The organism is Dyella kyungheensis (assembly GCF_016905005.1).
In the GTDB taxonomy this organism is placed as follows: domain Bacteria; phylum Pseudomonadota; class Gammaproteobacteria; order Xanthomonadales; family Rhodanobacteraceae; genus Dyella; species Dyella kyungheensis.
The window spans coordinates 223,145-279,727 of record NZ_JADIKC010000002.1 but is presented as its reverse complement, the minus strand read 5'-3'; the positions used below and the strand labels follow the sequence as shown (position 1 = coordinate 279,727).

The window sequence follows — 56,583 nt, the reverse complement described above, 5'->3', positions numbered from 1 at the left end:
CAGGCCGTCGTACCAGTGTTCCTGCTTTCCGAAGATCTCGGGCGATCCGACCAGGGTAAATTCCGCGCGAATGCTCGGGCAAAGATCGACATCCGCGTCCGTCACCGGCACAAATGCAGCCGCACAGGATGCGGGCAGAGGTTCATCGGCCGGAGACGCCGCCAACAGCTGCACGAACAGCTGTACGGCGCCACGCAACCGCGCAGCGAAAATCAACGTGCTGACCAGCGTGTTGCTGTGCGCGTGCAGTCGACGCATGGTCGCCACCTGCGTGCAGGCGGCCTCCATGGCTTGTGCTGGATGTCCATCGAGGAAGGTTGCGGCGATCGCGGTTTGCCATAGTCCCCTGGACGCACTGAAGGCTGGGATCGATGCCACGGGATTCAACGGCATCTCGGTCCACACGTGATCGAAACCACTCAACGCTTCGTCGCGCACGAGCCGTTGCCGATGGCGCGCCAGCACCTCGTTCACAACATCGCGATGTGCTCGAACTTTGTCCAGGCAATCGGCTTCGCGCCAATTGCACAGTGCGTCGCGATCCGCCTGGGACATTTTGGGGAGCGCGGGAAAATCGGCTTTCGGCGTGGGTATGGGATCGGCACTGTTGGCTCCCGGTTTGAAGTTCGACTCCCACGCCAGTACACGCTGGTGATCCTTCGCATACGCCGCATCGAGCTGATCGGCCGGCACATCGAAGTCCACGAACCACAGCCATGGATACGCGTTGCGCCCCTGCGGCGGCTGGCTATCCGCCTGCAGCGCGGCCAGCGCCTTTTCCTGCTCCTGCGTCGGCGGACGCAGCCGTCCCCACGCAAACGCAGCGGCCACGGCGACCACCAATCCAACGACCGCCCACAGCACTCCCTTCAGCGCGCGATGCATGCATGTTCCCCTTTTGTCCCTGCACGCATTCTAGCCACAGAAAAAACGAAGGGCGCCGAAGCGCCCATCGTCTCTCTGTGTGTCGCGGAAACTTGCGATCAGAGCGCGTAGTACATCTGGAACTCCAGCGGATGCGTGCTGGCGCGGTAGCGGGTCACTTCCTGCATCTTCAGCGCGATGTACGCATCGATGAAGTCGTCGGTGAACACGCCGCCGGCCTTGAGGAAGTCGCGGTCCTTGTCGAGCGCATTGAGTGCTTCGTCCAGGCTGGAGCAGACCTGCGGGATGTTCTTTTCTTCTTCCGGCGGCAGGTCGTACAGATCCTTGTCGGCCGGTGCGCCCGGGTCGATCTTGTTGATGATGCCGTCGAGGCCGGCCATCATCAGCGCGGTGAACACCAGGTAGCCGGAGTTCATCGGATCGGGGAAGCGCACTTCGATGCGACGGCCCTTCGGGCTCGACACGTACGGAATGCGGCAGCTGGCCGAACGGTTGCGGGCCGAATAGGCCAGCATCACCGGCGCTTCGAAGCCCGGCACCAGGCGCTTGTAGCTGTTGGTGGTGGAGTTGGCGAACGCGTTGATGGCCTTGGCGTGCTTGAAGATGCCGCCGATGTACCACAGCGCCGTCTGCGACAGGCCGCCATACAGGTCGCCCGCGAACATGTTGTTGCCGTCCTTCGCCAGCGACTGGTGCACGTGCATGCCGCTGCCGTTGTCGCCGACGATCGGCTTGGGCATGAAGGTGACGGTCTTGCCGTTCTGGTGGGCGACGTTCTTGATGACGTACTTCATGGTCATCAGTTCGTCGGCCTTCTTCACCAGCGTGTTGAACTTCACGCCGATCTCGCACTGGCCGGCATTCGCCACTTCGTGGTGATGCACTTCAACGACCTGGCCGAGCGACTCGAGCACCTTGCACATGTCGGCGCGCAGGTCGCCCAGCGAGTCGACCGGGCTGACCGGGAAGTAGCCGCCCTTCACGCCCGGACGGTGACCGGTGTTGTTGTCGTCGTACTTGTAGCGCGAGCTCCAGGCGGCTTCTTCGGAGCCGATTTCGTAGAACACGCGGCCCATGTCGTTCTGCCAGCGCACGGAATCGAAGATGAAGAATTCCGGCTCCGGACCGAAGAACGCCGTGTCGGCGATGCCGGTGGACTTGAGGAACGCCTCACCGCGCTTGGCGATGGAACGCGGGTCGCGGCCGTAGGCCTGCATGGTCGACGGCTCGAGCACGTCGCAGTGCAGGATCATCTGGGTGTGCTGGCTGAACGGGTCGAGGTAGGCGGTGTCCGGATCGGGCATCAGCACCATGTCCGATTCGTTGATGCCCTTCCAGCCGGCGATCGACGAGCCGTCGAACATCTTGCCGTCCTCGAACGTGCCCTCGTCGATGGCATGGGCCGGGAACGTCACGTGGTGGTGCTTGCCGAGCATGTCGGCGAAGCGGAAGTCGACGAACTCGACCTCGTGTTCCTGGATCAGATCGAGCACTTTCTGGACGGGGGACGACATGGACAACCTCGACGGGCGAAAAGGTGAGTAATCGACAGGCGTCTGAGCAAGCCGCGTGCCAAGGGGAATGATCTTTTTATATCAATGGCTTAATTACTGCAAATCGATGGTGACGCCACTTGATTGCACAATGATGAAACATCTAGAAGCACCATTGTGGTGCAAGTCTGACCGCCGTGGGCTACCCGCTTTTGTAGGATTTGCCGTGCATCGGAATCAGCCACACCGGATACAACGCGCCCCAAAAACGCCACGGCAGTCCCTTAAGCTATGCCGCTTTGCTTCGGTATGGAACCGGGGCCGACCTCACCGCCGGAGTCTCCGTGAGCGACATCATCAACGTCATCCTGCTTGGCATCATCGAAGGCATCACCGAGTTTCTCCCGATTTCCAGCACGGGCCACCTGCTGATCGCTGAGAAGTTCGGCCTGGGTCAGCGCTCGGACCTGTTCAACGTGGGCATCCAGGCGGGCGCGATCCTGGCGGTGACCTTCATCTACTGGGGTCGCATCTGGCAGTTGTTCACGCAGTGGCGTGACCCGGCCAACCGCGACTATCTCGCCAAACTGTTCGTCGCCTTCATGATCACGGCGGTGCTCGGCTTCATCGCGGTGAAGCTCGGCTTCAAGCTGCCCGAAGCGGTGACGCCGGTGGCGTGGGCGTTGGTGATCGGTGGCATCTGGATGCTTGCGGCCGAGCGCCTCGCCGCCCGCCAGCCCGATCGCACGCAGGTAACGTGGCGCGTCGCGATCCTGGTCGGCATCGCGCAGATGATCGCAGGCATCTTCCCGGGCACCTCGCGTTCGGCCGCCACCATTTTTACGGCGATGCTCTTTGGTACCAGCAACCGCGCCGCGGCGACGGAGTTCGCGTTCCTCGTCGGCATCCCCACCATGTATGCCGCGACTGGCTACGAGCTGCTGAAAGTGCTCAAGGATGGCGGCGCGCACCACGAGGACTGGACGGCCTTCGGCATCGGCTTCGTGGTGTCGGCCATCGTCGCCTTCGTGGCGGTGAAGTGGCTGCTCGGCTATATCCGCAGCCATCGTTTCACGCCGTTCGCGATCTACCGCATCGTGCTGGGCATCGCCCTGCTGTTGTTGATCCCCGCGGGTGCCTGAGCAAACCGTGCGAGGATGATGCCGGCACACTGACCTCCTCATCGCATGAACGCCACGCGTTACCGACTGCTGGATCTTTCCATCGACGTCACGCGCCAACGCGTGGCGCGCGATGGCGCGACGCTCGATGTCCAGGGGCTCTCGTTCCAACTCCTTGCATGTCTGCTACGGCACGGCGTGGATGTGGTGGATTTCGATACGCTGATTGCCGAAGTCTGGGCGCCCGCCGTGGTGAACGAGGAAACCGTCACGCAGCGGGTGAAGTTGCTGCGCCAGGCGCTGGGCGACGACGGCCGCGCACCGCGTTACATCCGTTCCGTGCGCGGGCGCGGCTACCAGTTGTGCGACATGCCGGTGGCCGAAGAAACCGCAGCGCCCACCGCGACCCGCATGCCGCGTCGATGGATTGCACTCGCCATCGGCTTGTTCCTGCTCGTGATGGCTGGCATCGCCTGGTGGCTCATGCCCCAACGCTTCCACAAGCCTTCCGCCACGCAGGAGCTGGCGCAGCGGGCGAGCTATTACGCCGGCATCGGCCAGCGCGACAACAACGAACGCGCCATCGCGCTGTATCAGCAAGCGCTCGCCTCGACGCCCCAGAATGCTGATGCGCGGATCGGCTTGAGTCGTGCGTACAGTGCGCGCGTCTGTCTCTACAATTTTCCCTATCAGTGGGCGAAGCAGGCGCAGAAGCTGGCCAACGACGCCGTTGCTGGCGAGCCCTCCCGCGCTTCCGCCTGGTCGGCACTCGGCTATGCACAGGACTGCCTGGGCGATATCGATGCCGCCATCGGAGCCTACGAAAAAGCCCTGGCGCTCGACGCTGGCGACGACGCCACGCGTGCTTCCGCCGCCTATCTCTATCAGGAACGCGGGCGAATCGACGAGGCGCTGCACGCCAACCTGGACATGCGCGGCGATGCTTCGCACGTGCGCTTCCGCGAGGTGCAGATCGCCCGCGAAATGGCTCTGCTGGGTTTCGACGACGAGGCTGAAGCACGTCTGGCGCGCAGCTTCCAGCTTTATCCCGACAACGTGTTCTCCAATATCGCCTGGCCGCGTCATTTGTTTCTGCACGGCCGCCTGGTGGAAGCGCAACAGGCGCTGGATGAAGCGCTGACGCGCAACACACCGCACGTGGAGCTGTACGTGCTGCAGGGCGAACTCGCGCTGCTGCGCAACGATCGCGACGCCGCGCTTGCCGCCTTCGTGCATGCCCGGCAACTTCGCCCGCAGATGGGCCTGCCGGGTACGCTGGAAGGGCTTTATGGCAAGGAAGCGCCCAGCGTCGACTGGCTCGCCGCTCGCGTCGCCGCGGTGCGTGACGAAGCGACACGCCATACGCTGTATCCCGGCGAATGGCTCGAACTGGCGATGCTGCTGCAGGCGCAGGACCAACGCGATGCCGCCCTCGAAGCCGTGCAGACCGCCGTGAAGCAGGGCTACAGCGACGCGGCGTATCTGCAGGTCTCGCCGTTGCTCAAGCCGCTGTCGTCCGATCCGCGCTACGCGGCGGCGATCGGCGCGATCAACCGCCGCGTAGCCGGACAACGCCAGCGTGTGCTGGCAGCGGCGTGGTGTCCGCCCGAATTGAAGAGCGCGTCGCGCTAGGGCAAGGCCTTCAACACGTAATCGCGAAAGATCTGCTGCGATTGCTGGTGCGCATTGCGCTGGTTGTAGGCGGTGCTGGTGATCACGGCGACCAATTGCTGCGACGGCATCACCAACACATAGTTGCCGCCGTTGCCGGACATGGCCCACGCCACCTGCTCACTACCGTGCACGGGAAAGCGGAAGCACCACCACAGGTAACCGTAGTCGGCATCCTCGCGTGCCTGCGCGTGGGGGGTGAGCATCTGCTTGATCCAGGCAGCAGAGATCACCTGGCGCCCGTGCCAGCGCCCCTCGTCGAGCGCCAGTTCACCAAGTTTGGCCAGATCACGGCTGCGGTAGCGCGTGCCACCACCACCCATGCCGATGCCTAGCGGCGACTGGTTCCACTGCACGGCAGTGATGCCCAAGGGCTTCTCCAGTACGTCCGCAGCAAAGACGGCGAGGCCTTGGCGTGTGGCGCGTTCCACCACGGCACCCGCTGTGAATGCGCCGGGCGTGCAGTAGGAAAACGCGCGGCCGTATGGACTGTCCTTCGGTTTCGGCATCCACGGCGCAAAGCCTTTGATCGGCAGGTCGAGCGCAAACTGCAGCCAGTCCTCGGTGACGTACATGCGCTCCTCGTTGCCGCTCGAGAACTCGTTGTCGTCATTGCACTCCCACAACGAACTCATCGTGAGCAGGTCTTCGAGCGTGATGGCCAGCTTGCGCGGGTCAGGCTGCTGCACGGGCCGCTTGTCGGGAAAGAAGTCGTACACGCGCGCCTGCACGTTGGCGATCAGGCCGCGATCGATGGCGGCACCGACCAGCAGGGCCGTCACACTCTTGCTGGCGGAACGCACGTCGTTGAGCCGCGAGGCGTCGCTGCCGTTGAAGTAACCCTCGTAGACCAGCTTGCCATGCTGGGCGACGACGACGCTGGTGATGCCTTTGACGCTGCCGTCGGAGAGCTTCGCCTCCATCGCAGCGAGGGTCGCCAGGTCCCAATGGGCAGTGCGGGCATCGGCAACCGCCCAGCCATCGTCGCGGGGAGCGGGCGGCTGATAGTCGGCGCAGGCAAGCGAAGGAACGGCCAGCGTCAGCGCCAGCAACCACCGGTGGGAACGTTTGGACATGGGTGAGCTCCGTGGGAAGACGGAGCACAGCCCAACAGGTCACCGAATGAAACGCCTGAAATGCGTATGAAGAATTCTGAAAGCGCACAGGCGTGCGCTTTCCCATCGTGGCGCGGTCAGGCGCTGAGCCGCTCCGGCACTGCCGCCATCACCGGCTTCTTGTGCTTGCCCGGCTCGCTGGTCTGCTCGAACACTTCGCGCACCCATTCGATGAAGGCCTGCACGCGCGCCGAGAGATGCTTCTTCTGCGGGTAGACGATCCACACCGGCTTGCCGGTGGAGGTGGTGTCGGTCATCACCAGCTCGAGCTTGCCGAAGTCGAGCATGCAGGCGGCGATCACGTGCGGCGCCTGGGTAATGCCCAGCCCCGCGACCACGGCCTGGATCACCGACTCGGCATCATTGATCAGCAGGTGTGCATCGATATCCACGGCGACCTGGCCGCTCGGCGTCTCGAACTGCCACTGCCGCGGACGGCCGTTGGGCAGGATGTAATTGATGCAGCGGTGATCCTTCAGATCTTCGATGCTCTGGGGTGCCCCATGCTTCACCAGGTAGTCCGGCGAGGCGATCATTACGTTGCGCAGGTAGCCGATCTTGCGGGCGATCAGGCTGGAATCTTCCAGCGGCCCGACCCGGACGGCGCAATCGATGCCTTCCTCATTGAGGTCGTAGGGGTAATCGCACATCGACAGCTCCAGACGAATGTCCGGGTAGCGCTGCTCGAATTCCGCCAGCCTGGGGATGATCACGGTACGCCCGACGGCGGCCGGCACGCCGATCCGCAGCTTGCCGGTCGGCTTGCGCTGGGCATAGCCCAGGGCCTCGGTGGCCTCGGTCAGGTCGGCAAGGATCTCCTTGCACCGTGCATGGAACGAGGCCCCATCGTCGGTCAAACGCAGCGAACGCGTGGACCGGAACAAGAGCCGGGCACCCAGCTGTTCTTCCAGTCGGGAGACGGCGCGGCTGACGCCGGAGGGGGTCATACCCAGTTGGGCGGCGGCCGCGGCAAAGCTCTTGGCTTCGACCACGCGGACAAACGCTGAGATTGCGGCAAAGTCTTCCATAGGCTGGATTTTCACCCCATTCGTGACTCGCAGTCACTATTGCGTTGCATCAAAAGGCATTTATTGAACCAGATAGTACACCTAATCTTCCGCTCCTGATCGTCGGGGTACCCCCACGTCGACGAGTTCATTCCGGGAGCGCAACATGAAAAACCGATGGATCCTCGCCATTCTTGCCCTCGCCGTGGTGGGCGGCAGCTGGGCCTTGCTGGGCCATAGCGCCGACACCCACGCCCAGGCCGGGCCGCCGCCGGCACCCGCGGTCACGGTCGCCCAGGTGCTGGTGCGCCCGGTGGACGATGCCGACGAATTCACCGGCCGCCTGCAGGCCGTGGACACCATCCAGCTGCGTCCTCGCGTGAGCGGATATGTGGACTCGGTGCACTTCAAGGAAGGGGCGATCGTGCGAAAAGGCGATCTTCTGTTCCGCATCGACCCGCGGCCCTACCAGGCCGAGGCGGACCGCCTGAACGCCAATCTCGGCCAGGCCAAGGCCGAACAGGTGCTGGCCCAGTCCAATGCCGAGCGCGCCCAGCGCCTGCTCGATCAGCACGCCATTTCCAAGGAAGAGGCGGATCGTCAGCAGACCACGGCACAAAGCGCCAAGGCTCAGGTGGCCTCCACCACCGCTGCACTCGATGCCGCCAAGCTCAACCTGAGCTTCACCGAAGTACGCGCTCCGATCGATGGCCGCGTAAGCAACGCGCTGGTGACGCCGGGCAACCTGGTGACCAGCAACGATGTGCTGACCAGCATGGTGAGTGTCACTCCGATCTATGCGTACTTCGACGTCGACGAGCACAGCTACCTGAAGTTCGACCGGCAGCGTCGCGAACATGGCGCTTCGCCGCAGATCTCGATGGCACTGGCTGACGAAAAAGGGTTTCCGCACAGCGGCCGCGTCGATTTCGTCGACAACCAGCTTCGCGCCGGCAGCGGCACGATCCGCCTGCGCGCCGTCTTCGACAACGCCGACGCCAGCTACACGCCGGGCCTCTACGTCCGCATCCAGCTTCGCAGCGACAGCCGCCAGCCGCGTGCACTGGTCGACGACCGCGCCGTCGGTGCCGACCTGGGCAACAAGTACGTGTACGTGGTCGACAAGGATCGCAAGGTCGAATACCGCCGCGTGGTCACCGGTCCGCTACTGGACGGCCTGCGCGTGGTTACCGAAGGTCTGGACGCCAAGGACACCGTGATCGTCGCCGGCATCCAGCACGTGCGTCCGGGTGTGGAAGTGAATCCGACCAAGGTGGCGATGGAGACGCGCAGTCTGGATCCGAGCAAGCAGATTGCGATGGCGGGTGGCGCTAGCGGAAACAAGGCCGCGCAGAAGCCTTAGTTCGTCATTCCGGCGTACGCCGGGATGACGAATAGGAAAGCAATCGGCAAGAAATGAAATGAACGCCCTCGCTCTTTGGAGTCGAGGGCCAGGGACGCTTTGTCTCCGCATCACGCAAGCAAAGCGCCGGAAGTCCCCGCCTCGCGCGGGCATTGGTGCCAGCGAGCAACCAGGACGAATGCAATGAAAATCGCACAATTCTTCGTGGACAGGCCGATTCTGGCCGGCGTCCTCTCCGTGCTGATCCTCATCGCGGGCAGCATTTCGCTGTTCAAGCTGCCGATCAGCGAATACCCCGAAGTCGTACCGCCTACCGTGGTGGTGCGTGCTTCCTATCCCGGCGCCAACCCCAAGGTGATCGCCGAAACCGTTGCCACGCCGCTCGAAGAACAGATCAACGGCGTGGAAGGCATGCTCTACACCAGCTCACAGTCCACCAGCGACGGCGCGATGACGCTCACCGTCACGTTCGCGCTGGGCACGGACCTGGACAACGCCCAGGTCCAGGTGCAGAACCGCGTCGCGCAAGCACAGCCGCGCCTGCCCGAGGAAGTGCAGCGTCTTGGCGTGACCACGCAGAAGAGCTCGCCCGACCTCACCATGGTGGTGCATCTGATCTCGCCGGATCAGCGCTACGACATGCTGTATCTGTCGAACTATGCGCGCCTGCACATCAAGGATCAGCTGGCCCGCCTCGATGGCGTCGGCGACGTGCAGATCTTCGGTGCCGGCGAGTACTCCATGCGCGTGTGGCTCGATCCGCAGCGACTGGCGTCGCGCCAGCTCACCACGGGCGATGTGGTGCATGCGATCCAGGAGCAGAACATCACCGTCGCGGCTGGTGCACTGAATGCACCGCCGGGTCCGACCAACTCCGCTTTCCAGCTCAACATCAATACGCAGGGCCGACTGATCACCGAGGAAGACTTCCTCAATATCATCGTGCGCAAGGATGCCGACGGTTCGTTCACGCATCTGCGTGATGTGGCCCGCGTGGAACTGGGTTCGAACAACTACGCGTTGCGCAGCCTGCTCAACAACCAGCCGGCGGTGGCGTTGCCGATCTTCCAGCGTCCGGGTTCCAACGCGATCCAGATCTCCGATGAAGTCCGCGGCCTGATGGCGGATCTGAAGAAGGATTTCCCGCAGGGTGTGGATTACAAGATCGTCTACGACCCGACCGTGTTCGTGCGCGGTTCGATCGAAGCGGTGGTGCATACGCTGTTCGAAGCCATCGCGCTGGTCGTGCTGGTGGTGATCCTGTTCCTGCAGACGTGGCGCGCCTCGATCATCCCGCTGGTCGCCGTGCCGGTGTCCTTGATCGGTACGTTCGCCGTGATGCTGATGGCGGGCTTTTCGCTCAACGCGCTGTCGTTGTTCGGACTGGTGCTGGCGATCGGCATCGTGGTCGACGACGCCATCGTGGTGGTGGAGAACGTCGAGCGACATATCGAGCACGGACTCTCTCCCAAGGAGGCCACACGCAAGGCGATGAACGAAGTGACCGGACCCATCGTGGCTACGGCGCTGGTGCTGTGCGCGGTGTTCGTGCCGGCAGCGTTCATCAGCGGCCTGACCGGTCAGTTCTATCGCCAGTTCGCGCTGACCATCGCCATCTCCACCGTGATCTCTGCGTTCAACTCGCTCACCCTCAGCCCGGCACTGGCTGCCCTGCTGCTCAAGGATCGCGATGCGCCGAAGGACAAGTTGAGCCTGCTGATCGATCGCGCCTTCGGCTGGGTGTTCCGTCCGTTCAACCGCTTGTTCATCAGCAGTGCGAACCGTTACGTCGGTGGCGTGAAGCGCATCCTTCGCTCGGGTTCGATCGCGCTGATCATCTATGGCGGTCTGGTGTTGCTTGGCCTGTTCGGCTTCGCCCACGTGCCGACCGGTTTCGTGCCGCCGCAGGACAAGCAATACCTGGTGTCGTTCGCGCAGCTGCCGGATGCCGCCTCGCTTGATCGTTCGGAAGACGTGATCCGCCGCATGAGCGACATTGCGCTCAAGCAGCCGGGCGTGGAAAGCGCGGTGGCGTTCCCGGGTCTGTCGATCAACGGTTTCACCAACAGCACCAACTCCGGCATCGTGTTCGTGACGCTCAAGCCGTTCGAGGAACGCCGCGATGCGTCGCTGTCGGCCGGTGCGATCACCGCGGCCCTGCAGCAGAAGTACGCCGGTATCCAGGACGCGTATATCGCGATCTTCCCGCCGCCGCCGGTGAACGGCCTTGGCACCATCGGTGGCTTCCGCCTGCAGGTGGAAGACCGTTCGGATGCGGGCTTCGAGGAGCTGTACAAGCAGACGCAGAACCTGGTCCAGGCAAGCACCCAGGTGCCCACGCTGGCGGGCCTGTTCTCCAGCTACCAGGTGAGCGTGCCGCAGATCGATGCGGACGTGGACCGCGAGAAGGCCAAGGCCGAAGGCGTGGATCTGGCCGATGTCTACCAGACCATGCAGGCGTACCTCGGTTCGCTTTACGTCAACGACTTCAACCGTTTCGGTCGCACGTACCAAGTGAACGTTTCAGCCGAGCCGGGCTTCCGTCACGAGCCGCAGGACATCCTGGGCCTGAAGACGCGCAGCTCGACGGGCGAGATGATTCCGTTGGGTTCCTTCCTCACGGTGAACCAGACCGTGGGTCCGGATCGCGTGCAGCACTACAACGGTTATCCGACTGCCGAGATCAACGGCGGACCGGCACCGGGCTTCAGCAGCGGTCAGGCGCAGGCGGCGATTGAAAAGCTGGCCAAGGACAACCTGCCCAACGGCATGACGTTCGAATGGACCGAGCTGACCTATCAGCAGATCCTCGCCGGCAATACCGCGGTACTGGTGTTCCCGTTGTGCGTGCTGCTGGTGTTCCTGGTGCTCGCCTCGCTGTACGAAAGCCTGCTGCTGCCGCTGGCGGTGATCCTGATCGTGCCGATGGTGCTGTTGTCTGCCATCTCGGGCGTGTGGATGACCGGTGGCGACAACAACATCTTCACCCAGATCGGTTTGATCGTGCTGGTGGGCCTGGCGTGCAAGAACGCGATCCTGATCGTCGAGTTTGCCCGCGAAGCGCAGATCCTCGAAGGCATGGACCGCACCCAGGCGGTGTTGGAAGCGGCTCGCCTGCGACTGCGCCCGATCCTGATGACCTCGTTCGCTTTCATCATGGGCGTGGTGCCGCTGGTGACCTCGCACGGTGCGGGTGCGGAGATGCGTCATGCGATGGGTGTGGCGGTGTTTGCCGGCATGCTGGGCGTCACCTTCTTCGGCCTGATCTTTACGCCGCTGTTCTATGTGCTGGTCCGCGGCTGGGGCGAACGCGTGAGCGAACGCCGCCGCGCCCGCAAGGCTGCCCGCCTTGCGCAGGACAGCAACCTTATCGAGGAGCATTGATATGCCGTTCTTCAAGAACCTCAAAACCGCACTTCTCCCTCTCCCCGCCGGGGAGAGGGCCGGGGTGAGGGGCCGCTCCAGCGACACCCTCGGTTCGGGCGTTGGCCACATGGATTTCGCCCTGGCCGACGACTGCGCCTGCGAGCCCGTGTCCCGCCGCAACACCGCCAAGAAAGTCACCGCCATTGCCGCCGCCATCATGCTGTCCGGCTGCGTCAGTGTCGGTCCCGACTACCACGCGCCGCAGGAGAAGCCGGTGGCGCTGCAAGGCGTCAATGCGCAGGAGTCCACGCAGACGTTCCAGGCGCAATGGTGGAAGCAGTTCAACGATCCCACGCTGGAAGCATTGATCCAGCGCGCGGCGGCGAACAGCCCCGACCTGAAGATCGCCTATGCACGCCTGCGTGAATCCCGCGCCCTACTCGGCGTGGCGAAGTCGCAGCAGATCCCCGATGTGGAAACCGGCGTGAACTACTCGCGTGCCCGCGAGCAGCAGCCCGGCTTCACCGACCAGCGCACCACCATCACCAGCTACCAGGCCGGATTCGATGCCAGCTGGGAGATCGATCTGTTCGGCGGCGTGCGTCGCTCGGTGGAAGCCGCGCGTGCCGATGCCGGCGCCAGCGAAGCGTCGTTGCAGGATGCGCAGGTCACGTTGTTCGCGGAAGTCGCGCGTTACTACTTCGACCTGCGTGGCGTGCAGCTGCGCATCGATGTGGCCAATCGCGACATCGAGAACCAGCGCGAGTCGCTGCGTCTTATCCACGCACGTTCGGATATCGGCACGGGCTCGGAGCAGGACGTCGCAAGCGCTACCGCCCGGCTGAACTTCGTCGAAGCACAGCTGCCCACGCTGCAGACGATGGCCCAGAACGACACCTCGCGCCTGGCCGTGCTGCTGGGCGAGCGTCCGGGTGAACTGGACATCGATGTCTCGCCGAAGGGCTTCAAGCCGATCGATGTGGCGCTGGATATCGGCAACGCGGGTGACATGCTGCAACGCCGCCCGGACATCCGTATCGCCGAGCGCGAACTGGCCGCCGCCAATGCGCGCATCGGCGTGGCCAAGGCGGATTACTACCCGCACATCCAGCTCGGTGGATTCCTCGGCTTCCTCGCCGGTCGCAGCAACGACTTCGGCGGGGCGCAATCGCGCGCCTGGTCGATCGCACCGAGCATCACCTGGTCGGGCCTCAACGTGCAGCGCGTGCGTTCCAACGTGAAGGCCAGCGAGGCGCGTTCCGATGCCGCCCTGGCGAGCTACCAGCGCACCGTGCTGCAGGCGGTGGAAGACGTGGACAACGCCATCGTCGGCTACAACCTGCAACGCGAGCGCGTGCTCAAGCTGCAGGATCAGGTGACCAACAGCCGTCACGCCGCCGATCTTGCGCGCATCCGTTACAACGAAGGCGCCGCCGACTTTCTGCTGTTGCTCGATGCCGAGCGCACGCAGCTGGAAGCCGAGGATGCGCTGGCCGATGCGCAGGCTGCGATCAACCTGCGTGCCGTGTCGGTGTACAAGGCGCTGGGCGGTGGCTGGCAGGCTTGCGCCACCGAGCGTTGCGACCAGTTGGCCGCGACGCCATGAACGCGGTGGCGTTTCCGGGGAGGCCTTCACGACGTCGCGCGGCGGCGGCCGACCCGGAGCCGTCACAGCGCATTGCCCTGGTCAGCGGCGGCAATCGCGGGCTGGGTTTCGAAATCTCGCGCCAGCTCGCCGCCGAAGGCGTGACCGTGCTGCTGGGCGCGCGCCGCCCACTGGCCGGCGAGAAGGCCGCGCGGCAATTGCGCCGCGAAGGCGGCAACGTCATCGCGGTGCCCTTGGATGTCACCTCGACGCAATGTGTCGGAGAACTCGCGGCACGCATCGACGGCGAATACGGTCGGCTGGATATCCTGATCAACAACGCCGGCGCGTACTTCGATGTCGACAACCAGGCATCGTCGGTCGATCTTGGCCTGGTGCGGCAGGCGCTGGAAACCAACCTGCTCGGTGCCTGGCAGCTCACCGAGGCGATGCTTCCGCTGATGCAGCGGCATGGCTACGGCCGCATCGTGAACGTCTCCAGCGGCTGTGGCGCCATCGACAGCGACGGTTCCAGCTGCCCTGCCTATCGCGTGTCCAAGGCCGCGCTCAACAGCCACACGCGCATGCTGGCGGCGGAACTGGCGGGCAGCGGCATCCTCGTCAACGCGGTGTGCCCCGGCTGGGTCGCCACCGACATGGGCGGCCACGGCGGACGCCCGGTGGCCGAAGGCGCGGCCGGCATCGTCTGGGCTGCCATGCTGCCGTCGCGCCCCGCGCTCAACGGCAGCTTCTTCCGCGACCGGCAACGCATCGACTGGTAGCGCCTGCAACCGGCCGTACGTGGCAGCTTGCCGCTCGTGGCAGCGCTGCTACCGGTAGTCACAAAAGTGGCGACGGCACATGACTTCCGCCCTACGTTTGCACGGTGTCCCCAATCGTGCGGATGTCGGAGTGAGCAGCATGTGGCAGCAGATGATGGGCGTGGCCTTGATCGCGATATCGGCGCTGGTGGCATCGCCGGCGATCGATCGGCCGGCGCTCGTACCCACGGTATTCATTCCCGGCGGCGACATCGCTGCCGCCGACGATGCCTCGCCCGCCTTCACCCCCGATGGCAACACGGTGTATTTCATGCGCGGCACCGAAGGCGGCGCCGTGGTGATGGCATCGCATCGTGTCGACGGCCACTGGTCGTCGCCCGTAGTGGCGCCGTTCTCGGGTCGCTGGCGCGATGGCGATCCGGCGATGGCACCCGACGGTTCCTTCCTGGTGTTCGCCTCCAACCGCCCCGTCGAGAAGAACGGTGCGGCTCTCGACGCCGTGCGCAAAGGCCAGCGGCTGGTTGGCCAGGGCATGAATCTATGGCGCGTCGAGCGCCAGGGCGATGGCTGGAGCGAGCCGATGCGTCTGCCCGATGCCGTCAACACCTGCACCAGCACTTTCGCGCCGAGCATCGCCGCGGACCGCAGCGTCTACTACATCGGCTGTGCGCCCGACGGCGTATTGCGCCCGTTGCGCACGGTCTATCAGAACGGTCAGTACCAGGCGCCTTACGTGGTGGCGGTGGGCGACAAGGATGCCCAGATTCGCGATGTCGCCATCGCGCCCGATCGCTCGTTCATGGTCTTCAGCATCAAGCACGATCCCAAGCAGCCCTATCGCCTGGCGATTGCCTTCCATACGGCCGACAACTGGAGCACGCCGCAGGACCTGGGCGACACGGTGAACGGCGGCACGGCCAATATGGGTTCCCAGCTGGGCTGCGACCATCGCACGCTGTATTTCACCAGCGACCGGGCCTTGCCTGCGCCGCTGGCGGCGGCCGCCAACGCGAACAGCAACCGCATGTGGAAAGTGTCATTGGCACCCTGGCTCGCCCGCCTGGGCGACCGACTCGTGACTGCGGCAGCGGCCTGTTCCGCCGGTTGATGCTGGCTTGGGCAAGGCTGCGCCATTGATGCCTTCAGGCACTGTCGCCGCCGCCGGCGGACACCCAGACTATGCAAGTTCATGGCGGCAACGCATGCCTGCGAGGTTCCGGTGTCCGACCTTATGACCGCGCCACGTTGGAAGATCTGGGGGCTGGTTTTCGCCTTCTGGACGCTGCTGGCGCTCTCCTATACGGCCAGCTCGGTGATCTCGATGATCAGCGAGGGCGAGGTCTACACCTGGATTCGCCCGCTGACCTGGAACCTCACCAACGCCTATCTGTGGATGTTGCTCACGCCACTGGTGGCGTGGCTCGGTACGCAAGGCGGCGGTGGCGGCTGGAGCCGCTTCTGGGCCGTGCACGCGCCCAGCAGCATCCTGCTTGCCGCGCTCGAAGTGATGGTGGTGCTGTGCATCTACTGGACGTTGGTCGGACCGCCCGCCTCCCGGCCTGACATCACCTTCGGCGCGTTCGCGCGCATGCAGTTCGCCTATAACTTCCATCTCAGCTGGATCACCTACGGCGTGATGCTGGTGGTGCTGCGCGCGATCGATTCGCAGCGACGCCTGCGCGACGAGCGCCTGCGCAATTCGCAGCTGGAAACGCAGCTGGTACAGTCGCAGCTGCAGACCTTGCGCGTGCAACTGCAACCGCATTTCCTGTTCAACACGCTCAACGCGATTTCCGCGCTGGCCTTGGCCGATCCGGTGCAGGCGCGCCAGATGATTGCGCGGCTCAGCGACTTCCTGCGCCTCACGCTGGAAGAACGACACGCACAACAAGTGCCGTTGTCGCGCGAAGTGGAATTTCTCACCTGCTATCTCGGCATCCAGCAGGTTCGCTTCCAGGACCGCCTCACCACGCACCTGGACGTATCTCCCGACACCATGCGCGCCCTGGTGCCGAACATGATCCTGCAACCGCTGGTGGAGAATGCGCTGCGCCACGGCCTGCTGGACAAGACCGAACGCGGCACGCTGCGCGTGGTGACGCGCCGCGATGGCGACGATCTGCTGCTGCGCGTGGACGACGACGGCATCGGCCTGCCCGCCGATGGCGCCAAGGACGGTCTGGGCCTGGGCAACACGCGCACGCGCCTGGACATGCTGTTCGGCGCCAACGCTTCACTGGAGCTGCATCGCAAGGAAGAAGGCGGCACGCGGGTGGAACTTCGCTTTCCATTCCGGGAGCGCGCCGCATGAACACGCCACCGATCCGTACCTTGCTGGTCGACGACGAAGTGCTGGCGCGGCTGGCGATCCGCCAGGCGTTGGCCTCGCACAGCGACGTGGCGATCGTCGGCGAATGCGGCAATGCGAGCGAAGCGCGGCTGGCCATCGAGGCACTGGAGCCGGATCTGATGTTCCTGGACATCCGCATGCCCGGCATCGATGGCTTCAAGCTGCTGCACGGGCTCAAGCGCGATACCTCGCCCATGGTGGTGTTCGCCACCGCGTTCGGCCAGCACGCGTTGCGCGCATTCGACGCCAATGCGATCGACTACGTGCTCAAGCCGATCGACCAGGAACGCTTCGACCAGGCCATGGCGCGCGTCAGGCGCCACTGGCAAGGCCTGCACGCCGCGCCCGTCGCCTCTCCTGCAGGCAGCGCGCCGGCAAGTCCGCCCTCGCCTTACCTGCAACGCCTGAGCGTGCAACAGGGCGAGCACATCCGGGTGATTGCCGCCAGCGACATCGACTGGATCCGTGCGGATGGCAACTACGTGCACATCCACGCAGGCAGCGCGACCTATCTGCATCGCGAATCGCTGCGTCATCTGCTGGCGGCGCTCGATCCCGGCGGTTTCCTGCGCATCCATCGCGGCATCGTGGTGAACGTCGAACGCATCCGCGAAGTGCATCCGCTGTTCCAGGGCAGCGCCGAAGTAGTGCTTCACGATGGCACGCGGTTGAACCTCAGCCGCCGCTTCCGCATGCATGCTCGCCGCGCGCTGGGCATGGCCTGACCGTCGGCGCTGCGGTGACGACCGCTCGTCACCGCGCGGGCACCGCCGATCACAAACCGGCTGCGCGGTGGTCATCGATGCTCCAGGTTAGGGGGGACTTACCGTCCCCCCTCCTGAAGGAGCCTCGTGCATGTCGTCGAAGTCGTTCGTGCTGGCCGCATCCGTGGTGCTTGCGTTGATCTCTGCCCGCGTCAACGCTGGCGAACTGGTAGGCCCGGGCGTCATCTCCACCGCCTTGCAGGAAACCTCCGCGGCTGTGACGCCGGACGGCAACACGCTGTACTTCATGCGTTCGGATTTCGCCGAGAAAGACGACACCATCCTGGTCTCGCACAGGCAGGGCGATCGCTGGAGTCTGCCGCAGGTCGTCTCGTTCTCCGGCCAGTGGCACGATTCCGAGCCCGCCCTCTCGCCGGATGGAAAGCGGCTGTACTTCGTCTCCAACCGTCCGTTGCGCGATGGCGATGTGCCCGTGATGGCAGAGATGGGCGGACAGACCTTCGCCGGCACCAACCTGTGGTACGTCGAGCAGCAGCGCGACGGCCACTGGGGCAAGCCAGTGCACGTCGACGGTGCGCTCAATGATGGCGCGATGATCTACAACCCGTCGGTAGCGTCCAACGGCGACATCTATTTCTCCGCGCATCGCGACGATTCGGGCAAGGCGTACCAGATCTATGTGGCGCACCACACGGCCAAAGGTTATGCGAAACCGGAGCGGTTGGCGCTGGGCGATCTCGATCACAACCGCATGGACCCCTGCGTCGACCCGGACCAGCGCTTCCTGATCTATGCCGGCAACGAAGGCGATTCGCTGGGCAGTGCCGATCTCTACATCGCGTTCCGCGAGGCCGGCGGTCAATGGAGCAAGCCGATCCACTTGCCCGGCGACATCAACAGCAGCGCGCTGGAGAATGCGCCGTCGCTGGGTCGCCGCTTTGGCGAGCTTTACGTGTCCAGCGGCCGCGAGAACACGGTGCAGTTTCCCAAGCCGCAGGATGACATCGCCTCACTGCAGCACCGGCTGGAAGAACCGCTCAATGGCTCGCGCAACCTCTGGCTGTTCGATATCGGCGATGTGCTGAAGGCACACGGCATCGATCATTGAGTCGATGCCGCTCCGAGCCACGCGCCAACGGCACGACGCACGCCCGCAAGCGATGAGGCGTCCGCCGCCCACTGGTGGGACATGTCGGGCAGTTGCCGAAGCTGCAAGCGCGAGGCCTGCTTGCGGTAGAGCGGTCGCAGGCCTTCGTACAGCTCGGATGCGACATGCGAGTCGATCACCGAATCGTTGCTGCCCTGCAGGAACAACAGTGCCGGATGGTGCCTGGCGATATCGGCGGTGTGCGCGATGGCATCCGTCCGCCGCGCCAGTTCGCGCGAAGCAGGCGACCACGCATACGTCTGCTTGGTCGCCTGCTCGTAGGCTTGCACCGAGGCGCTCAAGCCGGTGGATGCATTGATCAGCACGGCCGCATCGATCTTCACCTTGTCTTGCGACAACGCGTAAAGCGCCGCCGCACCGCCCGCCGAGAATCCCACCAGCTCGATGGCGCCGTCCCGTTGCATGCAGGCGTTCGTGCGCAGCGCTTCCACCACGGCCGGCAGCTCATCGGCCGCGCCCGCCACGACCGGCTTGAACAGCTCCAGTCCCACGTCTTCGCTCTGGCGCCGCGCCAGTTCCTTGTTGCCGCCCGCCGGCGCGCGGGCGCCGAACAGCGGCAGGCCGAGGTAGACTTTCACCGCGTCGACGTCGTCGAGCGGCAGCGCTTCCATCATCGCGCCCTCGCTGGCCGGTGGACCGAAGCCGTGCCAAAGGATGACCGGCGGCTTTCCGATATGCGGCGGTATGCGCAGGATGGCTGGCACGCCGGCCAGCGTCGTTCGCGTGATGGTGGGATGGTCGCGCGTGCCGACTGCACAAAGCGGCGACGCGCCAGCCGCACATGCAGCGGTACAACCACTCGCAAGCAGCAGCGCCATGGCGCCGATCCGCACCGTCCATGCAGGCCGCATGAGCTCACCCATCGGGAAATGTCGTTGAGGCGACGCTACAACGGCTTGCGATAGACAATAAACCCTGACTTCTCGGCTAGGTGGTCGTAAAGCTTCATCGCGGTGGTATTGGTTTCATGGGTCTGCCAATACACGCGCGACGCGCCGGCCTGGCGCGCCTTCGCATACACCGCTTCGATCAATGCGCGGCCCACACCCAGGCCGCGCGCCTGCGCCACGGTGAAGAGATCCTGCAGGTAGCAGCTGTTGGCGATGCTGATGGTGCTGCGGTGAAACAGATAATGGGTCAGGCCAAGCAGTTGGCCGTCGCTTTCGGCGACCAGCGCATGCATCGGTTCGGCGGGATCGAGAAAGCGCGACCACGCGGAAAGAATGACCTCATCCGGCAGCGCGGTTGCGCCGCTGCGGCCATAGAACGCGTTGTAGCCGTCCCATAAGGGCTTCCACGCAAGGAAATCGTGCTCGGTCACCTCGCGGATGACCAACGGCGATCGACTCAACGCTGCACCATGCGCGCAAACCAGCGCCATCCGCGCACGCGTTCGGCCACCAGCTTGGCGCTGGTGAGCATCGGCACGGCGAGCAGGGCGCCAGGAATGCCCCACAACCAGCCCCATACCAGCAGCCACAGCAGGATCGCGATGGGGCTCAGGCGCATGCGATGGCCCTGGATCAACGGCGTGACCACATTGCCTTCGAACGCCGTGATGCCCGCAAAGGTGAGCGCCGGCAGCAAGGCCGCGCTGGGCTGGTCGAAGTTGAGCAGGCCCACCACCGCCAGCACGGCGGTGGTGCTGATGGCGCCCACGTAGGGAATGAAGTTGGCCAGCATGGCCACCGTGCCCCACAGCAGCGGATCGGGCATGTGGTAAAGCCACAACATGCCGGCGGTGACGCCGCCGAGGCCGACGTTGATCAGCGAGGCGGTGAGGATGTAGCGCGAAACCTCGTACTGGATGCCGCGCACCACATGCACGGCATGCCGTTTGTAGCCGAAGCTGGGCGAGGCCTCGACCAGTCGCCGCAGCATCAAGTCGCCATAGACGAGGAAGAAGAACACCAGCAGCACCACGGTAAGCACGCCCGCCAGCACCTTGGGCGTGGTGGACACCACGTCCCACACGGTGATCGACAGCGGCGACTGTGCCGATCCCTGCACCCGGGTCGGTCCGGTGAGGCCCTGCGTGGCCCGGTTGGCCGCTTCCAGCGGCTGGGTGATGTTGCGCAACTTCGGAATGAAGCTGCGGATGGCCGTGGGCGCTTCATGCACCCATCCCAGCGCCGGCTGGGTCAGCGCCCCGACGCCGGCGCCAATGGCCGTCATCAGGCCGATCATCAGCACGCTGGCCGCCAGCCAACGCGGAATGCCGATGCGCGAGCAGCGCGCCACGATGGGATTGAGCGCCAGGCCAATGAACGAAGCGAGCACCAGCGGTATCAGCAGCTGCTTGGTGATGGTCAGCGTGTACGCCAACGCCAACGCCAGGAAGATGTTGAGCACGACGCGAATGCCGCGCAGGTGACGCCGCGCGCTCTGCGTGCGCTGCACATGCATCAGGGCCACACGCGGTTCGCGGCTGGGCACCATCGCTTCGATGGGTACCGCTGTCTGCGCCGCGTCACCTTCGGCAACAGACGGGGGTGGTGACGTCGGCGTGTTCATGTGAAGTCGCTGGTGTCCGGTGCGTAACCGTCGCCGTGCTGCGAGAACTCGGCAACCAGCCGCATCGCCTGGCCCACCACTTCCGCGGCGGTGCCGCTGAGCAAGGCGCCCAGCCCCGGCACGCGCAGCGGATGCACGTTGAGCTTGCCCAGCACGAAGCCGGCGCCCGCCGCCATGCCCACGGTGGTGAGCGGATGACGCTGTCCGCGCAGCAGCAGCGCCTGGGCCGGTTCGGCCACGGCCGCGCGAGCATCCTTTGCGCGGTCTTTCGCGTCGCGCACCGCATGCATTTGCTTGATGAGGCTCACGGCACGTCCTCCCGGCGGATGTCGCCCGGCGGATCGGGGCGATGCATGACCTCATGCATCATCGCATTCCATTCGCCCCGCGTCGCCGGCAACGTCATCCAGTGCATGCAGCGGCGGAACAGCAGCATGGCACCGGCCAGGAACAGCAGTTCCACCAGCGACAGCGCCGCCAGCGCCCAGGCCCACGAGCCGAACCACTGCGCCAGCAGCCAGCCCGTCAAACCCAGCAGGGTCAAACCCAGCCCGACGGCCGCCACGGTAGCGGTCAGGCCGGCAATCAACAGCCAGTGGACGGCGGCGCGCGCCAGTCCCAGTTCGGCGGTCAGCAGCGTCAGTTGTGCGCCGAACAGTTTGCGGAAAGCGCGGCCGAGACGGCCGATGTCATCCAGCAGGCCCGGCGGCGCAGGAGGTGGCGTCTCGTCGGGCGAGGCGGGCGCGTCGTCGCGTCCGGTCTGGTCCATCCCCTGTCCTCGGGTTATCGATTATCGGCGGAGTATGCGGCCAAGCAGCCAGCCGGCGCCAAGGGCGATGGCCACGGACTGCACGGGCTTCTCGCGCACGTAGTCACGTGCGACTTCCAGCCATTCGTCGGCCCGGTCCACGGCTTCGTCATAGGCCTCGCGGCCGCGCTGGCGGTATTCGCCGGCTTTTTCGGTGGCTCGCGTGGCGGTGTCGGCCGCCTTGTCGGTGGCACGGTGCAGGCCTTCCTCGACCTTGTCGGCCGCGCGATCGACGGCTTCCTTGGTATTCGTCACGGCGCTGGTGGTGGCCTGCTTGATGCGCTCGGCACGTTCTTCGATGCGCTCGGCAGCCGTGTTTTCTTCATGCGCCTGGACTTGCTTGTTCATGACGTTCTCCGTTGAAGCGGACATGCAATGGTCGTGACCGGTCCCGCAAAACGCATCGGGGCGAACACGCCCCGATGCGCCGTTGCTTTCAGCTCGCGCGCCTGAAGAAGGCGATGACGGCCAGGATCAGGAACACGATAAACAAGATCTTCGCAATACTGGCAGCGGTACCGGCGATGCCAGTGAAACCGAACACGGCAGCAATGATGGCGATGACCAGAAATACCAGGGCGTAGTGAAGCATGGGTCGATCCTCTCAGCGGACATGACATCGTCCTGACCGCCATTCACCCACAGCCCATGCCTTGCGGGTGTGAAAATGACCTCAGCCCCGGTCGGTCTTTGGTCACCGTTCACGCTCGCGATTGCGGCGTTCAGGTCGCTGCGGGATTGATCGTATAGGTGCCCATGATCTCCGCCTCGGCCAGCACATGGCCGTCCATCGCGGCGCGCAATGCGCTCACGGTGAAACCATCGGCAAGCTTCAGGCTTTCCACGTCCAGCGCGTAGAGGCGGAAGTGGTAGTGGTGCACGATGGAATCGTTCCACGGCGGGCACGGACCGTCATAGCCGAGGTATTCGCCACGCATGTCGGCATCGCCGGCGAACCAGCCGGTGTAATCGTTCAAGCCCTGCACGCTGCCCGGCGGGCCGTACGGTGCACGCTTGCCGCGCGCCACGATGCCGTCGCTGCACGCGCCTTCGGCCAGTTCGCCGCATTCCACCGGGATATTGGCCATCAGCCAATGCACGAATTCCACGCGCGGCAGATCGGCGGGCACGGTGCGGCCTTCCTTGTTCACGTCGTCCGGCTTGCTGGGCACGTCGAAATCGAAAACGGCGAGCACGAACGAGCGCGTGGCGTGCGGCGCGTCTTTCCACGCCAGATGCGGACTGAGGTTGTCCGACAACGCGAAAGGCTCGCCCTTCTTGCCGAAGGCCAGTCGCACAGGCATCGCCTGGCCGTGTTCGAAACTATCGCTGCGCAGTTGCAAGGTCGTTCTCCGATCAGCATGGCGTCGCCGCAATGGCGCCGCCTCAGGGTTTTTGATAGGTCACGCGGTAGACCGCGCCGGCCAGGTCGTCGCTCACCAGCAGGCTGCCATCGGGCAGCGGCTGCACGTCGGCGGGACGGCCCCAGGCCTTCTCGTCCTGCTGGAATCCCTCCAGCAGCGGTTCGTAGGCGACGACCTTGTCGCCGTTGAGATGCACGCTCATCACGCGATAGCCGGATTTCTTGCTGCGATTCCACGAACCGTGTTCGGCAAGGATGATCGCACCATGGTAGTTGGCCGGGAACTGCGAACCTTCGTAGAAGCGCAGACCCAGCGCGGCGACGTGGTTGCCCAGCTTGTACACCGGCGGCGTGTAGTCTTTGCAATTCTTGCCCTGGCCGAATTCCGGATCGAGCGTGTCGCCCTGATGGCAATAGGGATAACCGAAGTGCTCGCCCACGCGCGTGAGACGATTCAACTCGTCGCTGGGCATGTCGTCGCCCATCAGGTCGCGGCCGTTGTCGGTGAACCACAGCTGCTTGCTCTTGGGCTGCCAGTCGAAGCCGACGGTGTTGCGAACGCCGAAGGCGACATCTTCCAGGCCGCTGCCATCGGCGTTCATGCGCGTGATCTTGGCGTAGTCCTGGTCTTTGTCGCAGATGTTGCACGGTGCGCCGATCGGCACGTAGAGCTTGCCGTCGGGTCCGAATGCGATGAATTTCCAACCGTGGTGCGTTTCGGTGGGAAACTTGTCGTAGATCACATCGGGCTTCGGCGGGTCGTCGAGATGGTTCTCGATGTCGCGCAGCACCAGGATCTTGCTCACGGCGGAGATGTACAGGTCGCCGTTCTTGAACGCCACGCCCACCGGCAGCTTCAAGCCGCTGGCGATCACGCGCACCTTGTCGGCGCGGCCGTCGCCCTTGCTGTCGGCGAGCGCGTAGACCTTGCCGGCGCTGTTGGAGCCGACGAACACGGTGCCCTTGGCGCCCAGGGCGATTTCCCGCGCGTTCGGCACCTGGTCGGAATAGACGGCGACATGGAATCCCTTCGGCAGCGTGAGCTTGTCCAACTGCGGCGCCGCCAGCGCGGCGTGGGCAGCGAGAATTCCGAACAGACCAAGTATCAACTTGCGCATGAACGGCACTCCGAGTGGGGAGTTCCAGAGCCTAACGCCATCGCGGCGGCGCGGGAAAGCATCACGGCAGATCGGGCAGCGTGTACTGAAGATCGTACGAATGCGTGCCGTTGGCGATGATGATGGTCAACTGGCCCGCGATGCCCGCCAGCTCATCGGTGCCCGAGTCCGGCACGATGGTGACCGACAACTGCGGCGTGCCGCGATGCATGGTGCCGCTGTGCTGCAAGGCGAAACTGCCCTGGCGCCCATGCACGCTGCCCTGCACCCGCTCCATCGCCACGTAGCCGGCGGAACCGTCGACGGCGGTGCCCATGGCGAGCATTTGTCCCAGGCCGCGCGCCTGCATGTCGCCATGAAACTGCTTGTCGAGCGCCAGGCGGCCCACGCCGGGATCGCCCACGCCTTCTTCGGGCGCTTGCGGCGTGATCTTTACTTCGAACGTGCCCTTGGCGTGTGCCATGTCCGGTTGCTCCGTCTTTAGTCGATGCTGGCGCGGATGATGCGGCGACGTTGTGACAACCAGCGCATGCTCGGCGCCGGCCGCGGCGCTGTCAACGAGAAGCTCAGGCGGAGGCGATCGCGTTGAAGCGCGCGGCGATGTAGTCGTCGGTGAAACTGGTCATGTCCCAGCCGCGGATATAGCCGCAATGGCCGCCGTAGGGCGAAATATCCAGCTCCACGTTGGCGGGCAGGTCCAGCCGCTCGAAGGCGGCGACCGGAATGACCGGGTCGTCGCGCGCGGTGAGGATGGTGCATGGCACGTGCATGCCTTCCAGCGCGCGGCCGGCCACCGAATAGCCGTCCAGATACGCTTCCAGCGAACCGAAATCGGTGTGCCGCGCCACCAGCGAGGCGGTCAGTCCGCGCAGGTTCTGCTTGAGCTCGGCGAGCTCGAAATACTGGTGCTGCGGAAACGCCGCCTGCTTGGCCTGCAGCGAACGCCGCCACTTGTGCATGAAGTAGGCCTGGTAGAACCACGGCGCCTGCGCTTCCAGCGAGAACAGGCCTTCGCCCGGATCGATGATCGGGCAGACCGCCAGCGCGTAGCTCAACGGCAGCTTCGCCGCGGGCGCCTGCATGGCTGCACGCAGCGCGAAATTGCCGCCCAGCGAGAAGCCCGCCAGCACCATCGGGCGGGAAGGAAAGCGCTGCGCGATGTCGTTCAACGCGTGCACCACCTCGTCGATGCGGCAGGAATGGAACAGCGCTTCGTTGAGGTTGTGGCTGTCGCCGTGATCGCGGAAATTCAGCCGGAACACGTCCCAGCCGTCGGCCAGCAGGCGGCTGCCGGTCTGCAGCACATAGGTGGAATCGACGCTGCCTTCCCAGCCGTGGAACAACACGGCCAGGCCGCGCGACTGCGGCTGCGCCGTCTGCATGGTGTAGGCGCCGGTGAGGCGCACGCCGTCACCGCCGTTGACCACCATCGGCTGGGAATTCTGCAACACCGTCTGCGCCGCCTTGGGCAGCAATAGGCGCCGCACGCCGCTGGAGGACAGCATGGTCTGGATATGCCCGCTGCGTAGCGGCCACGGCGGCAGAAAATCCTTTCCCCTGGGCAGCGTCATGCGTGGTTTTCGTGGCCCGGCTTGTCTTCCAGCGCCTGCGCAATACGCTCGCGTGCCGTTTCCGCCATGCGGCGGCGCGCATCCGGCATCGCCGCCACGGGCGCGAGGAAATGCACTTCGGCATCGAGCGGCGCTTCGCCCAGCAGACGCAGGAAGTTCTGCATGAAGTTCTCGTGCTCGCGGAAGCCGGCATCCACCACGCGGCGACCGTCGCGCGCGAAGCGCAGCGCCACCGGCTGCACCGGCACTTCGGCATCGAGCGCGGCCTGGAAGATGCGCGCATGGAACACGCGCAACACGCCGTTGTGGCCCGTGCCGCCTTCCGGAAACACCGCCACCGAACGACCGCCGCGCAGGCGATCCACCATCACCTGCATCACCGCCGCCAGCGAATGGTTGCTGCCGCGGCGATGGAAGATGGTGCCGCCCGCCGAGGCCAGCCAGCCCACCAGCGGCCAGCTGGCGATTTCCGCCTTGGCCACGAAGCAGGCCGCGCGCTGGCTGTGCAGCAGTTCGATATCGATCCACGAGGTGTGGTTGGCCACGAACAGCACCGGATCGGCCAGCGGCTGGCCGACGCGTACGGAACGCAGGCCGAAGATGCGCAGCAAGGCGGTGGACCACCAGCGGATGGTGCGATGCGCAAAGGGCTCGCGGCCGTCTTTCATCACCGCGTTGCGGCGCCAGGTAATCACCAGCGAGCAAAGCAGCACCCCGAGCACCACATGCAGCAGCAGCAGCGGCACGCGCCAGAGGTAGCGCAGGGGTCGCATGGAATCTCGGCGGGCGGGGGCGGAAAGGGATTGGCTATTCATCAGTCCGGTTAGTTTAGCGTTAGTCAGCCCCTGCGTCCCCGCGTCGCACCATGCTTTTAATGGTCCAGCTGGGTCAGGGGAAGCGCCGACGAGCGCTTCACCGTGCGCAATACGAAGCTGGAATTGACATCGGCGACGCCCGAAGCGTTCAGCAGCCGATCGAGCAGGAAGCGGGAGAAATCCTGCAGGTCGGCCACATAGACATGCAACAGGTAGTCCATGTCGCCGGTCAGCGCATAGCAGGACACCACTTCGGGCCAGCCGTTCACCAGCTCCACGAAGCGCTCCACCGCGGCGCTCTCATGCTTGGTCAGCTGCACGCGCACCAGCGCCTGCAGGCCCAGGCCGACAGCCTGGGGATCGACTTGCGCGGTGTAGCCGGTGAGCACGCCGTCGGCCTCGAGCTTCTGCAGGCGGCGCAGGCATGCGGACGGCGAGAGGCTGACCTTCTCCGCCAGGTCGGCATTGGTGATGCGGCCATCGGACTGGAGGACGGCCAGAATCCGCAGGTCGGTGCGGTCCAGGGTAGCCATGGCAATAAATCTCCATAGATACGAATAGGGAAACACGATTATTGCGCAAACAAACTGAATCAATGCAATAAAACAAGCATCGTGCGCGGCAATCGCCCTATGCTGAGGCACCCACGCAAGCCGGCCTTGTTGCCAGGAGCACGCCATGAACACCCCTCCCCGCCGGGTCGAGCATCAGCAGACCGACCGAGGCTACGTCCCGGTCTATGCCACGGGCGTGGTGGAGCAGCCGTGGGCGAACTATTCCGCCACCGACCATCAGGTATGGGACACCCTGTTCCAGCGCCAGCGCGAGCTGCTGCCCGGCCGCGCCTGCCAGGAGTTCATGGACGGCGTGGCGCGTTTCGGCCTGGGCGACGGCGGCATCCCGAAGTTCGCTGAGCTCAACAAGGTGTTGGGCGCGGCGACCGGCTGGGAAGTGGTGGCGGTGGAAGGTCTGTTGCCGGACGAAGTGTTCTTCGATCACCTCGCGCACCGGCGCTTCCCGGTGAGCTGGTGGATCCGCAAGCCCGACCAGCTCGACTACCTCAGCGAGCCCGACCTGTTCCACGACCTGTTCGGCCACGTGCCGCTGCTGCTCAACCCCGTGTTCGCCGATTACATGCAGGCCTACGGCAGGGGCGGCATGAAGGCCTTCGCGATCGGGCCCGAGGCGTTGATGAACCTCACGCGCCTGTACTGGTACACGGTGGAGTTCGGCCTGATCAACTCGAAGGACGGCATGCGCATCTACGGCGCCGGCATCGTCAGTTCCAAAGGCGAGTCGATCTACTCGCTGGACTCGGCCTCGCCCAACCGCATCGGCTTCGGCCTGGAACGCGTGATGAGCACGCGCTACCGCATCGACACCTTCCAGCAGACCTACTTCGTGATCGACAGCTTCGAGCAGTTGTTCGAGGCCACGCGGCCGGACTTCACCCCGATCTACGCGCAGCTGCGCGAAGTGCCCGCACACGCCGCGGGCGACGTGCTCGATGGCGACCGCGTGTTCACGCGCGGCAATCGCGAAGGCTGGGCGACCAACGCCGACACCTGATCGACGGCCCTTCGCCAAACACCGAAAAAGCCCGCCTTGCGCGGGCTTTTTCGTGCGCGCGCCTGCGTCCGAATGCCCCAAGGGCGAATGATCTGGATCAAAAGCAAGCAACGACTTCCTAACGACCATGACGTCATCCCCACCGCAACAAACGGAACGACATCATGAAAGCGCTGCTTCCCCTCGCCCTCGCCGCCACCTTCGGTGCACTCGCCGTTTCCAACGTCCATGCCGACGATTCATGGGTGGTGCGTGTCGGTGGTGCGGTGGTCGCCCCCAAGGGCAACAACGGCACGCTCGCCGGCGCACGCGCCGACGTGAGCAGCAGCACGCGGCCCAGCATCGACCTCGAATACATGTTCACGCCGAACTGGGGCGTCGACGCGCTGGGTGCCTGGCCGTTCATGCATGACGTCAAGCTCGCCGGCCTCGGCACGGTGGCACGCACCAAGCAATTGCCGCCGACCTTCGGCATCAACTACCACTTCATGCCCGATGCCGCGTGGTCGCCGTTCCTGGGCCTGGGCGTCAACTACACCAACTTCTTCGGCACCCATGCCACCGGCGCGCTGTACGGCAACAGCGTGAGCATCGCCAACAGCTGGGGCGGCGCGGTGCGCGCCGGCTTCGACCTGAAGATCAGCGAGAAGTGGCTGGCCACCGTCGACGTGCGCTGGGCCAACATCGAGAGCGACGTGAAGGTCAATGGCGACCGCGTCGGCAAGGCCAAGATCGATCCGGTGGTGTTCGGCGCCAGCGTGGGTTACCGCTTCTAAAGGGGAGGTCCATCGGCAAGGACGCCGCTGGGGCCCTTCGCAGGAAGGGCCCTTTTTTTATGCGCGCCGCTAGCCGCGCTTCCATTCGTCGACGGTGAGCACCTGCGCGATGCGCTTGCCGTCCCAGCGATACATCAGGTGTTGCGCCTGCACGCAGGGCGCCACCCGGTCGGGATAGAACACCGCCACGCACTCGCCGCCGGCATGGCGCACGCTGTCGTAGACCAGGCCGTCGGAACCTTCACGGCGCAGCCTGCGCGCCAGCGCCACGCCTGCGGCGTAGTTGTCCGGATCGTGCTGGGGCTTCCAGCCGCCGCGCAGGTCGTGCAACTTCGCCTGGATGCTGGTGCTGTAGCAGCGCATCTCGATATCGCACGCCGGCTCGGCGGTGGCGGCAAGGAACAGTTCGCGGTGATACACCGTCTCTTCCACGGCGGTGGCCACGCTGTGCGCCGCATAGAACACGCCCCAGCTGCCATCGGAAAAACGGCTGCCCTCCGGATTGAGATGGGTGAACGCCGCCATCACCGGCGTGGTACCGGGACCGCTGACGCGTCGATCCGGCGGCACCAGGTGCAGCTCGCCGATCTCATCGCGCAGGCGCGGATTGGTCATCGCCTCGATGGCGTACAGCGCGTCCAGGTCGCCGGGTTCGGCAATGCGGTCGAATACGCCGATGGGCGGAAACCGGCTGGGCACGATGCGATAAGCATGACTCCAGCGGACGCGTTTGAGCGGTGGAATGTCGGCCATGACGTGGATCTCTCACGCGTGTCGCCAGAAGAAGAAAGTATGACGTCGGCATGTATCGCCGATTGCGACCTGCTGCGTAGGATTTGACCCGGGTGATCGCCAGAGCGCAACGCTACGGCCGCGCATGGGCGCATTCCCGCAACGACGGCGTGTCCGGTCAGCCGCGCTGCGCGTCCAGATACTGGCGCACCACGTAGAGATCGGCGACGTTCCCCGAAAGCATGCGTTCCAGCGCCGACTGCCCGCCGAACAGGGTGGCGCGGTTCGCGCGATGGACCCAGCCGTCGGCCTGGCCGGGATCGGGAAACAGGATCTGCAGATCCTTGAAAATGCCCAACAGGTAGCTGATGCGCTCCAGCGTGTCGCGCCCCAGCGTGCCGCTCTGCAGCCGCTTCCACTTGTAGAACGTCGATTCCGGCGGATCGCCCAGCAGGCGGCGCTGGTCGGTGATGCGCAGGTTCCAGCGCTCGGCGATATGGAAGAAGGCGCGCAGCGCGGGGCCGCCGAGATCGGCGACGGGATGGGTTTCAGGCTGGAGATGAGCCGCCATGGTTCAACTCTCCCAGTGAAGTTGAAAGTGAATTTACTCCACTGATGCATTTTTCGCCAGTGGCCGGTCATCTGCCGTTCGGCCAATACAGGCGCCCCACCCGCCGTCGCATACTCGCCCCGCCCTGCCGGAGGACGCGCCATGCGCACGCAAGCCGCTGTTGCCGCTGTTTTGCTGTCGCTTCATGCCCTCGGGGCGCAGGCGGAAGTGAAGGAAGCCGCCGCCGATCACCTGCTGATCCAGGACAGCCGCGTGGTCCACGCGCCACCGGACAAGCTCTACGCGGCCTTGATCGACGTGGCCAAGTGGTGGAACGGCGAACACAGCTACTCCGGCGACGCCTCGCATGTGAGCCTCAAGGCCGAGGCCGGCGGTTGCTTCTGCGAGCGCTGGGACAACCAGAGCGTCGAACACGGCCGCGTCATCTGGGCTGCTCCCGGTCATCTGCTGCGCCTGGATACCGCGCTGGGACCGCTGCAGGCCATGGCCGTACAAGGCGTGCTGACGTTCACGCTCAAGCCCTCGCCCGAAGGCACCGCGCTGCAACTGGACTATCGCGTCAACGGCTCGAGCGCCAGCGGCCTCGACAAGATCGCCCCCGCGGTGAACGGCGTGCTGATGGAACAGCTCGACCGCTTGCAGCGCTATGCGGACGGCGGCAAGGGCGCGCCAGCCAAACCCTGACCGACGCCCAAGGCAACGACCCCGGCCAGGCCGGGGTCGCGGGGTGCATTACTTCTTCGTGTCCTTGTCCTTGGCACAGTCGCAGCCGAAGTCCGGCTCCGGGCCGCCGTCGGCGATGAAGCGTTCGATGCGCTTTTCCAGCACCGGCAACGGCACCGAGCCGATCTGCAGCACGGTGTCGTGGAAGTGGCGGATGTCGAACTTGGTACCGAGCGCCTGCTCGGCCTTCTGGCGCAGTTCCAGGATCTTCAGGTAACCGAGTTCATACGACAGCGCCTGGCCCGGCCAGCTGATGTAGCGGTCTACTTCGTTGGCGATCTCGCGATCGGACAAAGCGGTGTTCTGGGTCATGAAATCGATCGCCTGCTGGCGCGTCCAGCCGAGGTGATGGATGCCGGTATCGACCACCAGGCGGCAGGCGCGCCACATCTGGTAGGTGAGGTAACCGAAGCGATCGTACGGCGTCTTGTAGATGCCCATCTCGTTGCCGAGGTATTCCGAATACAGGCCCCAGCCCTCGCCGTACGCGGAGATATAGCCCTGTCGACGGAATTCCGGCTGGCCGCGCTGTTCGGCCGCCAGCGCCAGTTGCAGCGAGTGGCCTGGCGCCGATTCGTGCAACGTCAGCGCCGGCATGTTGTAGAGCGGGCGGGACGGCAGATCGTAGGTATTGACCAGATAGGTGCCCGCGCCGCCGCGACCGGAGGTGTAGTACGGGGCGATATCGGCCGGCACCGGCACGATGGCGAAGCGTTGGCGCGGCAGGCGGCCGAACTCCTTGCCGAGCTGCGCATCCACCTGCTTGGCGACCCAGGCCGTGCGCATCAGGAGTTCGTCGGGCGTCTTGGCATAGAACTGCGGATCGGTGCGCAGGAAATGCAGGAAGTCGGCGAAGCTTCCCTTGAAGCCCGTGTCCTGCATGGTCTTGACCATCTCGGCGTGGATCTTCGCCACCTGCTCCTGGCCCATCTTGTGGATGGTGTCGGGATCGAGATCCAGCGTGGTGTATTCGATGATCTGCTGGCGGTAGAACGCCTTGCCATCGGGCATCGCTTCGGCGGCCAGCGTGGTGCGCGCCTTGGCTTCGTATTCGTTGTGGAAGAACGTGAGCAGGTTGGCGTAGGCGGGAATCACCTTGCCGCTGATCGCCTTCTTCGCTGCGTCGCGCAGCTTGGCCGCGTCGGCTGCCGGCACGCTGGAGGGCATGTTCTCGAAGGGCTTGTAGAAGCTGCTCTGCGTCGGGTCCTTCAGTTCCGATACCGAGCTGATCGAGGCATCGCGCCCCTTGAGTACTTCGCGCGGTACGGTGAAGCCGCGTGCCAGGCCGTCGCGCATGTTGTCGATCTGCTGCTGGAAGTACGCGGGCACTTCATTGAGGCGATCGACGTAGCGCTGGTAGTCCTGGGTGGTGCGCAGCTTGTCGCCGTCGAGCAAGTAGCCGAGCTCGCTCCAGAACGCCGAGTCGCTGTTGAACGGCATCTGCCACTGCTTGAACTTCTGCGCGGCAAGCAGGTTCTGGATCTGCGCCCGGTACACGGCGTAATTCACCTGTGCTTCCGGCGACAGCTGCTTGAGGTCGATGCCGTCCAGATCGTTGGACACCTTCTGCCAGTAATCGAGACGCTTCTGCTGGTTGGCCGCATCCACGTTGTCCAGGTGCGAGCCGTTCGCCTGCGCCTCGCCCGAGCTGGCGATGCCCGATTGGCCATTGCGCCAGGCCCATTCCTGCTCGTAGATCTGCTTGAAGCGCGCATCGGCGTTGGTATCGGCCCAGGCCGGTGCGGCCAGTGCGAGCGTGGTGGCCGCGGCCAGCCAGGTCGTGCGTAGAGCTTTCTTCACTGCGGGTTTCCCTTTACCAAGAGGTCGTAAGCGGCGATGCCGACACGGCATCCTCTACGCTCCCGTCGGCCAGCGCCTGTGGCGGAAGCTGGGTGAGGCCATGGGCAACGGGGCGTCGCCTTCGCATCGTGCCATGACTGACGGGTTGAGTGGCTTGAATCCGCTGCGATCGTCGCGTTCCCGCGACCGGGCCGCTCAAGGAGCAGGCCTCCTGTGGGAGCGCACTTGTGCGCGACTGCCACGCTTGGGTGTATCGCTCCGTAGGTTTGTCGCGCACAAGTGCGCTCCCGCATTGGATCTGCAGCTCTCAGCTCTTGGCTTCGGCCCTTGGCTCTTTGGAGTCCCCGCACGACGTGGCGGGTGGGCCGGAGGGGAAAGAGAGTCGAACGCTCAGCCTTCCATTCCCTCGTAGTACCCGCGCATCGCCTGCAAATAGGCGTCCAGATTGCGGCCGTCCATTTCCTCGAATCGCTCACCCGTGATGGTGCAACCAGCGATGCGATCCGGCCGGAAATTGCGGAAGCCCACGCGCAAACGGCACCACGTGCCCAAAGTCCACGCACCACCCCAGAACGCCAGGCACAAGGGCTCCACATCGCGGGTACTGGTGCGCCCGGCTTCGTCGCTGTACTCCAGGCGCAGCACCTGGTTGTCGGTGATGGCAGCGTTGAGGCGGTCGATCAGGGCAGCGAAATCGGTCTTGGTCTGGTCGCGCCAGATCGGCGCATAGATGCGCGTGCGGGTGGCGCGTTCGCGCAGTTCGGCGGGCAGCACGGCCTCGATCTTCAGCAAGGCGGCCTGCGCGCTCTGCGCCAGTTTCTGACCAGCGAAGGCCCGCACGAAGCGCGTGCCCACCACCAGCGATTCGAGCTCGTCGGCGGTGAACATCAGGGGCGGGATGTCCGAACCCTTGCGCAGCAGATAGCCGACGCCGGCCTCGCCTTCGATGGGCACGCCGGAGAGCTGCAGATCGGCCACATCGCGATAGACGGTGCGCAACGACACGCCGAGCGTGCCCGCCAGCTGGCGCGCCTGCAACGCCGTGCGGCGCCCCCGCAGGGCGTGGATGATGAGGAAAAGCCGGTCGGCGCGACGCATCCGCAGATGATGGCGGAGCAGCCGGCGCGGAGCCAGCGCCGTGAGTCATGCATGACAGGGGTCATGACGTAGCGCACACCGCACGCCCGTCATCTCCGCTGGTGCGGAGGCGACGGGCATCACCGTTACGCGCGAAACCATTCACTCACGCCGCCTGCGCTTCCGCCAGCGCCGCATCCAGCGCCGCCGCGCGCTGCACGGCCGGACGGGACATCACGCGGTCCACATACGCGCGGACCACCGGCAACGCCGGCACCAGCTTGAACTCCGTCATCCAGTGCAGGGCGCTGCCCCACAGCACGTCGAGCGCGCTGAAGCGCTCGCCCAGCATGTAGGGGCCACGTTCCAGCTGCGCCACCAGCGTGTTGAACATGGTGTCCCAGTCGCCATACGGACAGGTCGACGGCGGTACCGCATCGCGCTTCATGGCGCGGTCCACCGCGGCAGGCTCGAAGCACGAACCGTAGAACACCATCCAACGCAGATACGGCCCGCGCAGAGGATCATCCAGACCCGGCGCCAGCCCCTTCCCGGCGTAGAGATCGGCCAGGTAGAGATAGACCGCCGGCTGTTCCGTCACCAGTTCGCCGCGATGCCAGATGGCCGGCACCTTGCCCATCGGATTCACCGACGTGTACGGCGATTCGCGCTGCTCGTTCTTGCGCAGATTGAGCACGTGCAGGTCGTACTCCACGCCCAGCTCTTCGAGCAAGGCGCGGGTGCCGCCGGAGCGACTGTTGGGTGCGTGATAGAAGGTGACGCGTGACGAGGTCATGGCGTAGCTCTCGCAGCAGGGGGACGGCGGCCGTGACGGCCGTCGTTCCGGTTCAGAGGTAGTTGGTGATGGCGGGGGCGTTCCACCAGTTGTTGTCGCGCCCGTCGGAATAGCGCACCGGCGCCGTCGACCATTCCTCGTCGCTCACATCGTCCAGACAGGCGACGTTGACGGCGACGAACTCGCCGCCGATCTGTTCGACGTAGCCGCGATGGAACGAGTGCACGCCGCAATGGCGACAGAACAGGTTGTGCGTGCTGTCGGTGCCAAACGTGTAATCGACCAGCGCGTCCTCGCCGCTGACCATCCGAAACGTTTTCAGGTCGGCCCGCGCACTCCAGAACCGCAGCTTGCGGCAGATCGAACAATTGCAGCGCCCCGTGCCGTTGGACAGATCCAGGTTCGCTTCGTAACGGACAGCGCCGCAGTGGCAACTGCCGTGATAAGTGCGGCTCATGCACGTGCTCCTCGTAGTGTTGCCGGCGAGGCCGGCATGCGCTCGGCGTCGATCTGCTTGCTCGCCTTCACCTTCTTTCCCTTCGGCGGCTCCGGATCGCTCACCGGCAGGCGGTACTGCCCGTCCATCAGCAACCCGCGCAGGTAGAGCGGCCGATACGCCATCAGGATCTTGCCCATCGAAATAGCCATGACGTACTCCTCGTTGCGTTCGTTAGGCCGCCACTGCCGCGGCGGCGTCGCCCGCGCACCACGGCGGCGGCAGGGCGTGCTTGAACAGGCGAAACCAGTGCTCGCGATCGCTGGGGTTGTACAGATCGAGCGTGCGGATCACCTCGCGGGCGAACTCCACGCTGCCCAGCTGGCTGGCGGTGATCACGCCACTGTCGCTCACGGCGAGCGCCTGGGCGTCGTACTGATCGGCGCCCGCATAGCCGGGCACATGGGTGCCGATGTGGCCCGGCCAGCTGCTGGTATGACGGCAGGCATCCAACAGCCCGGCCCGGGCCAGCACCAGCACACCGCTGTCGACGGCGGCCACGGTCGCACCGGCGTCGTGGACACGCCGTGCGGCTTCCACCGCTTCCTCGCCGTGGCCGTGTTCCCACAGGTACCCACCGGGAACGACCAGCAAGGCCGCGCGCTTCACCTCCAGCTGGTCCAGGGTGAGCTCCGGCACCACCCGCAGCCCGGCCATGGAGAGCACCGGCTGCAGGGAGAACCCCACCGTCTTCAATTGCCAATCGCCCGGCCGACGGATCTCACACAGGGCATGCGCCGCATGCCAGTCCGCGTAGCCGTCGAATGCCAGGAAATACACCGTATCGCGCATGAGAATCCCTCCTTCTGACCGAGGCCAGTGTGGGTACCCCCTGCTGCCAACGTGTTGTCAGTAGGGGCCGGGCCACGATCCCCTTTTGTGGGAGCGCACCCTGGGCGCGACTGACGCCCGGGCGCCATATCGACAACCGGTTGACGCGAGGCACCCGGACGCCTGTCGCGCACAGGGTGCGCTCCCACAGGAGGCAGCCGCGGCCCCCGAGGTGGTTTGTCCGAAAAGGTTTCCAGATCGCATAGATGAACCGACTGGTCACACTTTGAGCTGACAAGTGTCGGCATCAACCGGGACAATAGGCGCACCTTTTCCTGCGGGTTCGCCATGAAGTCCATCTCGCTCATCCAGTTCCTGATCGAGGAACGCCGCGCCGGCCGCATGAATGCCGAGCTGTCCCTGCTGATCGAAGTCGTCGCCCGTGCCTGCAAGCGCATCGCGGTGGCCACCAACAAGGGCGCCCTGGGGGGCGTGCTGGGCGAGGCGGGCACCGGCAACATCCAGGGCGAGGCGCAGAAGAAGCTGGACGTGATCTCCAACGAGATCCTGCTCGAAGCCAATGCCTGGGGCGGTCAGCTCGCCGCATGCGCTTCGGAAGAAATGGAACACCCGCAGCCCATTCCCGACATGTATCCGAAGGGCCACCACCTGCTGCTGTTCGATCCGCTCGATGGCAGCTCCAACATCGACGTGAACATTTCCGTCGGCACCATCTTCTCGGTGCTGCGCTGCCCCGACGGCATCACCGAACCCAAGGCCGAGCACTTCCTGCAGGAAGGCACCACCCAGCTGGCCGCCGGTTATGTGGTGTATGGCCCGGCCACGGTGCTGGTGTTGACCTTTGGCCACGGCACGCACGAGTTCACCCTCGATCGCGAAGTGGGCAGCTTCGTGCTGAGCCGCCGCAACATCCGCATCCCGGAAGAAACCGCCGAGTTCGCCATCAACATGTCGAACCAGCGGCATTGGGAAGCACCGATGCAGCGTTACATCGGCGAGCTGCTGGCCGGCACGGAAGGCCCGCGCGGCAAGGATTTCAACATGCGCTGGGTCGCCTCGATGGTGGCCGACGTGCATCGCATCATCACGCGCGGCGGGGTGTTCTTCTATCCGCTCGACGCCAAGATCAAATCCAAGGGCGGCAAGCTGCGCCTGATGTATGAAGCCAACCCGATGGCCTTCATCGTCGAACAGGCCGGCGGCGCCGCCACCACCGGCCGCTCGCGCATCCTCGACCTGCAACCCACCGGCCTGCACCAGCGCGTGCCGGTATTCCTCGGTTCGAAGAAGGAAGTGGATGTGGCGACGCACTATCACGTCGAGGCGGATGGCGCGCAGGTCTGACGCTCGCAAACCCTTTCGATCGCCAGCCGCGAACGGCGCAAAAATCGCGCTCCAGCGAGACCGGATCGGCAGCCATCGAAGCAAGAAAATACGCCCACTTCGAAGCCTTGTTCGAAGTGGGTTTTTTATTTGCCCTGCGTTGAGCAACCAAGCAAGATCACGCCGACAAGCCGTCCATGGACTCGCGGCGCCTTCAATCGGATCCTGCATATGGCAAATGCATCGCGCTACGAATTCAACTGGGAAGAGATCGCCACGGCATTGGTTAGGCAGCTGGGCGTCAGCGATGGCCTGTGGACGACCAGCGTCAACTTTCAGTTCAACGGTAAGAACATCAACGTCGAGGGAAAGCCGTTGCGGCCTGGCTTCGTGGGCTCGTTGAGCAACGTGAGCCTGATGCGCGTGACTGAAAGTATCCCCGGGCTTACCGTCGATGCAGCGCAGGTCAATCCGCAGCTGACCACGACGACGGGATCGCGCCGCCGCGTGAACTGATCGGCGCCAAGCAGCACTGCGTGGCCACACGCCACCAAGCAGAACAGGGGCTATATGGGAAACAACAAGGCCATTCCGCGCCGCAACGCGCCCGTCACGGCGGAGGCGCGCGGCCGACCGGAGGGAGCACTGTCGCTATTCGGCAAGGCGCTGCTGCCAACGGCGTTGCTGGCAGGTATGGTGGCGGCCGGCAGTTTCGCACTGTCCCAGGGATGGGCGAAGGCGAGCGATGACGTATCGCCAGCCCAGGCGCAGATGCGTCTGGAAGCGTTCCACTCACTAGATTCGGTGATGGCATCAATCGTCGCATCGACCGACATCGAGCGCGCACTACAAGGCATGCAACTGAGCCCCGCCGCCATGCAATCGTTGCGCGCAGACTTGCGTCCAGAAACGACGGCGGCGCCCGAATCTGTCGCGGCTTCACGCACGACACCTGCCGCACAACCTCAAGCGCAAGCGCAGCGCTTGCAATTGGTATGGATACGCTTGTGGGACACCGATGCGGAAGATGGCGATGTCGTGCGCATCGACAGCGCCGGCTATAGCCGCACGGTTCGCCTGACCAAACATGGTGACACATTCGCCGTACCCGTTTCGTCCGACGGCATGGTGCGCGTCACCGGCATCAAGGACGGCGATGGCGGCGGCATCACGGTGGGGCTGGCATCCGGTTCGTCGCAGGCGGTGTTTCCGATCATGAGCGAAGGTCAGGTACTCGGCCTACGCGTGAGGGTGGAGTAATGCGCTGGCTTAGTTCGTTCGCCACACGCTTGATGCCGGTGGCTTTCCTAGTCGTCGCGACCATCGCCGTAGCGCAGTTCTGGTTGCAGCACGCGCCCAGTGGCCATGCGCTGGATGGCTACGTGGACCAGACCACTGCCTTTCTGCGCGCAAAGGTCGGGTGGGTGTTGGGCTTGTCGATACCACTTTGGTTGCTGTTCTTCCTGGGCTATTTCCGCGAGCGCCAGCGGCTCGTTCGACCCGATGCTGTTGATGGGGGTTACCTGATGGACATTCTCGATCGCCTGACCAACCGTGCCGCGCTGGAAACGCGCCTCGCCCAGCAGCCTGATGCGGTGTTCATCGACGCCGAACAGCTGGCGACCACGCTAAAGAGCAAGGTGATCGGCCAGGACGCGGTGTGCGACGACATGGCCGCGCAGATACGTCGTCGTCTTGCGCTCAAGCAACGCGGCAAGCCGGTGGGGGTCTTCCTGCTGGCGGGACCGCCCGGTACCGGCAAGACCTATCTGGCCAAATGCCTGAGCACGTGTCTGCAGCGCAGGCTGCTGCATTTCGACATGACCCAGTTCGCCAGCGGCGGACACGGCGCCACGCAGCTGTTCGGTTCGTCCAAGGGGTACGTGGGCTCGGACAACTACGGCAAGCTCACCGCCGGTCTACGCGACGCGCCAGACGCCGTGGTGTTGCTGGATGAGATAGAGAAAGCTCATTCGGACGTCCAGAAGAATTTCCTCACGGCCTGGAACGACGGCTTCATCACCGAGGCATCCGACGGCAAGCAGATCTCCACCACCCAGGCAATCTTCATTCTCACCACCAATGCGGCCACCGATTCGCTGCAGTCGCTGACCGAACAGCACCACAACGACGCGGACGAATTGCGTCGCACGTCCACCAACGCGTTGCGCGAGTCGGGCTTCGCGGCCGAGATCATCAATCGACTCGATCGCATCTTCATCTTCCGTCCGCTGTCGGGACTGGACATCGCGCGTGTCACCGCGCTGGAGATCGAGGCGATGATCAAGGGTTATGGCCTCGACGTCGCGCGCGGCGGCATCGATCCCGAGTTGTTGCTGGATATGATGCGGCGCCAGGGCCGATTGGGTTCCGGCGCGTCCGCGCGCGACATCGTGCGCCTGGCGGAAGAGTCGATTGCCGACACGCTCATCGAGGCCAAACAGATGGGGCATAGCAAGGTGTCGCTGGTGGCTGTCGACGGTCGCGTCGTGGCGAGGCCCGCGGCGTGACTCTGCGTCCCAGGGAATCGCCACTGCGTACGTTTCGCCAGCTGTGGCAACGCGCGCCCCTTTGGCGCCTGACGGGCCTGTTGGCGGGGTTGTTGACGCTGTTATGCCTGCTGTTTCCATGGCGCCCGCCGGTCGCTGCGCCGGCAACTGCCACGGCCCAGGCGACCTACGCGCCGCACCCCAGTCCCGCAGTCGTGCCCCCTTCGGCATCCGCGCATGCAACGCCACCTGCTCTCAGCGCAGCGGTAACGCCTGCTCCAGTCAACCAGGCGCCTGTACAGACCGCCAAGCTTTCGTTGGCAACGCCCGACAACCACGGGCCCACCGTTGACGGGCTGGACGGCGCAATCGCGGGACGCCGCATCAGCGGTTCGCTGCGCGTGGACGGCTTCGATGTGCCGCTGCCGCCGGGTGATTGGCTGCAGCTGTCAAGCGGGCACTTCAAGCAGCCAACGGCAGCCGGCGAGCTACTGACGCTGGGACGGGTGAAGGACAGGCGCCTGGTGGGATACATTCGTATTACCGCCGGTCGCAGCGTGGCCAATCCCCCCGCAGGGTTCCCCGGCACCCCCGGATGCGACCGCCAGAACCAGAACACCAACATCCTCGTCAACGAGGGTCAGGAGCCGTTCGGGCACCAGGCCTGCTGGGTGATGGACCATTATTTTCTGGTGCCGTTGCAAGCGTGGGCGGATCGCTCCAACAAGCTGCCAGCGCTGGAACGCGCGGCTGCCGGTGATCTGGCGGCCAAAGGCGTCAGCTATCCACAGGAGATGATCTCACTGCGCCTCACGCGCGCGGAGACCTGGGGACTGCTGGAAGTGCGCTATGTGTTCAGTCCCGAGGAGGATCACATCACCTCGAACAACGTCGCCACATACGCAGATAGCGACTGGCAGCCTGGGATGATCGACCGCTATCCCGAAAAGGTCGCTTACATCGCAAAGCTCAAACGTTGGGGCGACGACTTTTGGCCTCGCTTCAAATCGGCCTTTAGCGCCGGCAGGCAGACGCCCTCCCTCTGAAGCGCATACGTCAGTTCGTGGCCATGGTGCTGCCACCGGTTGGCCCCACACCTGACCGGCACCCAACGGCCAGAGCGGCACGCCATCGTGACGCCCTCCGGCGGTCTTACACTCGCTCGCCAGTTACCAGCCTGCCGAGGGATCGGTGGGCTGGCCATTCCTCTTCGAGCCGCCCGCGCCCATCGACATGACGTCCACCCGTAGCTCCTCGTTCTCCTGGGCGATTCGCCCTGTGCTGCCCTTGCTCGCCAGCCTGGCGCTGTGTGCCTGTTTCGGCGGCACCAAGCCCACGCCGCCACCTGCGCCCATCGCGCCGCCGCCGGTGGTGAAGCTGCGCATCGGGCTGGCGCTGGGTGGCGGTGCGGCGAAGGGTTTTGCGCATATCGGTGTGATCAAGATGCTCGAGGCCAACGGCATTCGCCCCGACGTGGTGGCCGGCACCAGCGCGGGCAGCGTGGTGGGTGCGCTTTACGCCAGCGGCATGGATGCGTTCCAGCTGCAGGAAACCGCGATCGCGCTCGACCAGGCCAGCCTTCGCGACGTGCGGTTGTTTTCCGGCGGTGTGGTGCAGGGGCAGAAGCTGCAGGACTACGTGAACCAGCAGGTGAAGAACCGTCCGCTGGACAAGCTCAACGTGCCCTTCGCCGTGGTCGCCACGCAATTGGAAACCGGGCAGCGCACGGTGTTCGTGCGTGGCAACACCGGGCAGGCCGTGCGTGCGTCGAGCAGCGTGCCCGGCGTGTTCGAACCGGTGGAAATCAGCGGCAAGCATTACGTGGACGGCGGCGTGGTGAGCCCGGTGCCGGTCGATGCCGCGCGCCAGCTGGGCGCCGACGTGGTGATCGCGGTGGATATCTCCAGCAAGGCCAGCGGCGCCAATCCGCAGGGCATGCTCAACATCGTGGGCCAGTCCATCAGCATCATGGGACAGAAGCTGGGCGAGCAGGAGCTGGCGCGTGCGGACATCGTGATCCGGCCCAAGGTCAACCAGATCGGCGCCGCGGACTTCGAGCAGAAGGACCAGGCCATCATGGAAGGCGAGCGCGCCGCGCTGGCCGCGATGCCGGCGATCAAGGCCAGGATCGCGGCCGTGCAGGTGGCGCGCCAGCAGCAAGCGATGGCCGCGCACTAGGCCATTGGTCATGCCCAAGCTTCTACACAGGGCTGGCCCTGCCTGCTAGCGTGTCGCTTTCCCCGCGTTACAGGTTTCGTCATGCAACACCCTGCCCGTCTGCTGCTGCCCCTGTTGGCGGCGACCTTCGCTGCTTCCGTCCAGGCTGCCGGCATCGACCCGCGCATCGACCAGCTGCTGTCCGAGCTGGGCAAGGTGCGCGCCATCTCCGCCGCACAGCTTTCGCCCGACGGCAGCCAGCTCGCCTGGGTGGTGCGCACCGATGGCAAGGATGCGATCGAACTGGCCAAGGCCGATGGCAGCGATGTGCATCGCATCGGCGGCGCCAAGACGGGCGACTGCAACGAGAGCGATCCGACCTGGGCGCCCGATTCGCAGCACCTGGCCTTCCTTTCCAGTTGCGCCAACGGCGGCAAGCAGAAAGACCTGCTGATCGTCGGCACGCAGGCGCACGATACGCCGCATCACATGGCGTCGCTGCCCGGCGTGGCGCAAGGGTTGAGCTGGTCGCCCGATGGCAAGTCGCTGGGCTTCCTCTACGTGCCCAACGGCACCCGCCGCGCCAGCGCGGTGTACGCGGCCAAACCAGCATCCGGCGAGATCGGCGTGGACGGACTGGAAGTGCAGCGTGTGGCCAGCGTCGCAGCCGAAGGCGGCGCGGTGCGCCTGCTCACCTCGGCGGCGACGTATGCCTACGAATTTTCCTGGTCGCCCGATGGCACGCGCATCGCCTTTACCGGCGCGCCGCCGCCGGGCGACAACAACTGGTGGGTGGCCAAGCTTTACGTGCAGAACGCGCAACCCGATGCGATCGCCTCGGTGGTGGTCGATCCGTCGATCGTGAAGGGCTCGCTGCACGGTTTGCAGATGGCGTTGCCGCGTTGGTCGCCCGATGGCAAGCGCATCGTCTTCATCGGTGGCTTGATGAGCGACCAGGGCTCGACTGGCGGCGACTTGTACGCCGTGGCGGCGACGGGCGGCGAACCGGTCAACCTCACCCCGGGTACGCATGTGACGCCGGCCTGGTTTGCCTGGAACGGTGCACAGAAATTGCTGGTGTCGCAGGTCGCCAATGGCCAGAGCCAGGTGGCCGACTACAGCATCAACGACAACATGGCGTCGCCCACGCGCGTGCTGTTCACGCTGCCCGCCGATATCGGCGATGGCACGGCTTCGATGGCGCTTTCGCTTTCTTCCGACCGTTCGCGCGTCGCCTTCACCCAGAGTTCCTACACCGACGCGCCGGAAGTGCATGCAGGCGCGCTGGGTGGCGATGCACCACCCGCCGTCACGCACATCAATGCAGCGCTCAAGCCGCGCTGGGGCAAGGCCGAGTCGGTGGAATGGGATAGCGAAGGCCGCCGCGTGCAGGGCTGGCTGCTGTATCCGGCCAATTACGACGCCAACAAGAAGTATCCGATGATCGTCACCGTGCACGGTGGCCCGTCGAGCGCGGTGATTCCGCGCTGGCCGCGCATGGGCTTTGCCGGCGAGCCGTTCTCCGCGCTGGGTTACTTCGTCTTCATGCCCAATCCGCGCGGCAGCTTCGGCCAGGGCGAGGCGTACGTGCAGGCCAATCGCAAGGATTTCGGTCACGGCGACCTGCGCGACATCCTCGCCGGCATCGACACCATCGAGAAGAAGCTGCCGGTCGACGACAAGCGCCTGGGCCTCACCGGCTGGAGCTACGGCGGCTTCATGAGCATGTTCATCCCCACCCAGACGCAGCGCTTCCGCGCAGTGGTGGCAGGCGCGGGCATTGCCAACTGGCAGAGCTATTACGGCCAGAACCTGATCGACCAGTGGATGATTCCGTTCTTCGGTGCGTCGGTGTACGACGACCCGCAGGCGTATGCGAAGAGTTCGCCGATCAACTTCATCAAGCAGAGCAAATCGCCCACGCTCATCGTGGTGGGCGACCGCGACGCGGAATGCCCGGCACCGCAGTCGTTCGAGTATTGGCACGCGTTGCGTGCGCAGGGCGTGCCTACCTCGCTGGTGGTGTATCCGAACGAAGGACATCACTTCGTGGATCCCGAGCATCAACGCGACGTGCTGCAGCGCGCGCTGATGTGGTTCGAGAAATACCTGCCGGCTTCCAAGTAAGCGTCACCGCATGTAGTCCCAATCAAGCCGCCGATGTCCGCATCGGCGGTTTTTTTTTGCCCCTGCCATTTGGCCTATTGAACCGGAACCAGGTGTATTGTTGTATTAATACACATGGATGCCTCGATGTTCGCCATACAACCCACCTCCGCCGAGCCGATCTACCGGCAGATCGTGGAGCAGCTGCGCCGGCTGATTGCCGGCGGCCAGCTGGTAGCAGGCGAACTGCTGCCGTCGGTGCGCGATGTCGCAGGTTTTCACGCCATCAATCCGATGACGGTATCGCGCGCCTACGGCATGGCCGAGACCGAGGGCCTGCTGGAACGCTTGCGCGGCAAGGGCATGGCTGTAGCCGCCACCACCCGCAGCACGGCCACGCAGGCGCAACGCATGGCGCTGCTGGAGCCGCAGCTGCAGGACCTGGCGCGCCACGCGCGTGAGCTGGAACTGCCGGGCGACGCGGTGCTGCGCCGGCTGGGCCGCTTGCTCGAGGAATGAACGTCCGGCGGTGAAGGCCGCCCTGTCTCCACACGCATCAGACTGCGAGGGGTAGTTCGATGAACGCCGTACTGCGATCGATCACTGACCACGACGCCGCGCCACTGGCGGTGCACAAGCTCACGCACGGATACGAGGATGGACTCGTGCTGGCCGGTATCGACCTGACGTTGCTACAAGGCAGCGTGCTCGGCCTTATCGGCCGCAACGGCGCCGGCAAGTCGACCTTGATTCGCGCCATGGTGGGCCTGCTCAAACCCGATTCGGGCGAGGCGCGCCTATTTGGCGAGCCTGCGCTCAAGCTATCCGATAGCGTCAAGGCACGTCTTGCTTATGTGCCGCAACAGCCCGAAGCGCTGGCCTGGCTCACCGCGCAGCAGATGTTCGACTATGTCGGACGCTTCTATCCCAGCTGGGACGCATCGTTCGCCAAGACCAAGCTGCGCGAGTGGGGCATTCTTCCGAACAAGGTATTGGGCAAACTTTCACCTGGCGAGCGCCAGCGCGTGGACCTGATCCGCGCCCTGGCCTCTCAACCCTCCCTGCTGATACTCGACGAGCCGGCCGCAGCGCTCGATCCGGTGGCACGCCGCGACCTGCTGCGCGAGATCGCGCTGCGCGCTGGCGAGGCGGGCACCACGGTGTTGTTCTCCACGCATATCGTGTCCGATCTTGAGCGCGTGGCCTCCGATATCGCATTTCTTCACGAGGGCAAATTGCTGCAGTGTGCGGTCGACGAAACCAAGGAGCGTTTCGCGCGCCTGTGGTTGCCCGCGTCGATGACCGCCGCCGCGCCATCGAACACGCTTGGCAAGACGCGTCATGCCGACGGCAGCCTTAGCCTGGTCATCGAACGTCGAGCGGACGGCTCATGGCCGGAAGCGGCTCGCCTTCCCGGCGCACGCGTGGATGCGCTGGGGCTGGAGGACCTGTTCGTGGAGATCGCCGGATGAACGCCCAAGCGATGCTGCTCGCTCCTTGGCGCGCAACCCACGTCCAGTTGCGCTGGTTGTCGCTCGCCGTGCTCACACTCTGTGCGCTGGGAGCGATCGCTTTGTTGCTTTTCGCCAAGCGCGGCGAACCGGCCTGGATGATGGTCGGCGCCTATGACGTTGGACTGATCTACTTGTGGGCGTTCTTTCTTTCAGGCATGTCGCTTCTGGCCATCGAGGCCCGCTGGTTGTGCCTTCCCGGCATGTACCGGACAGCCGTGCTGGCCACCGTGTTCTATGCGGTGCTGAGCCTGCTGCCCACGGCGATCATCGCCGTCGTGCATGGCACCGATCAGATGTCCATGCTGCTGGGCTCGCTGCTCTGCGTGCTTGGCGGTCTGTGCTTCGCTCTGGTGCCGCGCTACATCGCCGTATTCCTGGGTATTTTTCCCGCCCTGGTGAACACGATGTCACGCCTCTACAACTTTCCCCTTATCGGCGATACGCGTTTCGTTGCCTGGGGTAGCACGCTGGCCATGGCATTGCTCGTCGTATGCGTGCTGCGCTGGCGCGCCGTGACCGCCAAGCCGGCACAAGGCCAGATGGGGTTTTCAGGCCCCATGGTGCTGCAGTATCGGCGCGGCCACTGGGCCGGCGGCAGCGCCATCAACAGCCTGGACGCCACCACCCAGGTGCGCCAACGGCCTGACTGGATGCAGCCGCAACCCGATCTTCGTCACGTCGGCCCCAACCAACCCGACAACACCCTGCGCGTCGCACTGGGCGGCTGGTATTTGCCCCGAACCCTGCGCGGTCATCTGCAGGGCCTGGCGCCGGGACTCCTCGCCATGCTCGTGCCAGGCTCGATCCTGTTTCTCACTTTCTTGGGAAATCATGCGATTTCGTTTCATGCCTGGTGGCCGTTAGCCACGCTGCTTATCGGCTGGATCACCATGTTCGGCAGCATGGGCCTGATGTTCACCACGCTCACGCTCATCCAGCAACGCTGGAAGAAGAACAACGCCGAACTGCCGCTGCTCGCCCTCCTTCCGGGATTAGGCGATGTCCACACAGCCAAGCAGCGCACGTTGATCGTCGCCCTGCGTCGCCCCCTGATGCTGCAGATGGGCGCACTGATCGCGCTCCTCGCGCTGACGTTGCCTTCGCATCCATCGACCATCAGCGTGCTGATGCTTGTCACGGGACAGCTTAGCTGCGCGCTCGCATTGGTCGCCGGTGTGATCAGGGTGATCGGCGGTCGTCCACTGTCGACATCGGGTACCTTTGCGCTGATGATTGCGATCAGCCTGCTGATAGGAAGCAACTCACTGTTGCCCAACAGCATGCTGGGCGCGCAGCCGTGGACACCTCCGATGCCGTACGCCCTTACCGTGCTTGCGGTCTGGCTCGTCGTTAGCGTGGTGCTGGCCTGGGTGGGCCATCGTGGATGGCTTGCGTGGAAAGCGCGGCCGCACGCCTTCATGCCTAACGGCTGAAAGTCGCGCTTAGAACAACTGCCCTTGTGGTGACGGTTTGCGCGGCGGTACGAACCTACTCGTATCCAACTTCAATTCACGTGCACGCCCAAAGCCGTGCTTGCGACAGGCCACATCGAAGCGTCGACGAATGAGTTCGGCGAACACGCCCTGCCCGCTCATGCGCGTGGTGAAATCGCTGTCGTAGTCGCGGCCGCCGTGCATCTGTTGTATCAGGCTCATCACGTGCGCAGCGCGCTGTGGCACGTGCAGGGCAAGCCATTCGCGAAACAGCGCCTTCAACTCGTACGGCAGGCGCAATGTGGTGTAGCCCGCACAAGTGGCACCGGCATCGGCAGCCTGTTCCAGCACGGCTTCCATATCGCGATCGTTGAGCGCCGGGATGATCGGCGCCACCAGCACGCCTACCGGTATGCCCGCTTCGCGCAGCGTGCGCACCGCCTTGATGCGCCGATGCGGTGCACTGGCACGCGGTTCGAGCTTGGCGGCAAGATGATTGTCGAGCGAGTTGATCGACACGAACACCTGCACCAGGTTCTCGCGTGCCATCGGGGCTAGAATGTCGATGTCGCGTTCCACCATCGCGTTCTTGGTCACGATGGTGCAGGGATGCCTGCACTCCGCCAGCACCTCGAGCGCGGCGCGGGTGAGTTTCCAGCGGCGCTCGATGGGCTGGTAGGGGTCGGTGTTGCTGCCGATATTGATCGGGCTCACCGTATACGACGGCCGCGCCAGCTCGTGACGGAGCACCTCGGCGAGATTGCTCTTGGCGCGCAGCTTGGTTTCGAAATCGAGACCGGGCGAGAGATTGATGTAGCTGTGCGATGGGCGTGCAAAGCAATAAATGCAGCCGTGTTCGCAACCGCGATACGGGTTGAGCGCCTGGTTGAAATGGATGTCCGGCGAATCGTTGCGGGTGATCACGCTGCGCGCGCGTTCTTCGGTCACTTCGGTGCGCGGACGCGGCGCCTGTTCGTCCAGCAGCAGGCTCTGCCAGCCGTCGTCTTCGGCGTGACGACGGATCGACTCGAAGCGCCCTTCCGGATTGGAAGCCGCGCCCCGGCCTTTCAGGGCCTGCGGTGGAAGAAAGGATTCGGACATGTCGCTAGTGTGCGCCGGCGATGTCTCAGTCGACGCGACACCTCGACTTGCTGTAGGAGCGCCCCTGTGCGCGACGGCCCGGCGGAGCAATACATCCATGCGTGACGGTCGCGCACAGGGTGCGCTCCTACAGGTGAAAGTTAGCGGGTGGGCAGCAACTGCATGCGCAGGGCATCGCCCATGGCCTGCAGTGGATACAGATCCAGCTGCCGCCCGAGTTCACCGAATACCGGCGTGGAGATCGTCCAGCCCAGCGGGATGGGATAGTTGCCCGGACACAGCCGGAAGTGCCACAGCATGTCGCCGCGCGCGGGATCGGCAGCATCCGGCCGAAGCGCATCCAGCAATTGCACGCGAGCGTATTCGCCGCGTGCGCTGCGGGTATCGAGCAACGCGTTCAACGGTGCGATAGCCTCGCCACTCACCGGTTCATGCACGACACCCGGTACCGATGGACAGGCAGCGGAGTAGAACGGCATCGGATGCGCCGCGTCGTGTTGTTCGATGAAGTCGCTCATCAGCGGATCGTTGCTGATATGGATCACGATGAAGCGCAGCGACAGCCCTTGTTGTTTCGCCTTGCCGCGCAACAACCGCATCAGCTCGAGCAGCGTCGTGCTGCCGGAGTTCTCGAAGTAGCCGCCATCGACCAGCTGCATGCGGTTGGGCACCGGCGGATTGGCCAGATACGTTTCCAGCGTGCCGGCCGGGCTGACGTAGGTGAAGCGTGCGCTGTTGAGCACCACCTCGCTGAGCGGCACGCGGGGATCGAGCCAGCTCGACCCATCCAGTCCCGCCGTCCACGGTTGGCGTTGCGGCGTGGCGACCGGCTGGAAGGGATGCTGGATGAAGCGCTTGCCTTCGGCCACGGTGGTGCTGTTGAGGAACAAGGCGGGTAACGGAGCACCTGGCTGCGCATAGAGTGCGGAGAACGGCTGATCGAATGCCGGCATGCCTTCCCTGCGCGCCGCCGATTCCCAGGCACGCGTCAATGCGCGTGCACGATCGTCGAGCCAGGCGCCGGGGAGCCAGCGTTGGGTGAAATCGACGAAGAAGGTATTGGCCAGCGTGGGCGCGAGGAAGTCGTGGCTCAGCATGCGTTGCGCGCGCGCTTCGAGCGTGGTGGTGTCCACCGATGGCGGCAGCGCCAGCGCGCTTACGTAAACTGCCAAGCCCAGGCTTCCGCCCGACACGCCGCTTCCCGCGAACAGGTAGCGCGCGAACAGCGGTTCGCCGTTCGAGGGCTGCCCCTGCTGCGTGATGGCAGTGAGACGGCTGAGTACCTGCGCCGTCCACGCTGCACCACGAATGCCGCCGCCTTCCGCGGCCACCAGGATGACCGGGCATGGGTCGTGGCCGACGCAACGATCCTTGAGCCACGCGTCCGCATAAGCATCGAAACTGGGCCGCGTGTCTGCGGGCTGCAGCGCGGGTTGCTCGTGCGTGCTCATGCCCGCGTACTGCCGCACCTTGTGGTTGTCGTTGAGGTGCAGCCAGTGCAGCGACGCGCTGAGTAGCAGCATGATGGTCAGCAGCGGGATGCCGCGCCGGTCGCCCGCCATGCACAGCAGGCTGCCGCTGTAGCAAAGAAAGGCGGCGGATATCAGCAGGATGGCCAGCGGCCCCATGCCATCGAGCAGCTCGGGCACGAAGGCAATCAGCACGGTGGTCAGTACGTTCAGCGTCACCACGGTCACGTAGGTGATCACGGCGAACCTGCCGAGGTCGCGCACACGCCATACGCGCTTCTCGTCCCGGGGCCGGGCACGCGGCGTGCCGATCCGCGGAACGCGATGGGACAGCGCACTCCACAGGCGCCGACGGGAAACGAAGAAGGCGATCAGGAGGGCCGACTCCACCAGCAGGCCGAGCGCACGCCAACTGCGTTGTGCGCAGTGATCGGTGATGCCGCATGGACCATGCGGCAACTTGGCGAGGGCGAGCACGTAGCCGAGGCAGACCAGCAGCGGTATCAGGGCGCCAAGCACGCGTGGCAGCCAGTCGCGCAGGAAGGCGGCGCGTTCGTCCTGCAGCGCGGGCCAACGGGGATAGCGCAAGCGGTACGCGTTGCGCGCGGCATGCCACATCGCCAATCCGGCCAGGGCACTGGTCATCAGCAAAGCGAGGTAACGCGCTCCGCTGGGATCGGTCCACAATGCGATGAGGAAGAGTTCGGCCGCTTGATCCACGGCGATGGCCACCACCACGGCGATGGCGAGGATAAGCAACGACACGCGCACCGGCTTGAGGTGATCGAGCACCAGCGCACTCCAGCCCAACATGCGTCGCCAACGGCGACGGATGCCCGGTCGACGGTTGCTGCTTGCGCGTTCGCTTTCGGGCATGCGGCTCCCTCCAGGTGCCGTGCGTTCCCCTGGCCGCGACGATAGTAGCGCGACGGGCCGCTGTCACCCGCCACCGCATGCACGTTTTGGCGACGTCGCCGACCCTGCGCTGAAGGAAGGTTCTTACGTCACGTTCGTGCGACGCGGGCCTGTGGATACTTCGCCCACCGTTTCACGGCAAGGAGAGTGCGATGACCGTCGAAGGCCTGCTCGTTTTCCTGTTGATCGGCGCCATTGCCGGCTGGCTCGCCGGCTTGATCGTGCGCGGCTTCGGCTTCGGACTGATCGGCAACATCGTGGTGGGCATCGTCGGCGCGTTCTTCGCGGGATGGCTGTTGCCGCGGCTGGGCGTGCATTTCGCCGTGGTCAGCCCATTCGTCAACAGCGTGCTGCACGCATTCATCGGCGCGGTCGTGCTGCTGGCCATCGTTGGCGTCATCCGCAGCGTGTGAGTCATGCACCATGAAAAAAGGCGCGGCGGTTGCCCGTCGCGCCTTTTTGTTGTTCGCGAGCCGCGGGATCAATAACGGATATCGACGTCCTTGGTTTCGCGCAGGAACAACAGGCCGATGAAGAACGTCGCCACGGCCACGATGATCGGATACCACAGGCCGTAGTAGATATCGCCCTTCCACGCCACCAGCATGAAGCCGATGGTCGGCACGAAACCACCGAACCAGCCGTTGCCGATGTGATACGGCAAGCTCATCGAGGTGTAGCGGATGCGGGTGGGGAACATTTCCACCAGCCACGCCGCGATGGGTCCGTACACCATGGTCACATACAGCACGAGGATGGCCAGCAGCACGATCAGCATCGGATAGTTGCTTTTCGCGGGATCGGCCTTCTCCGGATAGCCCGCCTCCTTGAGCGCTCCGGTGAGTTGCGCGCCGAAGGCCTTGTTCTGGTCGGCGAACGCCTTGCCATCGAGCGAGCTTCCCTCGAACGAGGAAATGCTGCGGTCGCCGATCTTGATCTCGGCGATGCTGCCAGGCTCGGCCGCCACGTTGGTATACGGAATGCCCTTCTTCGCCAACGCGCTCTTGGCCACGTCGCACGAGCTGGTGAATTTCGCCTTGCCCACCGGATCGAACTGGAAGCTGCAGCCGTTGGGATCGGCGATCACCTTCACCGGCGAGGTGGCCGCGGCGGCCTCGATGGCGGGATTGCCGAAGTGGGTGAGTCCCTTGAAGATCGGGAAATAGGTGAGCGCGGCCAGCAGGCAACCGGCGAGCACGATGGTCTTACGGCCAATGCGGTCGGATAGCCATCCAAACAAGACGAAGAACGGCGTACCGATGGCCAGGCCCGCGGCAATCAGCAGGTTCGCCGTGGTGCCGTCGATCTTCAGGCTCTGGGTGAGGAAGTACAGCGCATAGAACTGGCCCGTGTACCACACCACCGCCTGGCCGGCCGTGGCGCCGAGCAGGGCGAGGATCACCAGCTTGAGGTTTTTCCATTGGCCGAAGGCTTCGGTCAGCGGCGCCTTGGACTGCTTGCCCTCGGCCTTCATCTGCTGGAACACCGGCGACTCGCTCAGCTGCAGGCGGATGTACACCGACACGATCAGCAGCAGCAGCGAGATGCCGAACGGAATGCGCCAGCCCCATTCGTCGAACGCCTCGGTGCCCAGCCACAGGCGCAGGCCGAGGATGACCAGCAGCGAGAGGAACAGGCCGAACGTCGCGGTGATCTGGATGAAGCTGGTGTACAGGCCGCGCTTGCCTTGCGGTGCATGCTCGGCCACATAGGTCGCCGCACCGCCGTATTCGCCGCCGAGCGCCAGGCCCTGCAACAGTCGCAGCGTGATGAGGATCACCGGCGCGGCCACGCCGATGGTCGAGTAATTGGGCAGCACGCCGACCAGGAAGGTCGACAGGCCCATGATGATGATGGTGATGAGGAAGGTGTATTTGCGGCCGATCATGTCGCCCAGGCGACCGAACACGATGGCACCGAACGGACGCACCGCGAAGCCGGCCGCGAAGGCGAGCAAGGCGAAGATGAATTGGCTGGTTTCGTTGAGCCCGCTGAAGAAATGCTTGCCGATGAGCGCGGCGAGCGAACCGTAGAGGTAGAAGTCATACCACTCGAACACGGTGCCCAGGCTGGAAGCCAGGATGACGCGGCGGTGGCCGGTGTCGAGCGATCCCCGCGTGTCGACGGCGGTCGTAGCCATGCTGTAGCCCTCAGTTGTGACGCCCCATCGAATCGATGGATGTGGTTTCAGGTGCAATCCGCTGCAGCGGCGCGTGCCGCATGGTGCAGCCGGTGGCAACGCCTTCGCGTTGCAGCCGGCGCTTGCTCAGAACTTGTACATGCCGCTGAAACTGACCTGGTTGCCGCTGACGGTCTGGCTCGACAGCGAGTTTTTCGCCTGATAACGCAGGTTGTCGTAGATCCACTCCACGCCCAGCTCGTAGTTGCCCGACGCGTATTGCAGGCTCAAGGCAGACATGTTGTTGCGTAGCAGGCCCACGCCCGGCGCCGTCGCGGTGCCCGGTGCGGTCCAGGCCATCACATCCTCACGGTTGGGGCGCGCCGCCGCGTAGAACGCGTTGACGCTCCACTTCGGCGTGAAGTTGTAGCCGGCCTGCACGAACCCGCCCGCCTCCTTGATGTTGCCGAACTGCGACATCGCACCGAAGATCTCGCCCAGCGCCTTGCCGGTGTAGACCAGGCCCTTGAAGGTCCACGGTCCGGGTTTCCACTGGCCGCCCAGGTCGTAGCCGATGCTCTGCAGCTTGTCGCGCGGCGGCTTGGGCGCGATGTCGCCGACACCGTGCAGGTCGATTTCGGAGTAGTGCGCGGTCAGGTAGCCCAGCCAGTCCTTGCCCTGGGCGTGCAACCGCGCTTCCACCTGCGGGTTGAAGTGAGCGGCACCGCCGTTGAGATAGTTGAGGGTTGCGGTGCCGGCCGTGTTCTGCGGGCCGCTCCAGTTGCCTTCGAGCACGGCCACATCGAAGCGCCATTTCACGCCGTCGCTGCCGTGGTTGAGGTCCTGCATCACGATCACGCCGGGATAGCGCCAGCCCACGATGCCTGAGCCATAGCTCAACGGAAAAGCGATGTGCGAGAGCGAAGTAGGCGTGTTTTCCAGCGGGAACATCAGATCCCACATCTGGCCGATGCGTACCGTGGTGCCGGAGGTGGGATTGATGATGTCCATATAGGCCTGGCGCAGGCGCGGAACCGGCTGCTGCTGCGCGTAGGCGCCGGTGCCGTTGTTGCCGCCGAAGAAATCCATCTCGATGCGGCCGCTGCCAATCCAGTTCTCGGTCAACTTGGCGCCGGTGAAGTCGAGCCAGAAGCGCGTGTTGCGTACGTCGGCGCCGCTGAGCGATCCGGTGTAGCCGTTCGCCTTGTTCGCTGCGGTGGGCGGCGCGGGGATTTCCGCGTTCTGGCCATTGCCGTAGTTGATAAAGGTGCGGTCCTGGCCGAACACCGTGGCACTAACGAAGCCGTGCAACGCCACCGACAAACCGGGCGCCGTGGTGAACTGCGGCTTGGGCGTCGCTTCCACCTTGGTGGAGGTCGCCTGCGCCGTGGTCTGCGCCTGCGTTGCGGCGACCTGAGCCTGCTGGGCCGTCTGGGTGGCCTGCGTGGTGGCGGCCTTCTGTTCCTGGATCATGGCCTTCAGTTCGGCCAGTTGCTGTTCCAGCTGATTCACTCGCTGCTCGAGCTGTTGTTCCCGGCTCGTGCCTTTGGAACTCTTGCTCGTGGTCTGCGCGTGGGCAGCCAGCGGCAGGCTCAGCGCACAGGCAATGCTGAGAGCCAACAGGCCGCGGCGGCGGGCGGTGGTGGGCAATGTCATAGCAGGCCTCCCCAGGTCGATGACTGCCTGAGCATGTCCATGCTGCAATGCGGACGCCTATTCACCATTGGTCGAACCTCGACCAAAGTCGAAAGTCGGGCGAAACGGTTCGATCACCGACCAGCCGCTACACTCACACGTTATCGCCGAGGGTCGGCGACATTCAACGCATGAGGAGGCCGGCTGGGCCGGCCGCAGGAGCCCCACGATGACCAAGCTCTACCCCGTCAAGCCCGATTTCGCCGCCAAGGCACGCATCCGCAAGGACGACTACCAGCGGCTCTACGCCGAGTCGGTGAAGGATCCGGAGGCTTTCTGGGGCAAGGTCGGCCAGCGCCTGCAGTGGATCAAGACGCCCACGAAGATCAAGAACGTGTCGTTCGATCCCAAGGACCTGCACATCCAATGGTATGAAGACGGCCAATTGAACGTGTCGGCCAACTGCCTGGATCGGCACCTGGCCGAGCGTGGCGACAAGACCGCGATCATCTTCGAGGGCGACGACCCGAACGAGTCCCGCCACATCTCCTATAAGCAACTGCACGCCGAAGTGTGCAAGTTCGCCAACACGCTCAAGCATCTTGGCGTGGCCAAGGGCGATCGCGTGGCCATCTATATGCCGATGATCCCCGAGGCGGCGGTGGCCATGCTGGCGTGCGCACGTATCGGCGCCGTGCATTCGGTGGTGTTCGGCGGCTTCTCGCCCGATTCGCTGGCCGGCCGCATCGCCGACTCCACCTGCAAGGTCGTGGTCACTGCCGACGAAGGCGTGCGCGGCGGCAAGAAGATCCCCCTGAAGACCAACGTGGATGCCGCGCTGGAACGTCCTGGCACCAACAGCGTGGAGACGGTGATCGTGGTGCGTCGTACCGGCAGCGCCGTGCCGATGCAGTCGCCGCGCGACCGCTACTACCACACGCTGATGGAAGGCCAGTCCGCCGACTGCCCGCCGACGCCGGTGGAAGCGGAGCATCCGCTGTTCATCCTTTACACCTCCGGCTCCACCGGCAAGCCGAAGGGTGTGCTGCACACCTCGGGCGGTTACCTGGTGTATGCGAGCTACACGCATGAGCTGGTGTTCGACCTGCGCGAAGACGACGTCTACTGGTGCACCGCCGACGTGGGCTGGGTCACCGGCCACAGCTATGTGGTGTACGGTCCGCTCGCCAACGGCGCCACCACGGTGATGTTCGACGGCGTGCCGAACTACCCGGACACCAGCCGCTTCTGGAACGTGGTGGACAAGCACAAGGTCACGCTGTTCTACACCGCGCCCACGGCCATCCGCGCATTGATGCGCGAAGGCGAAGGCCCGGTGAAGAAGGCCTCGCGCGCCTCGCTGCGTTTGCTCGGCTCGGTGGGCGAGCCGATCAATCCGGAAGCGTGGGAGTGGTACTACCGCGTGGTGGGCGACGAGCGCTGCCCGATCGTGGACACCTGGTGGCAGACCGAAACCGGCGGCATCCTGATCACGCCGCTGGCCGGCGCCATCGACGAGAAACCCGGTTCGGCCACGCTGCCGTTCTTCGGCATCAAGCCCGCCATCGTCGATGCGGGCGGCGGCGTGCTGGAAGGCGCCACCGAAGGCAACCTGGTCATCACCGATTCGTGGCCCGGCCAGATGCGCACGGTGTACGGCGATCACCAACGTTTCATCGACACCTACTTCAGCGCCTATCCCGGCAACTACTTCACCGGCGACGGCGTGCGTCGCGACGAGGACGGTTACTACTGGATCACCGGCCGCGTCGACGACGTGATCAACGTCAGCGGCCACCGCATCGGCACCGCTGAAGTGGAGAGCGCGCTGGTGGCGCATCCCAAGGTGGCGGAAGCTGCCGTCGTGGGCGCGCCGCACGACATCAAGGGCCAGGGCATCTACGCCTTTGTCACGCTGATTGCCGGCGAACAAGGCAGCGACGAACTGCGCAAGGAGCTGGTGGCCTGGGTGCGCAAGGAGATCGGCCCCATCGCCACACCGGATTTCCTGCAGTGGGCGCCGGGCCTGCCCAAGACCCGTTCGGGCAAGATCATGCGGCGCATCCTGCGCAAGATCGGCGAGAACCAACCCGACCAGCTCGGTGATATTTCCACGCTGGCCGATCCAGGCGTGGTGAAGAACCTGGTGGACGAGCGACTGATCAAATAG

Annotated in this window: 54 protein-coding genes (1 of these 54 running past the window's edge); 25 read left to right on the top strand and 29 right to left on the bottom strand. The window is 64.8% G+C overall.

Going from position 1 to position 56,583, the window contains the following annotated elements; all coding sequences use genetic code 11:
• On the bottom strand, window positions 1-885 hold the 5' portion of the coding sequence (locus ISP20_RS04470; RefSeq protein WP_204634875.1) for a hypothetical protein. 447 nt of this gene lie to the left of the window's left edge; 885 of the gene's 1,332 nt are visible here — the first part of the coding sequence; the start codon lies at window positions 883-885; the stop codon falls past the left edge of the window.
• A 98-nt stretch (window positions 886-983) separates the two neighbouring features.
• The gene (gene glnA / locus ISP20_RS04465) at window positions 984-2,399 is read right to left on the bottom strand and encodes a type I glutamate--ammonia ligase (protein ID WP_204634874.1); all 1,416 of its coding nucleotides are present in this window, start codon (window positions 2,397-2,399) and stop codon (window positions 984-986) included.
• Window positions 2,400-2,722: 323 nt separating this feature from the next.
• Between glnA and ISP20_RS04460 the strand changes: the two genes are divergently transcribed.
• On the top strand, window positions 2,723-3,520 hold the full coding sequence (locus ISP20_RS04460; RefSeq protein ID WP_204634873.1) for an undecaprenyl-diphosphate phosphatase: 798 nt from the start codon (window positions 2,723-2,725) through the stop codon (window positions 3,518-3,520).
• A 45-nt stretch (window positions 3,521-3,565) separates the two neighbouring features.
• A complete protein-coding gene (locus tag ISP20_RS04455; protein WP_204634872.1) occupies window positions 3,566-5,131 on the top strand; it encodes a winged helix-turn-helix transcriptional regulator in 1,566 nt (521 codons plus the stop codon).
• Here the strand turns inward: ISP20_RS04455 and ISP20_RS04450 are convergent.
• Both ISP20_RS04450 and ISP20_RS04445 read right to left on the bottom strand, forming a co-directional pair.
• Complete coding sequence (locus ISP20_RS04450; protein ID WP_338030963.1) at window positions 5,128-6,246, bottom strand: serine hydrolase domain-containing protein; 1,119 nt, start codon at window positions 6,244-6,246, stop codon at window positions 5,128-5,130. The two genes, ISP20_RS04455 and ISP20_RS04450, sit on opposite strands and share 4 nt — an antisense overlap.
• Before the next feature lie 116 nt (window positions 6,247-6,362).
• Complete coding sequence (locus ISP20_RS04445; protein WP_204634934.1) at window positions 6,363-7,313, bottom strand: LysR family transcriptional regulator; 951 nt, start codon at window positions 7,311-7,313, stop codon at window positions 6,363-6,365.
• Between the two features lie 145 nt (window positions 7,314-7,458).
• On the opposite strand from ISP20_RS04445, the gene ISP20_RS04440 reads away from it, so the two are divergent.
• From ISP20_RS04440 to ISP20_RS04405, 8 genes are all read left to right on the top strand, one after another.
• Window positions 7,459-8,655 carry an efflux RND transporter periplasmic adaptor subunit gene (locus ISP20_RS04440; protein WP_204634871.1) on the top strand — a complete coding sequence of 399 codons (1,197 nt, stop codon included), beginning with the start codon at window positions 7,459-7,461 and terminating at the stop codon, window positions 8,653-8,655.
• Window positions 8,656-8,838: 183 nt separating this feature from the next.
• Complete coding sequence (locus ISP20_RS04435; protein ID WP_204634870.1) at window positions 8,839-12,039, top strand: efflux RND transporter permease subunit; 3,201 nt, start codon at window positions 8,839-8,841, stop codon at window positions 12,037-12,039.
• Between the two features lie 199 nt (window positions 12,040-12,238).
• Window positions 12,239-13,627: an efflux transporter outer membrane subunit gene (locus ISP20_RS04430; protein WP_204634933.1), complete on the top strand. Its 1,389-nt coding sequence runs from the start codon at window positions 12,239-12,241 to the stop codon at window positions 13,625-13,627.
• Entirely contained in the window at window positions 13,624-14,388 is a 765-nt protein-coding gene (locus ISP20_RS04425) for an SDR family oxidoreductase (protein WP_204634869.1), read from the top strand. Before ISP20_RS04430 ends, ISP20_RS04425 begins: the two co-directional genes overlap by 4 nt.
• A 130-nt stretch (window positions 14,389-14,518) precedes the next feature.
• Window positions 14,519-15,496 (top strand): TolB family protein, encoded by a 978-nt coding sequence (locus ISP20_RS04420; protein WP_204634868.1) that lies wholly within the window; start codon window positions 14,519-14,521, stop codon window positions 15,494-15,496.
• A gap of 123 nt (window positions 15,497-15,619) precedes the next feature.
• Window positions 15,620-16,699, top strand: a complete 1,080-nt coding sequence (locus ISP20_RS04415) for a sensor histidine kinase (RefSeq protein WP_239535310.1) — start codon at window positions 15,620-15,622, stop codon at window positions 16,697-16,699.
• The gene (locus ISP20_RS04410) at window positions 16,696-17,463 is read left to right on the top strand and encodes a LytR/AlgR family response regulator transcription factor (RefSeq protein WP_204634866.1); all 768 of its coding nucleotides are present in this window, start codon (window positions 16,696-16,698) and stop codon (window positions 17,461-17,463) included. The genes ISP20_RS04415 and ISP20_RS04410 overlap by 4 nt, the downstream gene beginning before the upstream one ends.
• A gap of 130 nt (window positions 17,464-17,593) precedes the next feature.
• Window positions 17,594-18,571, top strand: coding sequence for a TolB family protein (locus tag ISP20_RS04405; RefSeq protein WP_204634865.1), 978 nt, complete (start codon window positions 17,594-17,596; stop codon window positions 18,569-18,571).
• On the opposite strand, the gene ISP20_RS04400 is transcribed toward ISP20_RS04405, so the two are convergent.
• The 13 genes from ISP20_RS04400 to ISP20_RS04340 form a co-directional block, all read right to left on the bottom strand.
• The gene (locus tag ISP20_RS04400) at window positions 18,565-19,449 is read right to left on the bottom strand and encodes an alpha/beta hydrolase family protein (RefSeq protein WP_204634864.1); all 885 of its coding nucleotides are present in this window, start codon (window positions 19,447-19,449) and stop codon (window positions 18,565-18,567) included. The two genes, ISP20_RS04405 and ISP20_RS04400, sit on opposite strands and share 7 nt — an antisense overlap.
• A 68-nt stretch (window positions 19,450-19,517) precedes the next feature.
• Entirely contained in the window at window positions 19,518-19,982 is a 465-nt protein-coding gene (locus tag ISP20_RS04395; RefSeq protein WP_239535309.1) for a GNAT family N-acetyltransferase, read from the bottom strand.
• A complete protein-coding gene (locus ISP20_RS04390) occupies window positions 19,979-21,145 on the bottom strand; it encodes an AI-2E family transporter (RefSeq protein WP_204634862.1) in 1,167 nt (388 codons plus the stop codon). Before ISP20_RS04390 ends, ISP20_RS04395 begins: the two co-directional genes overlap by 4 nt.
• Window positions 21,142-21,453, bottom strand: a complete 312-nt coding sequence (locus tag ISP20_RS04385; RefSeq protein WP_204634861.1) for a hypothetical protein — start codon at window positions 21,451-21,453, stop codon at window positions 21,142-21,144. The genes ISP20_RS04390 and ISP20_RS04385 overlap by 4 nt, the downstream gene beginning before the upstream one ends.
• The gene (locus tag ISP20_RS04380) at window positions 21,450-21,914 is read right to left on the bottom strand and encodes an ABC transporter ATP-binding protein (RefSeq protein WP_204634860.1); all 465 of its coding nucleotides are present in this window, start codon (window positions 21,912-21,914) and stop codon (window positions 21,450-21,452) included. The genes ISP20_RS04385 and ISP20_RS04380 overlap by 4 nt, the downstream gene beginning before the upstream one ends.
• A 21-nt stretch (window positions 21,915-21,935) precedes the next feature.
• Entirely contained in the window at window positions 21,936-22,301 is a 366-nt protein-coding gene (locus tag ISP20_RS04375; protein WP_204634859.1) for an ElaB/YgaM/YqjD family protein, read from the bottom strand.
• Window positions 22,302-22,389: 88 nt separating this feature from the next.
• Window positions 22,390-22,545, bottom strand: coding sequence for a DUF1328 domain-containing protein (locus ISP20_RS04370; protein ID WP_204634858.1), 156 nt, complete (start codon window positions 22,543-22,545; stop codon window positions 22,390-22,392).
• Between the two features lie 130 nt (window positions 22,546-22,675).
• Window positions 22,676-23,296, bottom strand: a complete 621-nt coding sequence (locus tag ISP20_RS04365; RefSeq protein WP_204634857.1) for a YbhB/YbcL family Raf kinase inhibitor-like protein — start codon at window positions 23,294-23,296, stop codon at window positions 22,676-22,678.
• 43 nt (window positions 23,297-23,339) lie between these two features.
• Window positions 23,340-24,434 carry a PQQ-dependent sugar dehydrogenase gene (locus tag ISP20_RS04360; protein ID WP_204634856.1) on the bottom strand — a complete coding sequence of 365 codons (1,095 nt, stop codon included), beginning with the start codon at window positions 24,432-24,434 and terminating at the stop codon, window positions 23,340-23,342.
• A 61-nt stretch (window positions 24,435-24,495) separates the two neighbouring features.
• Window positions 24,496-24,897: a DUF3224 domain-containing protein gene (locus ISP20_RS04355; protein WP_204634855.1), complete on the bottom strand. Its 402-nt coding sequence runs from the start codon at window positions 24,895-24,897 to the stop codon at window positions 24,496-24,498.
• A 103-nt stretch (window positions 24,898-25,000) separates the two neighbouring features.
• On the bottom strand, window positions 25,001-26,005 hold the full coding sequence (locus tag ISP20_RS04350) for a YheT family hydrolase (protein ID WP_204634854.1): 1,005 nt from the start codon (window positions 26,003-26,005) through the stop codon (window positions 25,001-25,003).
• The gene (locus ISP20_RS04345; protein WP_239535308.1) at window positions 26,002-26,778 is read right to left on the bottom strand and encodes a lysophospholipid acyltransferase family protein; all 777 of its coding nucleotides are present in this window, start codon (window positions 26,776-26,778) and stop codon (window positions 26,002-26,004) included. Before ISP20_RS04345 ends, ISP20_RS04350 begins: the two co-directional genes overlap by 4 nt.
• A gap of 98 nt (window positions 26,779-26,876) precedes the next feature.
• The gene (locus ISP20_RS04340; protein WP_204634852.1) at window positions 26,877-27,353 is read right to left on the bottom strand and encodes an Lrp/AsnC family transcriptional regulator; all 477 of its coding nucleotides are present in this window, start codon (window positions 27,351-27,353) and stop codon (window positions 26,877-26,879) included.
• A 145-nt stretch (window positions 27,354-27,498) separates the two neighbouring features.
• Here ISP20_RS04340 and phhA point away from each other — a divergent pair, with 145 nt between their 5' ends.
• Window positions 27,499-28,389, top strand: coding sequence for a phenylalanine 4-monooxygenase (gene phhA, locus ISP20_RS04335; protein WP_204634851.1), 891 nt, complete (start codon window positions 27,499-27,501; stop codon window positions 28,387-28,389).
• A gap of 164 nt (window positions 28,390-28,553) precedes the next feature.
• Window positions 28,554-29,165 (top strand): OmpW/AlkL family protein, encoded by a 612-nt coding sequence (locus tag ISP20_RS04330; protein WP_204634850.1) that lies wholly within the window; start codon window positions 28,554-28,556, stop codon window positions 29,163-29,165.
• A 69-nt stretch (window positions 29,166-29,234) separates the two neighbouring features.
• Here ISP20_RS04330 and ISP20_RS04325 read toward each other — a convergent pair whose 3' ends face one another.
• Both ISP20_RS04325 and ISP20_RS04320 read right to left on the bottom strand, forming a co-directional pair.
• On the bottom strand, window positions 29,235-29,918 hold the full coding sequence (locus ISP20_RS04325) for an RES family NAD+ phosphorylase (RefSeq protein WP_204634849.1): 684 nt from the start codon (window positions 29,916-29,918) through the stop codon (window positions 29,235-29,237).
• A gap of 157 nt (window positions 29,919-30,075) precedes the next feature.
• Window positions 30,076-30,468 (bottom strand): MbcA/ParS/Xre antitoxin family protein, encoded by a 393-nt coding sequence (locus ISP20_RS04320; protein WP_204634848.1) that lies wholly within the window; start codon window positions 30,466-30,468, stop codon window positions 30,076-30,078.
• Window positions 30,469-30,609: 141 nt separating this feature from the next.
• Here ISP20_RS04320 and ISP20_RS04315 point away from each other — a divergent pair, with 141 nt between their 5' ends.
• On the top strand, window positions 30,610-31,152 hold the full coding sequence (locus ISP20_RS04315; protein WP_204634847.1) for an SRPBCC family protein: 543 nt from the start codon (window positions 30,610-30,612) through the stop codon (window positions 31,150-31,152).
• 48 nt (window positions 31,153-31,200) lie between these two features.
• Here the strand turns inward: ISP20_RS04315 and ISP20_RS04310 are convergent, their stop codons facing one another.
• From ISP20_RS04310 to ISP20_RS04285, 6 genes are all read right to left on the bottom strand, one after another.
• Window positions 31,201-33,042, bottom strand: coding sequence for a DUF885 domain-containing protein (locus ISP20_RS04310; protein ID WP_239535307.1), 1,842 nt, complete (start codon window positions 33,040-33,042; stop codon window positions 31,201-31,203).
• 339 nt (window positions 33,043-33,381) lie between these two features.
• Window positions 33,382-34,089 carry a helix-turn-helix transcriptional regulator gene (locus ISP20_RS04305; RefSeq protein ID WP_204634845.1) on the bottom strand — a complete coding sequence of 236 codons (708 nt, stop codon included), beginning with the start codon at window positions 34,087-34,089 and terminating at the stop codon, window positions 33,382-33,384.
• A gap of 145 nt (window positions 34,090-34,234) precedes the next feature.
• On the bottom strand, window positions 34,235-34,864 hold the full coding sequence (locus tag ISP20_RS04300; protein ID WP_204634844.1) for a glutathione S-transferase family protein: 630 nt from the start codon (window positions 34,862-34,864) through the stop codon (window positions 34,235-34,237).
• Window positions 34,865-34,916: 52 nt separating this feature from the next.
• Entirely contained in the window at window positions 34,917-35,321 is a 405-nt protein-coding gene (locus tag ISP20_RS04295) for a GFA family protein (RefSeq protein ID WP_204634843.1), read from the bottom strand.
• A complete protein-coding gene (locus tag ISP20_RS04290; RefSeq protein WP_204634842.1) occupies window positions 35,318-35,512 on the bottom strand; it encodes a hypothetical protein in 195 nt (64 codons plus the stop codon). Before ISP20_RS04290 ends, ISP20_RS04295 begins: the two co-directional genes overlap by 4 nt.
• 22 nt (window positions 35,513-35,534) lie before the next feature.
• Window positions 35,535-36,152, bottom strand: coding sequence for a DJ-1/PfpI family protein (locus tag ISP20_RS04285; protein ID WP_204634841.1), 618 nt, complete (start codon window positions 36,150-36,152; stop codon window positions 35,535-35,537).
• A 327-nt stretch (window positions 36,153-36,479) separates the two neighbouring features.
• On the opposite strand from ISP20_RS04285, the gene ISP20_RS04280 reads away from it, so the two are divergent.
• The 10 genes from ISP20_RS04280 (at window position 36,480) to ISP20_RS04235 (ending at window position 47,174) form a co-directional block, all read left to right on the top strand.
• A complete protein-coding gene (locus ISP20_RS04280) occupies window positions 36,480-37,496 on the top strand; it encodes a class 1 fructose-bisphosphatase (protein ID WP_204634840.1) in 1,017 nt (338 codons plus the stop codon).
• 210 nt (window positions 37,497-37,706) lie between these two features.
• Window positions 37,707-37,991 (top strand): hypothetical protein, encoded by a 285-nt coding sequence (locus ISP20_RS04275; protein WP_204634839.1) that lies wholly within the window; start codon window positions 37,707-37,709, stop codon window positions 37,989-37,991.
• Between the two features lie 54 nt (window positions 37,992-38,045).
• Window positions 38,046-38,735 (top strand): hypothetical protein, encoded by a 690-nt coding sequence (locus ISP20_RS04270; RefSeq protein WP_204634838.1) that lies wholly within the window; start codon window positions 38,046-38,048, stop codon window positions 38,733-38,735.
• Entirely contained in the window at window positions 38,735-39,985 is a 1,251-nt protein-coding gene (locus tag ISP20_RS04265) for an AAA family ATPase (protein WP_204634837.1), read from the top strand. Before ISP20_RS04270 ends, ISP20_RS04265 begins: the two co-directional genes overlap by 1 nt.
• Window positions 39,986-40,281: 296 nt before the next feature.
• Window positions 40,282-41,010 carry a hypothetical protein gene (locus ISP20_RS04260; RefSeq protein ID WP_204634836.1) on the top strand — a complete coding sequence of 243 codons (729 nt, stop codon included), beginning with the start codon at window positions 40,282-40,284 and terminating at the stop codon, window positions 41,008-41,010.
• 187 nt (window positions 41,011-41,197) lie between these two features.
• Entirely contained in the window at window positions 41,198-42,142 is a 945-nt protein-coding gene (locus ISP20_RS04255; RefSeq protein WP_204634932.1) for a patatin-like phospholipase family protein, read from the top strand.
• 81 nt (window positions 42,143-42,223) lie between these two features.
• Window positions 42,224-44,248: a S9 family peptidase gene (locus ISP20_RS04250; RefSeq protein WP_204634835.1), complete on the top strand. Its 2,025-nt coding sequence runs from the start codon at window positions 42,224-42,226 to the stop codon at window positions 44,246-44,248.
• Between the two features lie 114 nt (window positions 44,249-44,362).
• Window positions 44,363-44,746, top strand: a complete 384-nt coding sequence (locus tag ISP20_RS04245) for a GntR family transcriptional regulator (protein WP_204634833.1) — start codon at window positions 44,363-44,365, stop codon at window positions 44,744-44,746.
• Window positions 44,747-44,805: 59 nt separating this feature from the next.
• Window positions 44,806-45,699 (top strand): ABC transporter ATP-binding protein, encoded by an 894-nt coding sequence (locus ISP20_RS04240; RefSeq protein ID WP_204634832.1) that lies wholly within the window; start codon window positions 44,806-44,808, stop codon window positions 45,697-45,699.
• On the top strand, window positions 45,618-47,174 hold the full coding sequence (locus ISP20_RS04235) for a hypothetical protein (RefSeq protein ID WP_204634831.1): 1,557 nt from the start codon (window positions 45,618-45,620) through the stop codon (window positions 47,172-47,174). The genes ISP20_RS04240 and ISP20_RS04235 overlap by 82 nt, the downstream gene beginning before the upstream one ends.
• A 9-nt stretch (window positions 47,175-47,183) precedes the next feature.
• Here ISP20_RS04235 and ISP20_RS04230 read toward each other — a convergent pair whose 3' ends face one another.
• The gene (locus ISP20_RS04230) at window positions 47,184-48,275 is read right to left on the bottom strand and encodes a PA0069 family radical SAM protein (RefSeq protein WP_204634830.1); all 1,092 of its coding nucleotides are present in this window, start codon (window positions 48,273-48,275) and stop codon (window positions 47,184-47,186) included.
• Window positions 48,276-48,415: 140 nt separating this feature from the next.
• The gene (locus ISP20_RS04225) at window positions 48,416-50,620 is read right to left on the bottom strand and encodes a hypothetical protein (protein ID WP_204634828.1); all 2,205 of its coding nucleotides are present in this window, start codon (window positions 50,618-50,620) and stop codon (window positions 48,416-48,418) included.
• Window positions 50,621-50,811: 191 nt separating this feature from the next.
• Here ISP20_RS04225 and ISP20_RS04220 point away from each other — a divergent pair, with 191 nt between their 5' ends.
• Entirely contained in the window at window positions 50,812-51,072 is a 261-nt protein-coding gene (locus tag ISP20_RS04220; protein WP_204634827.1) for a GlsB/YeaQ/YmgE family stress response membrane protein, read from the top strand.
• A gap of 68 nt (window positions 51,073-51,140) precedes the next feature.
• Here ISP20_RS04220 and ISP20_RS04215 read toward each other — a convergent pair whose 3' ends face one another.
• Entirely contained in the window at window positions 51,141-52,799 is a 1,659-nt protein-coding gene (locus tag ISP20_RS04215; RefSeq protein WP_204634825.1) for an MFS transporter, read from the bottom strand.
• A 126-nt stretch (window positions 52,800-52,925) separates the two neighbouring features.
• Window positions 52,926-54,434, bottom strand: a complete 1,509-nt coding sequence (locus ISP20_RS04210; protein ID WP_204634823.1) for a carbohydrate porin — start codon at window positions 54,432-54,434, stop codon at window positions 52,926-52,928.
• A gap of 208 nt (window positions 54,435-54,642) precedes the next feature.
• Here ISP20_RS04210 and acs point away from each other — a divergent pair, with 208 nt between their 5' ends.
• The gene (gene acs / locus ISP20_RS04205) at window positions 54,643-56,583 is read left to right on the top strand and encodes an acetate--CoA ligase (protein ID WP_204634822.1); all 1,941 of its coding nucleotides are present in this window, start codon (window positions 54,643-54,645) and stop codon (window positions 56,581-56,583) included.

Excerpts from the sequence above, each read along its gene's own strand:
- ISP20_RS04280 (WP_204634840.1), top strand. The coding sequence starts at position 36,480 with ATGAAGTCCATCTCGCTCATCCAGTTCCTGATCGAGGAACGCCGCGCC.
- ISP20_RS04245 (WP_204634833.1), top strand. The coding sequence starts at position 44,363 with ATGGATGCCTCGATGTTCGCCATACAACCCACCTCCGCCGAGCCGATC.
- ISP20_RS04250 (WP_204634835.1), top strand. The coding sequence starts at position 42,224 with ATGCAACACCCTGCCCGTCTGCTGCTGCCCCTGTTGGCGGCGACCTTC.
- ISP20_RS04320 (WP_204634848.1), bottom strand. The coding sequence starts at position 30,468 with ATGGCGGCTCATCTCCAGCCTGAAACCCATCCCGTCGCCGATCTCGGC.
- ISP20_RS04315 (WP_204634847.1), top strand. The coding sequence starts at position 30,610 with ATGCGCACGCAAGCCGCTGTTGCCGCTGTTTTGCTGTCGCTTCATGCC.
- ISP20_RS04400 (WP_204634864.1), bottom strand. The coding sequence starts at position 19,449 with ATGGCGCTGCTGCTTGCGAGTGGTTGTACCGCTGCATGTGCGGCTGGC.
- ISP20_RS04435 (WP_204634870.1), top strand. The coding sequence starts at position 8,839 with ATGAAAATCGCACAATTCTTCGTGGACAGGCCGATTCTGGCCGGCGTC.
- ISP20_RS04355 (WP_204634855.1), bottom strand. The coding sequence starts at position 24,897 with ATGGCACACGCCAAGGGCACGTTCGAAGTAAAGATCACGCCGCAAGCG.
- ISP20_RS04325 (WP_204634849.1), bottom strand. The coding sequence starts at position 29,918 with ATGGCCGACATTCCACCGCTCAAACGCGTCCGCTGGAGTCATGCTTAT.
- ISP20_RS04255 (WP_204634932.1), top strand. The coding sequence starts at position 41,198 with ATGACGTCCACCCGTAGCTCCTCGTTCTCCTGGGCGATTCGCCCTGTG.
- glnA (WP_204634874.1), bottom strand. The coding sequence starts at position 2,399 with ATGTCGTCCCCCGTCCAGAAAGTGCTCGATCTGATCCAGGAACACGAG.
- ISP20_RS04300 (WP_204634844.1), bottom strand. The coding sequence starts at position 34,864 with ATGACCTCGTCACGCGTCACCTTCTATCACGCACCCAACAGTCGCTCC.
- ISP20_RS04370 (WP_204634858.1), bottom strand. The coding sequence starts at position 22,545 with ATGCTTCACTACGCCCTGGTATTTCTGGTCATCGCCATCATTGCTGCC.
- ISP20_RS04220 (WP_204634827.1), top strand. The coding sequence starts at position 50,812 with ATGACCGTCGAAGGCCTGCTCGTTTTCCTGTTGATCGGCGCCATTGCC.
- ISP20_RS04215 (WP_204634825.1), bottom strand. The coding sequence starts at position 52,799 with ATGGCTACGACCGCCGTCGACACGCGGGGATCGCTCGACACCGGCCAC.
- ISP20_RS04270 (WP_204634838.1), top strand. The coding sequence starts at position 38,046 with ATGGGAAACAACAAGGCCATTCCGCGCCGCAACGCGCCCGTCACGGCG.
- ISP20_RS04455 (WP_204634872.1), top strand. The coding sequence starts at position 3,566 with ATGAACGCCACGCGTTACCGACTGCTGGATCTTTCCATCGACGTCACG.
- ISP20_RS04210 (WP_204634823.1), bottom strand. The coding sequence starts at position 54,434 with ATGACATTGCCCACCACCGCCCGCCGCCGCGGCCTGTTGGCTCTCAGC.
- ISP20_RS04265 (WP_204634837.1), top strand. The coding sequence starts at position 38,735 with ATGCGCTGGCTTAGTTCGTTCGCCACACGCTTGATGCCGGTGGCTTTC.
- ISP20_RS04405 (WP_204634865.1), top strand. The coding sequence starts at position 17,594 with ATGTCGTCGAAGTCGTTCGTGCTGGCCGCATCCGTGGTGCTTGCGTTG.
- ISP20_RS04415 (WP_239535310.1), top strand. The coding sequence starts at position 15,620 with ATGACCGCGCCACGTTGGAAGATCTGGGGGCTGGTTTTCGCCTTCTGG.
- ISP20_RS04450 (WP_338030963.1), bottom strand. The coding sequence starts at position 6,246 with ATGTCCAAACGTTCCCACCGGTGGTTGCTGGCGCTGACGCTGGCCGTT.
- ISP20_RS04425 (WP_204634869.1), top strand. The coding sequence starts at position 13,624 with ATGAACGCGGTGGCGTTTCCGGGGAGGCCTTCACGACGTCGCGCGGCG.
- ISP20_RS04275 (WP_204634839.1), top strand. The coding sequence starts at position 37,707 with ATGGCAAATGCATCGCGCTACGAATTCAACTGGGAAGAGATCGCCACG.
- acs (WP_204634822.1), top strand. The coding sequence starts at position 54,643 with ATGACCAAGCTCTACCCCGTCAAGCCCGATTTCGCCGCCAAGGCACGC.
- ISP20_RS04430 (WP_204634933.1), top strand. The coding sequence starts at position 12,239 with ATGCTGTCCGGCTGCGTCAGTGTCGGTCCCGACTACCACGCGCCGCAG.
- ISP20_RS04305 (WP_204634845.1), bottom strand. The coding sequence starts at position 34,089 with ATGCGTCGCGCCGACCGGCTTTTCCTCATCATCCACGCCCTGCGGGGG.
- ISP20_RS04330 (WP_204634850.1), top strand. The coding sequence starts at position 28,554 with ATGAAAGCGCTGCTTCCCCTCGCCCTCGCCGCCACCTTCGGTGCACTC.
- ISP20_RS04360 (WP_204634856.1), bottom strand. The coding sequence starts at position 24,434 with ATGCGCAAGTTGATACTTGGTCTGTTCGGAATTCTCGCTGCCCACGCC.
- ISP20_RS04350 (WP_204634854.1), bottom strand. The coding sequence starts at position 26,005 with ATGACGCTGCCCAGGGGAAAGGATTTTCTGCCGCCGTGGCCGCTACGC.
- ISP20_RS04310 (WP_239535307.1), bottom strand. The coding sequence starts at position 33,042 with ATGCCGTGTCGGCATCGCCGCTTACGACCTCTTGGTAAAGGGAAACCC.
- ISP20_RS04285 (WP_204634841.1), bottom strand. The coding sequence starts at position 36,152 with ATGCGCGATACGGTGTATTTCCTGGCATTCGACGGCTACGCGGACTGG.
- ISP20_RS04290 (WP_204634842.1), bottom strand. The coding sequence starts at position 35,512 with ATGGCTATTTCGATGGGCAAGATCCTGATGGCGTATCGGCCGCTCTAC.
- ISP20_RS04380 (WP_204634860.1), bottom strand. The coding sequence starts at position 21,914 with ATGGACCAGACCGGACGCGACGACGCGCCCGCCTCGCCCGACGAGACG.
- ISP20_RS04295 (WP_204634843.1), bottom strand. The coding sequence starts at position 35,321 with ATGAGCCGCACTTATCACGGCAGTTGCCACTGCGGCGCTGTCCGTTAC.
- ISP20_RS04375 (WP_204634859.1), bottom strand. The coding sequence starts at position 22,301 with ATGAACAAGCAAGTCCAGGCGCATGAAGAAAACACGGCTGCCGAGCGC.
- ISP20_RS04445 (WP_204634934.1), bottom strand. The coding sequence starts at position 7,313 with ATGGAAGACTTTGCCGCAATCTCAGCGTTTGTCCGCGTGGTCGAAGCC.
- ISP20_RS04340 (WP_204634852.1), bottom strand. The coding sequence starts at position 27,353 with ATGGCTACCCTGGACCGCACCGACCTGCGGATTCTGGCCGTCCTCCAG.
- ISP20_RS04235 (WP_204634831.1), top strand. The coding sequence starts at position 45,618 with ATGGCCGGAAGCGGCTCGCCTTCCCGGCGCACGCGTGGATGCGCTGGG.
- phhA (WP_204634851.1), top strand. The coding sequence starts at position 27,499 with ATGAACACCCCTCCCCGCCGGGTCGAGCATCAGCAGACCGACCGAGGC.
- ISP20_RS04230 (WP_204634830.1), bottom strand. The coding sequence starts at position 48,275 with ATGTCCGAATCCTTTCTTCCACCGCAGGCCCTGAAAGGCCGGGGCGCG.
- ISP20_RS04240 (WP_204634832.1), top strand. The coding sequence starts at position 44,806 with ATGAACGCCGTACTGCGATCGATCACTGACCACGACGCCGCGCCACTG.
- ISP20_RS04225 (WP_204634828.1), bottom strand. The coding sequence starts at position 50,620 with ATGCCCGAAAGCGAACGCGCAAGCAGCAACCGTCGACCGGGCATCCGT.
- ISP20_RS04440 (WP_204634871.1), top strand. The coding sequence starts at position 7,459 with ATGAAAAACCGATGGATCCTCGCCATTCTTGCCCTCGCCGTGGTGGGC.
- ISP20_RS04410 (WP_204634866.1), top strand. The coding sequence starts at position 16,696 with ATGAACACGCCACCGATCCGTACCTTGCTGGTCGACGACGAAGTGCTG.
- ISP20_RS04345 (WP_239535308.1), bottom strand. The coding sequence starts at position 26,778 with ATGCGACCCCTGCGCTACCTCTGGCGCGTGCCGCTGCTGCTGCTGCAT.
- ISP20_RS04390 (WP_204634862.1), bottom strand. The coding sequence starts at position 21,145 with ATGAACACGCCGACGTCACCACCCCCGTCTGTTGCCGAAGGTGACGCG.